The sequence below is a fragment of the Halomonas sp. Bachu 37 genome, assembly GCF_039691755.1.
GTDB classification, from domain to species: domain Bacteria; phylum Pseudomonadota; class Gammaproteobacteria; order Pseudomonadales; family Halomonadaceae; genus Vreelandella; species Vreelandella kashgarensis.
This window is the reverse complement of record NZ_CP137552.1, coordinates 1-57458: the sequence shown is the minus strand read 5'-3', so window position 1 is coordinate 57458 and position 57458 is coordinate 1. Positions and strand designations below refer to the sequence as shown.

The following is a 57458-nucleotide window of genomic DNA, read 5'->3' as shown; positions in this document are numbered from 1 at the left end:
TTCAACGACTGGGACGGCCTACCTGGCTACCGGCCATACTGGTCGCCGCCCTCATGCTCGCTGCGGTACTGTCATTGACCGGTATTCCCTATCAGGAATATCAACAAGGTGCCGCGTGGTTGACGGTTCTGCTCGGCCCCGCCACGGTGGCGCTAGGCATGCCGCTCTACCAGCAGCTGCCGCGTATTCGGGAGTTGTGGCGGCCGCTTTTGTTCAGCCTGCCGCTGGCGGCGGGTCTGGCAGTGATCTACGCGCTAGGTATTGCCTGGCTGCTGGGAGCGTCGCCCACCATTCTGGCCTCGCTGGCGGCGAAATCCGTTACCGCGCCGATTGCCATCGGCATCACCCAGCAATTGGGCGGGTCCGTCGCACTGCTGATGGGCGCGTTGCTGATTACCGGCGTGGCGGCCATCGCCTTCGTCAGCTTGCTGGCACGCTGGATGGGAATACGTGACGAGCGCATCATCGGGTTCGCGCTAGGCTTGAACGGCCATGCGCTGGGTACCGTGCGCGCCTTCGAGATCGGCCCCACGGCGGGGGCTTTCGCTTCGCTGGGAATGAGCCTGACCGGCGTGCTTACCGCCCTGCTGTTACCCCTGGCCTGGCGCCTGTTGACTCTCGCCGGCATGAGCGTAGGCAGCTGAAATACGTTATCATTGCCGGCTATTTCCATTCATGATCCGTTATTCGAGCGTGACGTCTGCACATGGCTTCAGCTACTTCGACACTTCGCATCGCAATCAATGGCTACGGGCGCATCGGCCAATGCGTCTTGCGGGCACTAGTTGAGCGGGCCGAGGCGAATATCGAAGTGGTGGCCATCAATGAGCTGTCCGACCTGGCCACCATTGCCTATCTGACGCGTTACGACACCACCCATGGCCGTTTTCCCGGGCGTGTCGAGGCGGATGGCGACACCCTGGTCATCAACGGCAACGCCATCAGGATATTGTGCGAGTCCGACCCATCGCGCCTGCCCTGGCGCGAGCTGGATATCGATCTGGTGCTCGAGTGCTCGGGCAGTTTCAAGGATCGCGCTACCGCCGAGAAGCACCTGGCGGCCGGCGCCAGGCGCCTGTTGTTTTCCCAGCCCGCGGAAAACGACGTCGATGCCACTATCGTATACGGGATCAACGATCATCAGCTAAATGACCGTTCGCGTATCGTGTCGGCGGCCTCGTGTACCACCAACTGCCTGATTCCACTGCTGACGGTATTGGATGAAGCGTTGGGTATCGAGCATGGCGTCACCACCACCATTCATTCGGCCATGAACGACCAGCCGGTGATCGACGCCTATCACCAGACCGACTTGCGTCTGACGCGCTCCGCCATGCACTCCATCGTGCCGGTGGATACCGGCCTGGCGAAGGGTATCCATCGCTTGATGCCACACCTGGAAGGGCGTTTCGAGTGCCTGCATGTGCGGGTGCCCACGATCAACGTCTCCGCCATGGACGTTGCCTTGACGGTCAAGCGCGGCACACACGCCGACGAGGTGAACGCCCTGCTCCGCGATGCCAGCCACACCCATCTCAACGGCGTGTTGGGCTATACCGAGGAGCCGGTGGCCTCCAGCGATTTCAACCACGACCCCCGCTCGGGTATCGTCGACGCCACCCAGACCCGGGTGGCCGGCGAGCGCTTGGTGAAGTTGCTGTGCTGGTTCGACAATGAATGGGGCTTCGCCAATCGAATGCTGGACATCAGCTACCGAATGGCGGCACGGCCCGCTTCTCGTTAACGCTTGCGACAGGTTCTTTTCCGGATTTACCACGAGGAAATCGCTCACATGAAAGTGCACAAGATGACCGACTTGCCCCTCCAGGGCCAACGCGTATTGATTCGCGAAGATCTCAATGTCCCGGTCAAACACGGCAATGTCAGCAGCGACGCTCGGTTGCGTGCCGCCTTGCCCACCATTCAGGCCGCCATGGAAGCTGGTGCCAAGGTCATGCTGATGAGCCATCTAGGGCGGCCCACGGAAGGCGAACCCAGCGATGAGTTCTCCCTGGCGCCGGTAGCGACCCATCTGGGCGAGTTGCTGGGGCGCCCCGTCACCTTGATTCGCGACTACCTGGGCGCCGCTCTCGACCTGGCAGATGGCGAGGTGGTACTGCTGGAAAACGTCCGTTTCAACGAGGGCGAAAAGAAAGACGAGGAACAGTTGGCAAAACAGTATGCCGAATTGTGCGATATCTTCGTGATGGATGCCTTCGGCACCGCCCATCGCGCCCAGGCCTCGACCCATGGCGTAGCACGCTTCGCGCCGAAAGCCTGTGCCGGCCCACTGCTTGCCCAGGAACTGGACGCGCTGGAAACGGCACTGGCAAGTCCCGCTCGGCCCATGGTGGCCATCGTCGGCGGCTCCAAGGTCTCGACCAAGCTCGATGTACTCAATGCCCTCGCCGAGAAATGCGATCAGTTGATCGTCGGGGGCGGTATCGCCAATACCTTTATTGCCGCCGCCGGCCATAACGTGGGCAAATCCTTGTACGAAGCGGATCTGGTCGAGCAGGCGAAGAACTTGATGGGGCGAGTGGATATTCCCATCCCCAGCGATGTAGTGGTCGCCACCGAATTTTCGGAATCCGCGGAAGCGCTGGTGAAACCCGTCGATCAAGTTGCCGACAACGAGATGATCCTCGATATCGGCCCGGACACCGCCGCTCGGCTGGCCGCCATGCTCAAGGATGCCGGTACCATTCTATGGAATGGCCCGGTTGGCGTCTTCGAGATCGACCAATTCGGCAAGGGTACCGAGGTGATCGGCCGCGCCATCGCGCAGAGCAGCGCCTTCTCCATTGCCGGTGGCGGCGACACCTTGGCGGCGATCGACAAGTACGCGATCGCTGATCGGGTTTCCTATATCTCCACCGGCGGCGGCGCCTTCCTGGAATATGTGGAAGGCAAGCAACTACCGGCTGTGGCGGCGCTTGAAGCGGCAGCCAAGCATTAATTTCATTCGTTCATTTCTCCATCAAAGGTGACAGCATGGCTTTGATCAGTATGCGCCAGATGCTCGACCACGCGGCAGAGTACGGTTACGGCATCCCGGCATTCAACGTCAACAATCTCGAACAGTTGCGCGCCATCATGGAAGCCGCCGACAAGACCGACTCTCCGGTCATCGTCCAGGCCTCCGCCGGGGCCCGCAAATACGCCGGTGCGCCCTTCCTGCGTCACCTGATCCTGGCCGCCGTGGAAGAATTCCCGCACATTCCGGTGGCCATGCACCAGGATCACGGCACCAGCCCGGCGGTTTGCCAGCGCTCCATCCAGCTCGGTTTCTCCTCGGTGATGATGGACGGCTCGCTGGGAGAAGACGGCAAGACGCCGATGGATTACGCCTACAATGTCGACGTGACTCGACGTACCGTGGAAATGGCCCATGCCTGTGGGGTTTCCGTGGAAGGCGAGCTGGGCTGCCTGGGTAGCCTGGAAACCGGCATGGCCGGTGAAGAGGACGGTATCGGCGCCGAAGGCAAGCTGGACATGGAGCAGCTTCTCACCGATCCGGAAGAAGCCGCTGAATTCGTCAAGGCTACCCACGTGGATGCCCTGGCGATCGCTATCGGTACCAGCCACGGCGCCTACAAGTTCACCCAGCCGCCCACAGGCGATACGCTATCCATCCAGCGCATCAAGGAAATCCATGCTCGAATTCCCGATACTCACCTGGTGATGCACGGCTCGTCTTCCGTGCCCCAGGAGTGGCTGGAAATCATCAACAAGTATGGCGGCGAGATTCCCGAGACCTACGGCGTGCCCGTGTCGGAAATCGTCGAGGGGATCAAGCACGGGGTACGCAAGGTCAATATCGACACCGACCTACGCCTGGCCTCCACTGGTGCGGTACGCCGTTTCCTGGCCGAAAACCCATCCGAGTTCGACCCCCGCAAGTTTCTCAAGGAAACCATCACGGCCATGCGTGACCTGTGCATTGACCGCTACGAAGCCTTCGGCACCGCTGGCAATGCCAGCAAGATCAAGCCGATCAATCTCGAAGAGATGTTCCAGCGCTACGCGCGTGGAGAGCTGGACCCTAAAGTAAGATAATCGTCCTCTCTCGAGACTGATTTTTCCCAAGACGGCCATTGGCCGTCTTTTTGGTTCCTGGTCGATCAGCTAAACAACAGTAGTTCACAGAACCTCTATTTACTGTAAAAAGCCTATTGCACTGCAGCATTTCATGGCCAACACTGTCTACGGCACGTGATCTATCCTATCAAGCCCTGAATTTGTATAAGCGAGAGCATTCATGAAACCTCTGACGACTCCCCCTCTTTGGCCCACCAATCCGGCGGCCATGATGGATGCCTGGAAAGCCGGCCTGATGGCATTCGAACTCTGGTCCACGTCCTGGTCGACTATCGCCATGCGCCACAACCTGTGGTCCACCCAGCCCTTCTTCAGCCCCAAGATGATGAAGGAGAACCAGCGAATGGTGACCGAAAAGCTTGAAGCAGGTATGGAAACCGGCTTGGAAATGCAAAAAGCCATGCTGGGCATGATGAGCGGCCAGATGTCGCCCTGGTGGGTAACCAGCCGACGCGCGATGACTCCCTATCATCGTCGCAGCAGCGCCAATTCCCGCCGTCTCGCCAAGTGACGACGTAACGCCTTTTCTCGAAGCTTCCCCTATCTTCCTCTATCAAGCGCAGGCTGACCACGACATGGTAGGGGCCTGCTATACCGTTGAAAAAACAGAACCTATTTCACCCATCAGCAATAATTCCTGCCGTGTCGGTACTGTTCCACTGGAAAAGAAGCAGATTTATTAAAGAACACTGTTCACAAAACCGCTTAAATCTCGTTCAATAGCGTTGTAAGCTTAAGGGTACACGGTGTTTCGTGAGCAGTTGCTAGGGAGCTTCAATGCCTCGCCCACTCGGTCTGCTATTTGATTGCGATGGTACGCTGGTCGACAGTGAGCCGTTACTGGCCGAAGAGATGGCCGTAGGGCTCAATGCCGTGGGGCTACCCTTTGCCGTCGAGGATTACCTGGGTGAATTTCGTGGCGTTCGCTTTCGCCGTATCGTGGCGGAACTGCAGCGACGATATGGTGAAGTCGACCCGCAGCAGCTGGAAATCATGGAAACCGCCATGCGGGCCAATCTGGCACGCCGACTGGAACAGGAGCTCATCCTGATTCCAGGCGTTCCCGAAGCGCTCGCTGCCTTGGCCCATATCCCCAATGCCGTGGTTTCCAACGGTCCCGAAACCAAGATACGGGCCGCGTTGAAGGCAACGGGGCTAAGCGATTATTTCGGGGAGCGGCTGTTCAGTGGCTATACCGCCAATTGCTGGAAACCCGAACCTTGCCTGCACTTGCATGCTGCCAGCATCATGGGCTTTGCGGCTCATGACTGCATCGCTATCGATGATGCGCTAGTGGGAGTCCAGGCCGCGCTTGATGCCGGTATGACGGTTATCCATCTCAATCGTCACCCCGACGTTGAAGCCACTCCGCAAGGGGCTGTCATGATCGACAATATGTACCAGCTACCCGCCATGGTGGCGCGCCTGGTTCAGGAGCGTCCGCTTGTGTCCCTCACCCACGCCCGATAACCGTTAGAGACAGCTGTCAGGAGATCACTCATGGCCTCGTTAAAAGAGCAACTCGGAGGGCTCGTCTACTCCACCGAACATGGCCAGACATGTCCCCATTGCCGTGAACCTGCCGCTCAGTGTCGGTGCGAGGAGCTGGCCCAGCAGCAACGCCTAGAGGCAATGGACGGCATCGTTCGCATTCGGCGGGAAACCAGTGGGCGCAAGGGCAAAGGGGTGACTACGTTAAGCGGCATCGCTCTCCCCGAGGCGGAACTGAAGAGTCTTGCCAAGACGCTGAAAAAACGCTGTGGCACCGGTGGGTCGGTAAAGGACGGCGTGATCGAGATTCAGGGAGACCAGCGTGATATCCTCAAACAGGAATTAAGCGACTTGGGTTATCGGGTCAAGCTGGCCGGGGGTTGAGCTAACCGTCTACCTATCGTCGGCGTCATTATCATCCATCACGGTTGATGAATCATGTGGGTCAAGGAACTCCAATGGCTTGGCTGGAATATGTATTACCTCTGATATTTCTTTTTCCTCTGGCAGCCATGGCCGGCATCGTCCTCGCCTTGCGTAGCCTGCACGATGCCCGAGTGCATTCTCCGTTTGATTCCCACCTGTTACGTGAACCCGGCCAGGCACTACGCAACCGCCTAGACCACGCATTTTCTTCGCTGTTTCTCAATGGCGCGCTAGGTCCCCTTATCAGCTTGGCACCACTGGTATATGGCATGGGCAGAATGTTGTTTGTTCAACGCCAGGACTGGGTGGAATGGGCGTTATACGGGCTGCTGAGTACCGTCCTGGTCCTGGCTTTTTCCCTTCTTCTGGTGCGAGACTATCAGCGTATTCGGCGGCTAAAGCTGGGTCTGGCCTGCGAACTGGCGGTGGGACAGGAGCTGGAGCGGCTGATTCGTCCCGAATCGCACCCCTATTATGTCTTCCATGATGTACCGGCCGACAGTTTCACCATCGACCACGTCGTGGTGACTCCTCATGGTGTCTTCGCAGTGGAAACCCGTGCCCGTGCACGGCCTGTCGCTGCCGATGGCCGTGAACTCAACCAGGTCGCAGTGGAGCAAGAACGGCTGCGGTTCCCTTATTGGCAAGAGCGGCGCCCGCTCTACAAGACACGCCAGGCAACACGGTGGGTAGCGCAATGGTTGGCCCAGCAGTGTGGTGCCTCGATACCGGTGAAAGGTATTCTGGTACTACCTGGTTGGGAAATAGATAGCGAGGAAGCGAGAAGTGATATCGAGGTGGTAAGTGGCGAAGCCTTGGCACGCCATCTGCGTCAATCGCAACCAGGCCACCTGACCCAAGCCATTCATGATCAGGTCATACAACTACTGCAACAGCGCGCCTCCTTGAGGGAACTCAAGCATCTCAAAAGCCCCTCCGTCTAGGCCGTTATCAGTCGCCACGCAAGCGGCCGCCCATCTCCTGAGCCAGATCCACCGCGTAGTGGTCGGTCATGCCACCGATGAAATCCAGCATACGGCGGTAACTCTCATAAAGAGGCCAGGAAGCACGCGGTGTATTTTCGCCAATCAAGGCCAGGACACGCTGGTGCTTGAATGATGAGCGTCCTGTATAGTGAAGTTCGTGCGCTGCACCGATAAAGGCTTCCAGGAGAATACCCAGAGTCGTGTAAGCACCGATCTCCAGCTTGGCTTTTCTCTCATTCTGAAAAATACGCTCCCGGGCCAGCTGTTTGGCCGCTTTGACCCCCCACCCCAGGTCCGGATGACACAGTTCAAGCAGATCCTGGTCTAGCGAGCCGTTGAGCAGAGTGTTTTCGTGCTGTACGAAAACCGAGCCGACTTCATTGACCGCACGTTCCATGGCGGCTCCTCTCAGTAAGGCGATGCAGCGCCGCTGTGAGGCTCCTTGAGCGGTCATCGTATCGTATTCGGCTGGTAGATGACCCGCTATTTGCCTGAGTATCTCCACCACTTCTTCATAGCGCAGGATGCCCATTTCCAGGCCATCCTCCAGGTCCAGCAGGGCGTAGCAAATATCATCGGCAGCCTCGACCAACCAGGCCAAGGGATGCCGACACCAACGGTGCTCGCCTTGCGGCAGCAAGCCCACTGCTTCTGCCACCTCTTTCAGCAGGTGGCTTTCTGATTGATAGCAGCCAAACTTGCCCGCTTTCCCGCCATGAGTCACGCTCCAGGGATACTTCAACAAGGTGCCCAGCGTAGCTGCCGTGAGACGCATTCCGCCATTGAACTGGTTGTATTCGATCTGGGTGATAACGCGAAAGCCCTGGGCATTGCCTTCATAGGTCAACAAATCCAATCTTTCAGCGGCGGAGAGGCCTTGCAGGAGCCCTTCCGCCTCGGCACGCCGGAACCAGTCGCGGATAGCGTACTCACCTGCATGACCAAAGGGGGGGTTGCCGATATCGTGGCCGAGACAGGCAGCCTGTACGATCACACCAAGGTCGGCCGGGGAAATCCAGGCGGGCAAGCGCTCGCGCAGGAGTTCGCCCACAATCATTCCCAAGGAGCGCCCGACGCAGCCCACTTCCAGCGAATGGGTCAAGCGCGTATGAATATGATCATTTTCCGTTAATGGATGAACTTGGGTCTTGCGTCCCAAGCGCCGGAACGAGCCAGCGAACACAATCCGATCATGATCCTTGTGAAAAGGAGTTCGGCCGATTTCCTGCGCGCCATCCGGTCGTTGATCGTGCAAGCGCTTTGGTGAAAGCAGCTGTTCCCAGCGCATTTGTGTCATGGTTTTCCTCCTGGAGAACAGTATTTTGTCACAAAAGCCGAGCAGTTAGGCAAAACAAAAACCCCCAGCCTCTTTCGAAGCTGGGGGTTTTCTGGATAGGTGCCTGACGATGACCTACTCTCGCATGGGGAAGCCCCACACTACCATCGGCGCTAAGCGGTTTCACTGCTGAGTTCGGCAAGGGATCAGGTGGTTCCCACTCGCTATGGTCGTCAGGCGTAACGGGTAATGCATATCATGCTGTGTCGTCCTGGTGTGTTGCCATTGACGTGTTTTGTGAGCGTCTCTGTCACTTCAAGCAAGCGTGTCGCTTACTCGTTGCGTATCCGGTTCTCTGCGTGTGTTCACACGCGATCGTTATCATTTTGAGCAGACCCCTTGGGTGTTATAGGGTCAAGCCTCACGGGCCATTAGTACACGTTAGCTCAACGCCTTGCAGCGCGTCCACACCGTGCCTATCGACCAGCTGGTCTCGCTGGGCCCTTCAGGAGGCTCGAGGCCTCGGGGATGTCTCATCTTGAAGGGGGCTTCCCGCTTAGATGCTTTCAGCGGTTATCCCGTCCGACCATAGCTACCCGGCAATGCCACTGGCGTGACAACCGGAACACCAGAGGGTCGTCCACTCCGGTCCTCTCGTACTAGGAGCAGCGCTTCTCAAACATCCAACGCCCACGGCAGATAGGGACCGAACTGTCTCACGACGTTCTAAACCCAGCTCGCGTACCACTTTAAATGGCGAACAGCCATACCCTTGGGACCGACTTCAGCCCCAGGATGTGATGAGCCGACATCGAGGTGCCAAACACCGCCGTCGATGTGAACTCTTGGGCGGTATCAGCCTGTTATCCCCGGAGTACCTTTTATCCGTTGAGCGATGGCCCTTCCATACAGAACCACCGGATCACTAGAACCTGCTTTCGCACCTGCTCGACGTGTCTGTCTCGCAGTCAAGCACCCTTATGCTCTTGCACTCATTGCACGATGTCCGACCGTGCTGAGGGTACCTTCGTGCTCCTCCGTTACGCTTTGGGAGGAGACCGCCCCAGTCAAACTACCCACCACACACTGTCCTCGATCCGGATCACGGACCTGAGTGAGAACGCCAATGATGCCAGGCTGGTATTTCAAGGTCGGCTCCCTGCGAACTGGCGTCCGCAGTTCCAAGCCTCCCAGCTATCCTACACAGGCAACAACAGCGTCCAGTGTGAAGCTATAGTAAAGGTTCACGGGGTCTTTCCGTCTAGCCGCGGGTACACCGCATCTTCACGGCGATTTCAATTTCACTGAGTCTCGGGTGGAGACAGCGTGGCCATCATTACGCCATTCGTGCAGGTCGGAACTTACCCGACAAGGAATTTCGCTACCTTAGGACCGTTATAGTTACGGCCGCCGTTTACCGGGGCTTCGATCAAGAGCTTCGGCCGAGGCCTAACACCATCACTTAACCTTCCGGCACCGGGCAGGCGTCACACCCTATACGTCCGCTTGCGCGTTAGCAGAGTGCTGTGTTTTTACTAAACAGTTGCAGCCACCTGGTATCTTCGACCGGTTCTCGCTGAAGCCGCGGGGGCTCTCACGATACGCCGGCGTGCCTTCTCCCGAAGTTACGGCACCATTTTGCCTAGTTCCTTCACCCGAGTTCTCTCAAGCGCCTGGGGATTCTCACCCTGACCACCTGTGTCGGTTTGGGGTACGGTCGCACATGATCTGGTGCTTAGAGGCTTTTCCTGGAAGCGTGGCATCAGTGACTTCCAGCCCGTGGGCTGTTCGTCTCGTGTCTCGGCCTTGAGGAACCGGATTTGCCTGATTCCTCAGCCTACTCACTTTCACCAGGACTACCAACGCCTGGCTCACCTAGCCTTCTCCGTCCCCCCATCGCAATCATGTCCGGTACGGGAATATTGACCCGTTTCCCATCGACTACGCCTTTCGGCCTCGCCTTAGGGGCCGACTCACTCTGCTCTGATTAGCATCGAACAGAAACCCTTGGTCTTCCGGCGAGGGAGTTTTTCACTCCCTTTATCGTTACTCATGTCAGCATTCGCACTCGTGATACCTCCAGCAGACTTCTCAATCCACCTTCATCGGCTTACACGACGCTCCTCTACCGCTCATCCTGAGGATGAACCCGTAGCTTCGGTACCTGGTTTAGCCCCGTTACATCTTCCGCGCAGGCCGACTCGACTAGTGAGCTATTACGCTTTCTTTAAAGGATGGCTGCTTCTAAGCCAACCTCCTAGCTGTCTGAGCCTTCCCACCTCGTTTCCCACTTAACCAGGATTTGGGGACCTTAGCTGACGGTCTGGGTTGTTTCCCTTTTCACAACGGACGTTAGCACCCGCTGTGTGTCTCCCACGCTGGCACTCACCGGTATTCGGAGTTTGCCTCGGGTTGGTAAGTCGGGATGACCCCCTAGCCGAAACAGTGCTCTACCCCCGGTGGTGATACGTGAGGCGCTACCTAAATAGCTTTCGAGGAGAACCAGCTATCTCCGGGCTTGATTAGCCTTTCACTCCGATCCACAAGTCATCCAAATCTTTTTCAACAGATCCTGGTTCGGGCCTCCAATTGATGTTACTCAATCTTCACCCTGCTCATGGATAGATCGCCCGGTTTCGGGTCTATTTCCAGCGACTGGTGCGCCCAGTTAAGACTCGGTTTCCCTACGGCTCCCCTATACGGTTAACCTCGCCACTGAAAATAAGTCGCTGACCCATTATACAAAAGGTACGCAGTCACCCAACAAGTGGGCTCCTACTGCTTGTACGCACACGGTTTCAGGATCTATTTCACTCCCCTCTCCGGGGTTCTTTTCGCCTTTCCCTCACGGTACTGGTTCACTATCGGTCAGCCAGGAGTATTTAGCCTTGGAGGATGGTCCCCCCGTCTTCAGTCAAGGTTTCTCGTGCCCCGACCTACTCGATTTCACATGATCAGATTTTCGACTACGGGGCTATCACCCGCTACGGCCGTGCTTCCCAGCACGTTCGTCTAATCAGTCTCATGCTTAAGGGCTACTCCCCGGTCGCTCGCCGCTACTGGGGGAATCTCGGTTGATTTCTTTTCCTCCGGGTACTTAGATGTTTCAGTTCCCCGGGTTCGCCTCGTACCCCTATGGATTCAGGATACGATACTCACCTGATGGTGAGTGGGTTTCCCCATTCAGAGATGTCCGGGTCGCAGGTTGTTTGCCACCTCGCCGAACCTTATCGCAGGCTTCCACGTCTTTCATCGCCTCTGGCTGCCTAGGCATCCACCGTGTGCGCTTCATTGCTTGACCCTATAACCCGAAGGAGTCTGAATCTCGCAATGATAACGATTGCCGGATACGCTTGAGACGTATCACAAAACAATTTACGTATAAACGTCTTAAAAAGACGTTTATGTCAGCATGATATACATTGTTAAAGAGCGACTGCTATGCGCAGTGATAAGGGTTCTTTCACGTTGAAAAAAGGAGAATATCTTTAAAAGACTTTTCTTTTTTCTTTTTAACGTGAGAAGAGCAAAACCCCTTATCACTGCGTATCAACAGCATTCTGATCAGGTAATTCATTGTGAGCGCTTGCCGCGAGGATGACGCATCGTTTAAGGAGGTGATCCAGCCGCAGGTTCCCCTACGGCTACCTTGTTACGACTTCACCCCAGTCATGAACCACACCGTGGTGATCGCCCTCTTGCGTTAGGCTAACCACTTCTGGTGCAGTCCACTCCCATGGTGTGACGGGCGGTGTGTACAAGGCCCGGGAACGTATTCACCGTAGCATTCTGATCTACGATTACTAGCGATTCCGACTTCACGGAGTCGAGTTGCAGACTCCGATCCGGACTGAGACCGGCTTTTCGGGATTGGCTGACTCTCGCGAGCTCGCAACCCTTTGTACCGGCCATTGTAGCACGTGTGTAGCCCTACCCGTAAGGGCCATGATGACTTGACGTCGTCCCCACCTTCCTCCGGTTTGTCACCGGCAGTCTCCTTAGAGTTCCCGCCATTACGCGCTGGCAAATAAGGACAAGGGTTGCGCTCGTTACGGGACTTAACCCAACATTTCACAACACGAGCTGACGACAGCCATGCAGCACCTGTCTCTGCGTTCCCGAAGGCACCCCGGAATCTCTTCCGGGTTCGCAGGATGTCAAGGGTAGGTAAGGTTCTTCGCGTTGCATCGAATTAAACCACATGCTCCACCGCTTGTGCGGGCCCCCGTCAATTCATTTGAGTTTTAACCTTGCGGCCGTACTCCCCAGGCGGTCGACTTATCGCGTTAACTTCGCCACAAAGTGCTCAAGGCACCCAACGGCTGGTCGACATCGTTTACGGCGTGGACTACCAGGGTATCTAATCCTGTTTGCTACCCACGCTTTCGCACCTCAGCGTCAGTGTCAGTCCAGAAGGCCGCCTTCGCCACTGGTATTCCTCCCGATCTCTACGCATTTCACCGCTACACCGGGAATTCTACCTTCCTCTCCTGCACTCTAGCGTGACAGTTCCGGATGCCGTTCCCAGGTTGAGCCCGGGGCTTTCACAACCGGCTTATCACGCCGCCTACGCGCGCTTTACGCCCAGTAATTCCGATTAACGCTTGCACCCTCCGTATTACCGCGGCTGCTGGCACGGAGTTAGCCGGTGCTTCTTCTGCGAGTGATGTCTTTCCTCCGGGGTATTAACCCGAAGGCGTTCTTCCTCGCTGAAAGTGCTTTACAACCCGAGGGCCTTCTTCACACACGCGGCATGGCTGGATCAGGGTTGCCCCCATTGTCCAATATTCCCCACTGCTGCCTCCCGTAGGAGTTCGGGCCGTGTCTCAGTCCCGATGTGGCTGATCATCCTCTCAGACCAGCTACGGATCGTCGCCTTGGTGAGCCTTTACCTCACCAACCAGCTAATCCGGCATAGGCTCATCCGATAGCGGGAGCCGAAGCCCCCTTTCTCCCGTAGGACGTATGCGGTATTAGCCTGGGTTTCCCCAGGTTATCCCCCACTACCGGGCAGATTCCTATGCATTACTCACCCGTCCGCCGCTCGTCAGCGGGAAGCAAGCTTCCCCTGTTACCGCTCGACTTGCATGTGTTAGGCCTGCCGCCAGCGTTCAATCTGAGCCATGATCAAACTCTTCAGTTTACAATCATTGCGGTTCTTGCTCTCCCGAAGGAGAAAGCGAACCAATCTTGGCTCAAGGTTTCAAACGAATTCAGTCTTAGGCCGAAGCCTTTGACGAGTCGCTTGCCTTGATAATAGGTGATTTGTCACCCTCATCGACAAGCGCCCACATGAATTACCTGATCAAATTGTTAAAGAGCTGTTTCGCTGCTGAACTTCAAGAGAAGTCACTGGCTTGCCGTTGAACTGGCTTGCCTCAGCGAGGAAAGCGCATTCTACGCATTTCCGGGTGATTGTCAACCGCTGATGTCAGCGCGTGAAGCGAGAGAGCAAAACTTCGCTAACCTCCTGACAATCCGAAGGTTTTCACCTTCATCCACCGCTGGAAACGCTTGGCGTCCCCGGCAGCGGTTGCGTACTTTACGGATTCACAGCGGAGTTGGCAAGGGGTTTGTAAGAAAGTTTCCTTTGGGTTGCCCGCCGATGCTCGAAAGAGGTTCGGTGGAGCTTCTTCTCGCGGTTACACTAGCGCCGTCCATCCTAACGTTGAGGCCTGCGATGAATTCCCATCTACTTTCCGTCGACTCCTTGAGCCGCGACAGTGTCGACCATCTCTTGCGCGTTGCGTCACGCATGGAACCTGTTGCCCAGCGTCGCCAGGTCACCCGTGTGCTGGAAGGAGCGGTACTCGGCAACCTGTTCTTCGAGGCGAGTACCCGGACTCGAGTGAGCTTCAATGCGGCATTCTGCCGGTTAGGCGGCAGTGTATGCGACACCACGGGCTTTACTTTCTCGTCCATGGCCAAGGGTGAATCGCTTTATGACACCAGCCGAGTCATGAGCGGGTACTGCGATGCCATCGTAATGCGTCATCCCGACCAGGGCTCGGTGGCGGAGTTTGCCGCAGCGACGAACGTGCCGGTAATCAACGGCGGCGATGGGCCGGGAGAACATCCCAGCCAGGCCTTGCTGGACCTCTATACCATCGACAAGGAATTTCAGCGTTTAGGCAAGTCACTCGCTGGTGCGCATATTCTGCTGACCGGCGACCTCAAGTACGGCCGCACGGTTCATTCGTTGATCAAGCTGCTCTCTCTCTACGATCCGCTGCGCATCACTCTGGTATCGCCGCCTGGGCTGGAGATGCCCTCGACGCTGACCAACCTGGTGGCATCGCGCGGCCACCGCATTGAACAGCGCGACTCTTTGGCCTGCGACTTCTCGGATTTAGACGTGGTCTATACCACTCGCATTCAGAAAGAGCGCTTTACCGACGAGATGAACGAGAGCTTTCAGGGGCTTTCCAATGATTTCATGGTCAACAGGGACTTCCTCGACCAGCGCTGCAGTGACAGCACCATTGTCATGCACCCCTTGCCACGCGATAGCCGCCCCGGTGCCAACGACCTGAATGTCGACCTGAACGGCGATCCACGCCTGGCGATATTTCGCCAGACCGACAATGGTATTCCGATGCGGATGGCGATTTTCGCCACATTATTGAAGGTCGATGAGCTGATCGAGAAAGACTTGCAGCCAGTACGCTGGTTTGTGCCGGAGCGTATCGGCGTGCTGGATCGCTGAGGGCAATCGTCGACACCCATAGGCGAGAAATAATATGAATCAGGAGGAGGTTCGCGCCCCTGGCAAGCCTTCGCAGTGGGCGAACCAACCTTCGAGGATCAATACCGCGGCAATGCCGTCCACGCTTTGTGCCCGATAATTGCCGCTATGCCCCGCCTCACGCGCGATGGATTTGGCTTCCCGGGTGGAACCACGTTCATCCACCATGGTGCAGGGCTTGCCGTAGCGCCCGTGCAGGCGATTGCCGAACTTGCGAGCGCGCTTGCTCATTTCCGATTCGCTGCCATCCATGTTGATGGGCAGGCCCACCACGAACAGGTCCGGCTGCCACTCATCAACCAGGCGCGTGACGACTTGCCAGTCAGGGATGCCATCGCGCGCGGTGAGTGGCGTCAATTCCCGGGCGCTGTGCAACATTTCATTGCCTACCGCCACGCCGATACGGCGGGTGCCGAAATCAAAGGCCAATACCAGGCGCTGCCCGACCTGCGCCATCAAGCGTGGCCCGCATCGCGGGTCATCAAGTTGAGATCGACCCCGAGGATGGCGGCAGCGCCAGTGAGCCGCTCCGCCGGCGGAACATCGAAGAGTACGTCAGCCCGACCCTGTACCGTCAGCCATGTATTTTCCTTGAGTTCCTCTTCCAGATGCCCAGCCTCCCAGCCGGCGCAACCCAGGCAAACCAGAAAATGCTCCGGCCCCCGGCCTTCGGCCAGGGCTTGCAGCATGTCCATCGAAGTCGTGAGGGCGATCTCGGGCGTGACCTGGATACTCGAATCCCATGCATCGCTACTGCCCCGATGCAGGATGAATCCGCGGTCCTTGTGCATGGGGCCGCCGTAATATACCGGCGTGTCACGGTGCGGGCTGCGTTCGCCACCAAGCTCGAGTTGGTCGAACAACGCCTCGAGGGTGATCTCCATCGGGCGATTGACGATAACGCCCATGCTGCCGTTATCGTCATGATCACATAGATAGGCGAGGCTGGCGGAAAAATTGGGATCTTCCAGGTGCGGCATCGCCAAAAGGAAATGATCTTTCAAACTTTGCATGAGACTCCCGGCGTTCAGAACCAGCCTGACGCTCAGTCTAGTGTATGCCCGGCCAGAAGAAAGCACGGTTCCGGGCACGGTTATGGTGTCGTTGCGTTAGGCGAGACGCCGTTCTATGGCATCCATGAGCAGGCCGGCAATATCGGTGCCGCGCTGGTCATCGATTTCACGTACGCAGGTGGGACTGGTGACGTTGATTTCGGTGATGTAGTCACCGATGACATCCAGACCGACGAACATCAGGCCTTTTTCACGAATCATCGGCTGTACCTGCTTGACCAGCCAGTGATCGCGGGCAGTCAATTCACGAGTGACGCCGCGTCCTCCTGCGGCAAGGTTGCCCCGCGTCTCACCGGCGGAAGGTATACGTGCCAGGCCGAAAGGAACCGGTTCTCCTTCCACCAGAAGAATGCGCGTATCGCCATCCTTGATCGCGGGAAGATAGCGTTGTGCCATGATCTGCCGGCGGCCACGTAACGTCAGCTCTTCGATTACCGCACCCAGATTGCGACCATCCGGACCTATATGAAAGATTCCGCTACCGCCCATGCCATCCAGCGGCTTGAAGATCACATCGCCGTGTTCCGCGTGGAAGGTGCGCAACACATCCGCCCGGCTAGCCACCAGGGTCGGTGCGCAACACTGGGGGAACTGCTGGGCAAACAACTTTTCGTTGCAGGTAAGCAGCGCTGAGGTGGGGTTGACCACCAAAACGCCTTCGCGTTCGGCAAACCCGAGCAGATGGACCGCATTGGTGAAATCGACATCCACCGGCGGGTCCTTGCGCATGAGGACCACATCCAGCTCCGCCAGCGGCCGGGCATCGGCTTCCCCCAGTTCATACCAGTGAGAGGGATCTCGGTAGACGGTCAATGGAGACATGCGAGCATAGGCCTGCCCGGCATTCAGGAACAGATCTTCCTGTTCCATGTAATAGAGCGAGTAGCCACGATCCTGGGCGGCCCACAGCATGGCCAAGGTAGTATCTTTCTTGTAGGCGAGGTCGGCGATAGTATCCATTACCACGCCAATCTTGAGGCTGGGTCGGCTCATTGGGGCACTCTTATCCGGCGTTAGTGACAGGCTGCAGTATGCCGCAGGCCTGAGCTAGCTCCAACCGACAGGCGTTTAATCCGTCTCGTTAAGCGGCGCCAGGCGGATGGCATTGGGCTCCAGGGTAATCAGGCGCTGCTTGTAGAGCCGTCCGATCGCCTGCTTGAACGCGCTCTTGCTCACGCCCAACCGCGTCTTGATCTCGGTGGCAGAACTCTTGTCTCCTAGAGGCAGGTAGCCACCGCTGAGGCGCAGCGCCTCGAGTATTTTCTCGCCCACGACATCCAGTCGCGCAGACCCCGGAGGAAGTAACGAGATATTCAGCCTTCCGTCTTCACGGCGCTGTTTCACGTAACCGGTAAGCATTTGTCCACGGCGTAGCGGCTGGGTGACGTCATCTTGGTAAACGAGCCCCCAGTAGCGGTCATTGACCACCACCTTCAAGCCCAGATCCGTTCTATCCGCCACGATCAAGCCGACTTCCTCGCCGCTTTCCAGAGCCCAGGCGTCATCGGAGAGGAAGCGATCCAGACGCATGGTCGCCACGGGGCGCCCCTGGTCGTCTTCATAGATCATGACCAGCACCCGCTTGCCGGGATCGGGACGAAAGCGCTGTTCGCTATAGGGCAACAACAGTTCCTTGGGCTGGCCCCAGTCCAGGAAGGCTCCCGTATCGTTCACGGTGGTCACCTTCAGATAGGCCACCTTGCCGGGTTGTATCGCGGCGGCAAGCCCGCCAGTACCGGAGCCAGTACCTGTGCCCGTACCAGGGTCGGCAGTAGCGGGAAAAGCGCGGCGAGATTCACGAGTCATAGTCGATAACCTGAAGGTAATAGCGTTACATTATGGAGCTTAGCCGCGTAACGACAAAGTTTAAGATCTCCAACGGAATCATCTATTCTCGATGTATGCTGAACCGTCATCCTACTCATCGAAAGGAGCTACCATGAGCGTATCCGATCCATTTCATCTTGCTGTGCAAGTACGTGATATCGATGAAGCCCGTCGTTTCTATGGGGATTTCCTCGGCTGCCCGGAAGGCCGTTCCTCGGAAAGCTGGGTGGATTTCAATCTTTATGGGCACCAGTTCGTCTGTCACTTGAACCCCGCGCTGATGGAGGCGCCCGCCGCGAGCCACAAGAATCCCGTCGACGGCCATGGCGTTCCGGTGCCTCATTTTGGTGTGGTGCTGGAAATGCCCGCCTGGGAAGCGCTTGCGCAAAAGCTGCGCGACAACGATGTGGCCTTCGAGATAGCGCCCTACATACGCTTCAAGGGTGAGCCCGGCGAGCAGGCCACCATGTTCTTCTACGATCCCTCGGGCAATGCTCTGGAGTTCAAGGCATTCAAGAACCGTGACGAGCAGTTGTTCAAGAAAGGTTGAGATCGAGGCTTAAACAAGACCTATCAACCGCAGGACCTATAAACCGCCGAACGAACCTATAAATCACCGAAATAGTGCTGCAGCAACGAGAGTGCCACCACGGGAGCGGTCTCGGTGCGCAGGATACGCGGACCGAGGGTCAACGGCTGGAAGCCGGCGGTTGCGGCCAGAGCAACTTCGCGGTCGGAAATGCCCCCTTCGGGGCCAATCAACAAGGCGGCATCCGCGGATGAATACGTCATTTGCAACGCATTCTGCGTGGCGGGATGCAATATCAGCCGCAGGCTCTCCTCTCGCGCGTCGAGCCAGTCGGCCAAGGGTCGAGGGGTGTAGACGGTCGGCACGATGGCCCGCCCGCACTGCTCGCAGGCGCTGATGGCCACGGCTTGCCAATGGCCGAGCTTCTTGGCTTCCCGTTCACCCTTGAGACGAACGTCGCCGTGCTCGGTATACAACGGCGTGATCGCGGCCACTCCCAGTTCCACGGCTTTCTGGATGGCGTAATCCATGCGATCCCCCTTGGAGATCGCCTGACCCAGATGTACTGCCAAGGGCGACGCCGGCTGGCCATCCCAGACGCTTGCCAGCCTGACGACTACCTCCTTGCGTCCGGCCGCCACCAATAACCCGCCCGCTTCCCGGCCGCGCCCGTCGAACAGGACGACGGGCGCGCCTTCGCCCATGCGCAACACACGGGTCAGATGATGCGCTGGAGCGTCGGGCAATACCACATCACTATCGGGCGTTAACGGAGCAGCCGCATCTACATAGAGACGCGGCATCTTGCCGTGCCGCTCATACCATTCAGCGCAAGTGAGCATTAACTTACTGGGTCTGCCCGGACTGCTGAGCCTGTGCTTCGCGCTGCTTGCGCTGGGCATACATGGCTTCGAAATTGACCGGTGCCAGCATCAGCGGGGGGAAACCACCGCGATTGACCAGGTTGTCCACGCATTCGCGAGCGTAGGGGAACAGCAGGTTGGGACAGAAAGCACCCAGCGTCTGGTCCAGTTGCGCGCCTTCGATACCCGAAATGCGGAACAGGCCGGCCTGCTCGATTTCCGCCAGGAATGAGGTAACGCCGCTTTCGTTGTCCGTCACCTGGGCCGTCACCTTGACCACTACTTCATACAGGTTTTCCTCGACCTGCTGGCTGGAGGTGTTCAGGTCCAGATTGACCTTGGGCTTGAAGGCCTTCTGGAACACCGACGGCGAATTCGGCGACTCGAAGGAAATATCCTTGACGTAAATCCGCTGCAGCGAAAACTTGAGTTGCGGCTTTTCGCCTTCTGCAGCTTGTGCACCAGCATTGGGAGTGGTGTCTTCCGCCATGGGAGTCTCCTTGTTTTAAGCTTTGAAGTTTACGTTTCGAGAAGTTGAGCTTTAGAAAATAAAGCAATGAAGCGTTTGCGTAAGCGCCGGTCTACTTCCTGACGACGGGCAACCCGTCGGCTTGCCACTGCGCCATGCCACCTTTGAGTTTTTGGACACGCTCGAAGCCGGCCTTGGCCAGCTTGGCCTGGGCGGCTCCCGCGCTCTGCCCGTGCTTGCAAACAATGATGACGGGGTGAGTCTTGTACTTGTCCAGCTCGTTCATTCGGCTATCCAGATTGCTCTGGGGAATGTTGCGAGCACCGGCGATATGGCCGGTCTTGAACTCCTTGGCTTCGCGGATGTCGACGATTACCGCGTCCTCGCGGTTGATCAGTTGCGTGGCCTGGGAGGAAGTCACGGCGTTTACCGCGCCGGTGCGGACCTCATACGCCACCCAAGCGGCCAATACCACCAGGAAGGCACCCACCAGCAGCGGGTGATTTTGTACGAATTCGAGCAGCTGATCGATCATCGCGGACACAATCTCTTAGTCAATGCGGGAAAAACGGCCGAGCCGAGAAGAAAAACGCGACAAGTATACACGCCACAGGCCTCGTCGAGCAGGCCCGTGCCATGACGACTGGCGGCTGCCTGCGTTATGATGCCCCAAGCCGACTCCAGTCGCGACCCCGATCCGCCCGATAGCCCGCAGCGGCTTGCCAACGATTCAGAGGCCTACATGGATACTTCCCTTCCCAAACGCCCCGTGGCACTGATCATTCTCGATGGTTACGGCCATAATCCGGACTCGGCGAACAATGCCGTGGCCGCTGCGCGCAAGCCCAACATGGACCGCTTGTGGGCCGAGCGTCCCCACGCGCTGGTGCATACCGACGGCCGCCATGTGGGGCTCCCGGAAGGACAAATGGGCAACTCGGAAGTCGGTCACATGAACCTGGGTGCCGGCCGTATCGTCTATCAGGACTTCACGCGCATTACCAAGGCGATAGAAGACGGCGACCTGGACGTCAACGAAGCCCTCGTCGGCGCGATCGACGCTGCCGTGGCCAAGGGCGGGGCCGTGCATCTGCTGGGGCTGCTGTCGCCCGGTGGCGTTCACAGTCATGAAGATCATTTTATCGCCGTGGCCGAGCTCGCCGCGCGTCGCGGCGCGCAGCGCATCTTCATTCATGCCTTCCTCGATGGCCGGGATACCGCGCCCCGAAGCGCTCGCCACTCCCTTGAACGTGCCAACGCGCGCCTGGCGGAGCTGGTCGGGGCGGACAACGGCTACATCGCCTCCGTCATCGGGCGGTTCTATGCCATGGATCGCGATAACCGCTGGGAGCGGGTGGAGCAGGCCTATCGCCTGCTGACCGAAGGCGAAGGGGATTTCCAGGCGCTGAGTGCCGAAACCGCGCTGAGCGACGCCTACGAACGCAATGAAACCGACGAGTTCGTCTCGGCCACCAGTATTCGTCCCTATGAGCAGCCGACACCGATCGCGGATGGCGATGCCGCCATCTTCATGAATTTTCGTGCCGACCGGGCCCGTGAGCTCACCCGCGCCTTCGTCGAATCCGATTTTTCCGGCTTTACTCGCAAGGTTCGCCCGGCCCTGGCCGGCAAGGGGTTGGTGATGATGACGCAATACGCCGCCGACATTCCCGCCCCGATCGCCTTTCCTCCCAGCGACCTCACCGACACCCTGGGCGAAGTGATGGAAAAACGCGGGCTCACCCAGCTACGCATCGCCGAAACCGAAAAGTACCCCCATGTGACGTTTTTCTTCTCCGGGGGACGTGAAGATGAGTTCGAAGGGGAGACACGTATTCTGTTGCCCTCGCCGAAAGACGTGCGCACCTACGATGAAAAGCCCGAGATGAGTGCGTTCGAGGTGACCGACAAGCTGGTTGAAGCCATCGAAGGCGGCGGGTTCGACCTGATCGTGTGCAACTACGCCAACGGTGACATGGTTGGCCATAGCGGCGACTTCGACGCTGCCGTCAAGGCCATTGAAACCGTCGATACCTGCGTGGGCCGGGTCGTCGAGGCCATCGAACGTGCGGGTGGCGCCTGCCTGGTCACCGCCGACCACGGCAATGCCGAAATGATGGTGAATCCCGAAACCGGTGCACCGCAAACCGCGCACACCACGTTCCAGGTGCCGTTGATTTATGTCGGCACTCGCGATGCCACCCTTGAAGATGGCCGGCTTTGCGACCTGGCGCCCACGCTGCTGGAGATCATGGAACAACCCATACCGGAAGCTATGAGTGGGAAATCGCTGATCCACATGCAGTGAGTATCATGCGCGAGCGACTCCCCCGGCCACCACGAGGTCGCTGGTGGCGCGTACCATGGTTGGTGCTACTAATAATGGCGGCTCTGCCGATGACGATAATGGCATGGCCGGCAATTGGCCTCGCCGCCACTGACGAAGCCGCCGCGCAGCGCCAGTTGGATGCCATCGGCAAAGAAATCCAGGCCGCGTCCCAACGCCTGGCCGATACCGGCGATGCCCGCGACAGTGCCGGGCGCGAACTGCGCGAGGTGGAAACCGCCCTGGCGGAGATCCACCAACGCCTGGATGCCTTACAAGCGGAACGCGGTCAGCTCGAAGACGAAACCACCCGCCTAACGGCTCATCGCCAGCGGCTGGAGGCGGAGCGCCACGCGCAATACGCGGCACTCTCCGCCCAGCTCGAAGCCTTGTATCGCCTTGGCCCCACGCCGCAATTGAAGCTGCTGCTCAACCAGGACGATCCTGCCGAGCTGGATCGCATGCAAGCCTATCTCAACCGGCTGACCCAGGCGCGCAACAAGCGGCTGGCCGATATCGCCCAACTGGACGATGCGCTTGCGCAAACCGCGCGGGAGCTTGCCCAGCGTCGCCAACGGCTGGACGAAGTGACAGTCGAGCTCGAAGGTGAAGGCGCCCGCCTGGCCAAGCGCATGGACGAGCGCCGCCAGCTGCTGGCCAAGCTGGATCAGCGCTACACCACCGAGGAGGCACGGCTCGAATCGCTGAATCAGGATCGGGTACACGCGGAACGTACCTTGCGCGAGGTCCAGGCCGAGCTGGCCAAACTTGCCCAGCCCACGCCTTCCACGCAAATCCTGCGTACCCAGGGGGAACTGCCATGGCCGGTGCAAGGTAATATCACCGCGGCGTTTCGGCGCAGTGACGGGGTGCATGCCAACGGCATCGTCATCCAGGCAGCCGCCGGTACGCCGGTTACGGCGGTGCATTCCGGCCGCGTGGTGTTCGCGGATTGGATGCGCGGTTTCGGCAATCTGCTGATCATCGACCACGGCGACCAGATAATGACGCTGCATGCCCACTTGCAACGATTCTCGGCCCGTCCCGGTCAGGCTATCGAACGGGGCGATGAGCTGGGACGAGTCGGAGATAGCGGCGGTCAGACGAATGCCGCGCTATATTTCGAGGTCCGCCGGGGCGGCGAGCCGATCAATCCGCAACGCTGGATCGCCGGAAGATAGCTGTTAGACGTCATCTGCCTCGCCCCTCGCTTTTTACAGGCTTTCCCCGCAAGCCACTCACGGGATAAGCTGGAGTCAACTAACCTGGTTCAAAGCACGCTGTGCTGCGCTACCTATTGCCTCGCGGAGTCTGCATGACGCTACCTGCCTCAACCCTACCAGCCCCCGCCAAACGCATGTTGGCCACGCTGTTTCCGCTTGCTCTGCTGGCCGCCCCGCTCCCCGGGCTCGCCCAGTCCGACGCGGATGCACTGCCGCTGGAGGATATCCAGACCTTCGCCGAGGTCTTCGAACGCATCAAACGTGCCTATGTCGAGGAAGTCGATGATCGCTCCTTGTTACGCAATGCCATGCGCGGCATGCTCAGCGAACTCGACCCCCATTCGGCTTATCTGGATGCCGAGGAATACCAGAGCCTGCGCGAATCGACCCAGGGCGAATTCGGCGGAATCGGCATCGAAGTAGGCACGGAAAACAACCAGTTGATGGTGATCACGCCGATCGATGACACCCCCGCCTCGCGTGCCGGGTTGCAATCCCGCGATGTCATTCTCAGTGTCGAAGGTACCCCGACCGACAGCCTCTCCCTGCAGGAAGCGGTCACTCTCATGCGCGGAGAACCGGGCACCCAGTTGCGCCTGACCATTCTGCGCAGCGGGGAGGAGTCGCCGCGCGAAATCACGCTCACCCGCGAGATCATTCGCAGCGAAAGCGTCAAGCATGAGCTGCTGGAACCCGGCTATGGCTACCTGCGCATCAGCCAGTTCCAGTCGCGCACCCCGGAGCAGGCGCGCCGAGCCCTCGAGCGCCTGGCCAGGGAGGCTCCTCTGGAAGGCCTGGTGCTGGACTTGCGCAACAACCCCGGCGGTGTCCTCCAAGCCGCCGTGGAAGTCGCCGATATCTTTCTCGACGAGGGCTTGATCGTCTACACCGAAGGACGCTTGAGCGACACCCAGATGGAGTTTTCCGCGACACCCTCCACCCAGGCGCCCGACGTGCCGTTGGTGATTCTGATCAACAGCGGCAGTGCTTCCGCGGCTGAAATCGTGGCCGGCGCCCTACAGGATCAACGACGCGGTGTGGTGATGGGTACCGACAGCTTCGGCAAAGGCTCTGTGCAGCAGGTCATGCCACTGGAAAACGGCGAAGGGCTCAAGCTGACCACCGCACTCTACTACACGCCCAATGGACGCTCGATCCAGGCCCAGGGTATCGAGCCGGACGTTGAAGTCGTTCGCGGCCGGCTGGAAGTGGCGGAAAGAAGCCGCGAACTGCGCGAAGCCGACCTGGAAGGCCATTTGAGCGCTCAGCAGGCGCCGCGCGACCGCCAGGAAACCAACCAGCGGCTGCGCGATGACTATCAACTCAGCGAAGCGCTCAACCTGCTCAAGGCCCTCAACGTCGTCGATCGGCGACGGCGTTGAGAAGCACTCTCATCACGGGCTCAGCGACAGCTATGGGGCAAACGGCCGCGCTCACCGGTGGCTTGTCGCATCAATAGTCGCTTGAGAGGCGTCATCAGGTTGACGCCGTTCATGCCCAGGTTACGCATCAGGGTAAGACCGGGTTGGCGCGCACCGAATAGCTGCTTGAAGCCCATCATCAGCGCCAGCATGGCGCTGTTGTCGCCACGCCGCCGGCGCTCGTAACGGGTCAGGATACGGCTATCGCCCCACTTCGCTCCGCGCTTCCAGGCCAGGGTCACTTCTTCTGCCAGTACCGCGGCGTCCATCAAGCCCAGGTTCACTCCTTGCCCGGCCAGCGGGTGGATGCTGTGTGCCGCATCTCCCACCAAAGCCAGGCCTGGCTGTACGTAGTGCCTGGCGTGGCGCTGAATCAACGGGTAGCGGTATGCCTCGTCGCACACCTCCACCGCCCCCAGGCGAAATGCAAAGGCATCGGCCAGCGCAGCGCCCAATGCCTGACGCGACATGCCGCACAAGGCTTCGGCCCGCTCGGCGGACACCGACCACACGATCGAACAGTAGTGGTCGTCGCCGGCAACCGTCAGAGGCAGAAACGCCAGCGGCGATCCCGCCGTGAATACCTGCCTCGCGACCTCGCCGTGGGCCTGCTCGCAGCGTACCGTGGTTACCACGGCATGCTGGCCGGTATCCTGTGCACTTACCGTAATGCCCGCCATCTCCCTCAACGCCGAGTGGGCACCATCCGCCGCCACCACCAGAGGCGCCTCCAGCCGGCGACCATCCGCGAGTTGCAGCCGATGGCCATGAACGCTCTTTTCCAGCGCCGTCACACGCGTGCCGTAATAGGCGGTAAAACCGCCACAGCTCGGCAAAAGACTCTCCAGTGCCGCCTGGGTAAGTTCGTTCTCGACGATATGACCGAGTACCGGCATCCCCGCCTGGTCGGCGGAAAATCGGACTTCGCCGCTTCCCTCGCCATCCCATACCTGCATGAACCGATACGGAGTGACTCGCCGCTGTTGCATCAACTGCCAGGCGCCTAGGTGCGTCAACAACCGCTGGGAGACCGGCGTCAAGGCGCTCACCCGCGGCGCCGGATGCGCCTTGGCTACCTGGTCGAGACGCACTGGTGCGGGTCTTGTCTCGATCAATGCCACCCGCATGCCGGCCCGGCCCAGCAGCGCCACCAGCGCCGCGCCGACCATCCCGCCGCCCACCACGATCACCTCGTGCTTGTCCTCAATCGCGGCCGATGTACCCGGCGCGAAAGTCTCATTTCGCTGCGTCATGCGTACTCCTTGTCGACTCGATGCATGGCGTTATCGTTCAAGCCCCATGGCACGGCGCGCCAATCCCCGACGCAGGGGTCCCGCCAGATTCAACCCGACCAGCCCGGCCGCACGCACATGGGACAAAAGCGGATTTTCCACGGCAAATAGCCTAACCAGCCCATCACTGAAGCGGATGACATTATGACGGTCGCGGGCGCGACGTTGCTCGAAATCCTGCAAGGTAGCCATCGAGCCCAAGCCACGCGATTGTCGGGCACTGCTTTCAAGCGACTCCACCAGGTCCGTCACTCCACGCAGGGCCAGGTTGAAGCCCTGGCCGGCGACGGGATGCAAGGCGTGTGCGGCATTGCCCAGTACGGCCAAGCCGGGCCGAACCGGCTCCTGCGCCGTGACCAGCGAAAGGGGATAGGTGTGCCGCGAGCCCACCTTGACGAAGCGGCCGGCACGATCACCGAAGGCGCGTTGCAGTTGCTGCAGGAAGGCCCCCTCACCCAGCGCCATCAGCTCCTTTTCCTTGCCTCCCTGGTGGGTCCAGACAAGGCCCATTGCCTGGCCGGGCAAGGGTAGCAAGGCAATCGGCCCGTCATCGGTAAAGCGCTCGTAAGCCATGCCATCGTGCGGCCGGCTGACCGCTACATTGGCAATCAGCGCCGTCTGCCCGTAAGGCTTGTCGTGACTGCCGATTCCCAGTTGCTCCTTCAACCCGGAGCGTCCCCCATCGGCCAGCACCGTCAGGGCGGCGCTTAGCTCGCTACCATCCGAAAGGCGCAAATGGTGTCCCTCGGCTGTCGGGATAATGCTTTCCACCTGGGCGGGACAGTGCCACTCCAGCGCCAGGCTGGCCAGTCGCTCATGCAGCACCCGCCCCATCCAGGCATTGGGAATCACATGCCCCAGGGCCGCCACGCCGAGTTCAGCGGCGCTCAGGCGGGTCACGCCCAAGCGCCCTCGCTCGCTGATATGGATCTGCCTGATCGGTGCCGCTTCGTCAGCCATTTTCTGCCATACGCCCATGCGCTGGAAGCGTTGCGCCGAGCCTTCGGCAATGGCGCTGGCGCGGGCATCGAAACTGGGCTGCCACTCCCGCTGCGGTGTGGCGGGGATGGCCGCGGCTTCAACTACCGCCACTCGCCAACCGAAGCGCTGAATCAAGGGAGCCAGGGCGCACCCCAGGCTTGCCCCCACCAGCCCCCCGCCAACGATAGCGATATCCAATGCATCTGCTGTCGATGTTACCGCGTCTTTCATGGCCACCCCTGAGTCAAAACAGCGAGTTATTTCATAATGTAATTTACATAATAAATTTTGAGACTAACTTCATCTGACTACTTTTTAGCCATCAAGGCCTCGATTTCCGCCACCTGCTTGGGCACGGCCGACGTCAGCACCTCGTTTCCTGTCGAGGTGACCACGACGTCATCTTCGATACGAATGCCCATCCCACGAAATTCCTGAGGGATGTCGCTTTCGTCTGGCAGGTAGAGCCCCGGCTCCACCGTGACCACCATGCCCGGGGCCAACAAGCGGGGTGTATCCGCATCAAGGCGATATGTCCCCACATCGTGAACATCCAATCCCAACCAATGGGAAGTGGAGTGCAAGTAAAAACGCCGATATGCCTCGTCTTGAATTCGCGCCTCGAGCTCTCCTTCCAACAAGCCCAGCTCGATCAGTCCAGCGGTCAGCTCCTGCACGACGCCCGCATGGATATCGGCCAGGGAGATGCCGGGACGTACCGCTTGCACTGCCTGCTCCTGGGCTCGCAGCACCACCTCATATAGTGCCCGCTGGGCATCGTTGAAACGGCCAGTGACCGGGAAGGTACGGGTGATGTCACCGGCATAGAGTTCGAACTCCGCTCCGGCGTCGATCAGCACCAGATCGCCATTCTGGAGCGGGGAATTGTTTTCAATGTAGTGCAGCACACAGGCGTTCTCCCCGCTGCCCACGATCGTGCTGTAGGCAGGGCCGCTGCCGCCTTGGTAGACGAACTCGTGCTCGAGCTCGGCTTGTAACTGGTATTCGTGCATGCCCGGTCGTACCGCCTGCATGGCGCGCCGGTGAGCCCGAGCAGAAATGGCCGCCGCATGGCGCATCAAGGCAAGCTCGGCCTCGCTTTTCACCAATCGCTGCTCATGGATCAACGAGGCCACATCGACAAAGCCGCGCACCGCCGTTCCGACGCGTCGACGGTTGGCCTGGGCATGAGCGAACTGCGTCTCGGCCAGCGCCATCGCCTCGCCGTTCTCCAGTGGCAAGTACAATGTTTCGCAGCCCTGGAGCAGTTCCCTCAGCCGAGAGGAACGCTCGCTGTTTTCAAACGCCTGATCAACCTCGTGGACCTTCAGAGCACCTTCGGCCCCCAGACGCCTTCCCGTCCACGCTTCCAGCAGCGGATCACGGTCCTGGCAGAACAGGATGCTCTCCCCGGCGTCTCGTCCAGGTACAAGCACCAGCAAGGCATCGGGTTCGGTGCACCCGGTCAGGTAGTAAAAATCGCTATCCTGGCGAAAGGCGTATTCGCTGTCGCGCGAACGCGTGACCTGGGATGCTCCGGGAAGGAGTACTGCGGCACCAAGGGGCAACTGCGCCATCAAGACACGGCGGCGTTGGCGGTATTCGGCAGGCGCTACAGGCGCGGGGCGAGGAAGTATCTCGGCGAGCATGGTTTCTCCTGGCAGGGTCGCGATGGGTTAATGGAGCGAGACGTCGGATTGTTCTACCTGGGGCTGGCCGGGATGCTGCTCGGTATAGAGCAGCATGGCCGCCATGCGGGCATGCTCGGTAAGGGCGAACAGGTCGTTTTCGTTTTCCGGGCTGTCATCGATATCGGAGTCCATTGCAGCCAGTTCGTGCAGGTCGGCGACGGCTTCCTTGAGCGTTTCCGACCAGCGTGAACGGGTCTCGTCATCCGCCTCTTCCACCACTTCCAGAAAACCCAACGCCCACTCCTTGAGTGCGGTAGCTTGTTCACCCAAGGAGTAAAGCTCATCCGGCAGCACCGGCTCATAGGTCAACTCGCTGCCCGATAATGCCTCCAGCGTCTGGCGCCGCCACCCCAGCAGGCGCTCGGCACTGGCCGGGTCGCGTGGCTGTTCGACCCCCAGCCCCATGCATACGCTTTCCAGCCATGCTTGCGCGTCCAGGTCCTGAAGGGCCAGCAAGGCACACAGACGTCCATCGAGAAAGGCCGGCGATTGCATGCTGCCATGCAAGAGAAAAACATCAGCGATATCGGAAAAATCCTGTCGCTCATCAATCAATGACATACTGAAACTCCATTCGGACGGCGGCAAGGGTTGGCACCGCCGCGTTGACCGGTTGCAAGCAGCTCTCTTATAGTGAACCCTGATTGCTATTGTTGATGTTAACGCATCGGGCCACCGGCTGGCCCGCGCTGGAGCCTTTCATGAGTGACGCCAAGCGGCCTACCACCGAAATTACCTTGCTGGGTCGCGGTTACGTGATTGCCTGCGATCCAGGCGAGGAGGTCAAGCTGGAACGTGCCGCGCGCTATCTGGACCGCGCCATGCAAGGCATCCATTCCCAGCGCAAGGTGCTGGGCAACGAGCGAATCGCAATCATGGCGGCTCTCAACATCGCCCATGAACTTCTGGAAGCGCTGGATGAACGTCGTGCCGGTGAAGCCGACCTGAACCGCATGAGCGAACGACTGGAAAAAGCCCTCGCCACCACGCAGCGCAATTGACGCGGATTTTGGCAATACGCTCACCTCTGATAGGATGAAGGGGTTCCCTGGGGTGTTTGCCAGTCATTATAGTCCCTCGAGCCTATGCGCATTACCCAGGGGGCCAAATGCTAGCCAGGCCCGTGTGCATGTCCGTGCGACGGAAAGCCTGAAGGCCTGGCTGCGGCCACCCACCTTGAACCAATGGGTTCAAGGGCCAGAATGACAGCGGCACTCTGGGGAACACCTTGACGACCGACAAGACAGCTAGCTCCACGCCATTTCATGATCCTGAACTCGTTTCCACGGCGCCTGCCGAGGCTGCTCAGGACCCGCATGCCGAAGAAAAACGTCGATTACGCACGCAGTTACGCCGTCTTCGGCGCAACCTGACGGCTAGCCAGCAACACGAGGCCTCGCGACAGCTCTGTCGCCGCCTCAAACAGCTTCCCGAAGTTCGCCGCGCCCGGCGCATCAGCCTATACCTTCCCGTCGGGGGGGAAATCGACCCTACCCCATTGATTTCTTGGCTGAGACAGCGCAATGCCAGGGTCTATCTTCCCGTGCTGCGGCCATTTGCCGAAAACCACTTATGGCTGGTGGAGTATCGGCCCGACACACCGATGCGCAGAAACCGCTTCGGCATTCTCGAGCCATCCCGCCACTACAGCGCCAGACGCAGCAATCGTCTGCCCGCCTGGGCGCTCGACACCATGATTGTGCCTTTGGTCGGTTTTGATACAGAGGGCAACCGCATGGGGATGGGCGGAGGATTCTATGACCGGACCTTGGCCTTCACCCGCGTGCGTCGCCCCCGTCCTTGCCTGATCGGCGTCGCCCACAGCCTGCAGCAAGTGCCCCACTTACAACCGGCACCATGGGATATCTCTCTTCAAGCCATTGTCAGCGATCGCGATATCATTCGCCCCTGACGCCAGCCAATATTGGGAAATCAGTCTCTTGCTCGGCGATAGACAGAAAAAGGCCAGCCGGGAGAGCTGACCTTTTCAATAACTGATCGTCAATGACTACCACCACACCGGCTCGGGTCAACCCCCCGATAACGCCTGGGCATATCCTGTTGCCAATATCCCCAATGCGAACACCATCAGTAGCGCCATTATCAAATCAGGCTTTTTGCGCCTCATGCCACCTTCTCCACCACAGTTGAGCAACACCGCGATCATTAAAAAACCACTCAAGACATCGTGACGTCTTTACTAAATTACACTGACGACTATAGGGCTATAACAGGTCCCATGACAACAGCAGGAAAGCTTATTTCTCGTCCCGCTTATCTCGCGTCATGATCCGAATTATACATTGTGTGGCCTAGCGCATGGCGTTAGCAAGCGCTCACTCCCAAACTGATCGAAAGTCAAGCCATGAACAATTGGTAAGCCGGGTTATCACTCTCTTTCCAGTAGCGATAGCCGATCGCGTCCAGACACTCCTCCACATGAACCCGATCGCCGTTGGGAACTTGCATCCCGACCAGGACACGGCCGTAGGCCGCCCCGTGATTGCGATAATGAAACAGCGAGATATTCCAGTCGTGGGGAAGCTGGGTCAAAAAGTTCATCAGGGCGCCGGGGCGTTCAGGAAACTCGAAGCGATACACTTCTTCGGCAAAGTGCTCACTGGGCCGCCCCCCGCTCAGGTGACGAAGGTGCAGCTTGGCCAATTCATTGTCGGTCAAATCTTCCACGGCGTAACCTGATTCGCGCAATCGCTCGATAACGGCTAGCCGATCCTCGCCTCCTGGCTTGACTTGAATCCCGACAAAGATATGGGCTTCGCTGCTATCGGCGTAACGGTAACTGAATTCGGTAACCATGCGTTTGCCCAGCGCACGGCAGAACTTCTTGAAACTGCCGGGTTTTTCGGCGATGGTGACCGCCAGAATGGCTTCGCGCTGCTCACCCAGCTCGGTACGCTCGGCAATATGTTGCAAGCGGTTGAAGTTGGTGTTGGCCCCCGAATTGATGCACAGAAGCGTCTGGCCTTCCGCCCCGGTCTGCTGGATATACTTCTTGAGTCCGGCAAGAGACAGCGCGCCGGAGGTTTCCGCCACCGCCCGGGTGTCCTCGAAAATATCCTTCACCGCTGCGCACATTTCATCGGTATTGATCGTAATTACCTCGTCCACCAGATCGCGAATGATGGCAAACGGGGCTTCGCCGATCTGCGCCACTGCCACCCCTTCGGCAAACACGCCCACCTGATCCAGTACCACCCGCGTCCCCGCCGCCAGTGCTGCCTTCAGGCAGGCGCTGTCTTCGGCCTCCACGCCGATGACCTTGATGTCGGGACGCAGATACTTGACGTAGGCCGCCACACCGGCAATCAAGCCGCCGCCGCCGACGGGCACGAAGATCGCATCGAGTTCACCGCTATGCTGGCGCAGGATTTCCACGGCTATCGTCCCTTGGCCCGCAATCACGTCGATATCATCGAATGGGGGGATATAGGTATAGCCATGCTCCTGGATCAAGGCCTGAGCGTGGTCGGCGGCTTCGCCAAACGCATCGCCCTTGAGTACCACCTTGGCCCCTCTCGCCCGCACCGCCTGAACCTTGATATCCGGCGTGATACGCGGCATGACGATGGTGGCTTTCACGCCCATTTGCCTGGCGGCCATCGCCAACCCCTGGGCATGATTGCCTGCCGAAGCCGCAATCACGCCCTTGGCTTTCTGTGCTTCATCAAGCTGCGCCATCTTGTTGTAGGCGCCGCGGATCTTGAACGAGTAGACCGGCTGAAGGTCCTCACGCTTGATCAGAATCTGGTTGTTGAAGCGACGCGACAGGAAAGGAGCAGGGGAAATAGGCGTTTCAATGGCAGCTTCGTAAACCCGTGCCTGGAGGATTTTCTTGACGGTAGCTTCGAGCATTCTGATATTCCAAGAGGAGATGACGCGAATAACGCAACGAGCGCCGCGAAGCGGCGCAGGAAAACCCCTATTGGTAGCAGAAGCAAGCCCCGAGCGTCCAGTCCGACCATCGGCAACCGCTGGTCAGAAGACTATAATGACTCCCTGACATTCCGTTGACCCAGAGGCGCTACATGACCCAAGACGAACTCAAGGACGCCGTGGCCAAGGCTGCGATTGACGAGATCAAGCCCCATCTGGAACGCAGCACGGTAATCGGCGTAGGTACCGGCTCAACCGCCAACCGCTTCATCGACTACCTCGCCAGGCTGAGTGGCGATTTCAAAGGGGCGGTAGCCAGTTCCGCGGCGAGTGCCGAACGGCTCAAGACACATGGTATCGACGTCTTTGAGCTCAACGAAGTCGGTACGGTGCCCTTTTACATCGATGGTGCCGACGAAGTTAACGCTCACTTGCATATGATAAAGGGCGGTGGCGCGGCGCTCACCCGGGAAAAGATCGTGGCCGCCTGTGCCGAGCGTTTCATCTGTATTGCCGATGCGTCGAAGTATGTCGCTCAGCTGGGTCGGTTCCCACTGCCCGTGGAAGTGATACCCATGGCGCGATCCTACGTCGCACGCCAGCTGGTCAAGCTGGGAGCCGACCCGGTGTATCGCGAGGGGGTAGTCACCGATAACGGCAACCAGATCATCGACTGCTACGACTTCATGATTGAAGACGCGGAGGCAATGGAAGCCAAAATCAACGCTATCGTCGGCGTCGTCACCAACGGATTGTTCGCTGCGCGTGGCGCGGATGTGCTGCTGCTTGGCAAGAAGGAAGGAGTTGAGCGCACCGCATTGCGCTGAAATAAAAGCCATCCCCTCTCTGCTCCAGGGCCGGCGTAATTTCCCGCCCTGGCCCCACCCGGCTTTTACTGCCCGTCAGGTAATAAACGTGCCAACCCATCCAGTGTGCGAGCCAGCGCGCCTCGCTGTGCAGCGATTACCTCGCGGCCCGCATCGCCTTCCCGCTGACAACGGGCGGGATCGGCGAAACGCAGCTTGAGCGCCTTGGCCAAGGCTGCGGCGTCTTCTACCAGTGTCAGGGCCTGTGCCGCCTGCAGCGGCTCCACCACGTCGGCGAAGTTATCGATGAAAGGACCACTCAACACGGGCTTTCCCAACGCTGCGGGCTCCAGCACGTTATGCCCTCCCAACGGAACCAGACTCCCCCCCACGAACGCCACGTTGGCTGTCGCATAGAGCGTTGCCAACTCGCCCAGGGTATCACCCAGGTAAACGGCGGTTTCGTCGCTCACGGGCTGCTGCCGGGAACGGCGACTTAAGATCCACCCCTGGTCCTGGCAAAGTTTGGCCACTTCATCGAAGCGCCGGGGATGGCGTGGTACCAGTACCAGCAACGCCTCAGGGAAACGCTTTCGCAACTGGCGATGTGCTTCGAGCAGCAGCGCTTCTTCTCCCTCGCGGGTGGAACCCGCCACCCAGACCGGCCGTTCGCTCCACTCTTGAAGTAAACGCTCACCTGCCTGCAATGTCTTATCCTGTGCTGGCATCTCGAATTTCAGCGAACCGACAACGGTGGTACGCGCCGCCACATCACCCAGTGCCTGGAAGCGCTCGGCGTCCGCTATCGATTTCGCCGCAAGCCAATCGATGTTCGCCATAGCGCCTTCCATGAGCGGACGCAAGTGACGGTAACGCTTGAGCGCACGCGGCGACAGGCGGCCATTCACCACCGCTACCGGCACCCCTTGCCGGCGACAGGCGTGCAGCAGATTGGGCCACAGCTCGGTTTCGAACAGAATGGCAAACACAGGCTGAATACCACGCACAAAGCGCTTGGCGGCAGCGGGAAAATCCAGCGGCAAGAAGCGGTGGGCGAGCCGGCGCCGGTCGTCTTCGGCCTGCTCGGCGATCAGCGCCTGGGCCTGCTGGGCACCGGTGGCAGTCATGGTCGTCAATAGCAGGCTGTGCCTGGGATAACGCGAGAGAAGCCCTTCGATCAGCGGGCGGGCCGCGCGGACTTCCCCCACCGAGGCGCAGTGCAGCCATATGCGCGGCGCCGGGGGCAAGGGCGCAAGCCGATAGCCCAGCCGCTGCAGGCGTGAATAAGTGGGTACTTGCTCACGCCAGATGCGCCAGGCGATCAAGGGTGAGAGAACATACAGTGCGACCGAGTAGAGCCGACGCGGCCAGGCGAGCAAGTGCATCAGCGCTCGCGGTCCACGATGGAGGCGATCATCTCGGTGGTCGACACCCCATCCTCGAACCCTAGCACCTTGACCTCGCCACCGTGGTTACGCACCGCTTCACCGCCGGCGATCTCCTCGGGACGATAGTCGCCGCCCTTGACCAGGATGTCCGGCAATACGGCCTCGATCAGTGTCTGGGGGGTATCCTCGCCGAAGGGCACTACCCAGTCCACCGCGCCGAGTCCCGCCAACACCTGCATGCGCCGGTTCAGCGGGTTGATGGGCCGCTTCGGCCCCTTCAGGCGCGCCACCGAGGCATCGTCGTTTACCGCCACGATCAAGCGATCGCCCAGCTGGCTGGCCTGCTCCAGATAAGCGACGTGGCCGGCATGGAGGATATCGAAACAGCCATTGGTCATCACCACGCGCTCGCCACGGAGCTGGGCGGCACGCACCGCCGCTATCAGGGTTGGCGCTTCGACCACGCCGAATTCCGCCAGACTATCGCCGTGCAGGGCGGTATAAAGCTCGGCGATGGATAGCGTGGCGGTGCCGGGCTTGGCCACCACCAGGCCGGCCGCCAGGTTGGCGAGAAGCATCGCTTCGGGGTAGGCGTGGCCCGACGCCAACGCCGCACCGAGGATGCCGATGACGGTGTCCCCCGCGCCGGTGACGTCGAAGACTTCCTGGGCTCGCGTCGGCAGATTCAATGGCGCATGACCTTCTCGGATCAGGGTCATGCCCTTCTCGCTGCGCGTGATCAGTAACGCTTCAAGCTCGAGATCCGCGCGCAGCGCTTCGCCCCGCTCAGCCAGCTCCGCCTCGCTGTCACAGGGGCCGACGATGGCTTCGAATTCCATCAAATTGGGGGTGATCACGCTAGCGCCCCGGTACTTGGTAAAGTCGCCACCCTTGGGATCGACCAGCACCCGTTTGCCGGCGGCACGCGCCAGGTTGATCAGGCGCTCCACCTGGTTGAGCGTTCCCTTGCCATAATCCGACAGAATCACCACATCGCACTGCGAAAGCGCCTCTTCCACTCGGGAGACCAGCTCATCGGTATCCACCGCCTGCAGCTGCTGCTCGAAATCCAGACGCAGCAGCTGCTGGTTGCGGCTCATCACGCGCAATTTCGTGATTGTGGGTACTGTTTGGCTACGCTGAAAGTAAGTCTTCACTTCACTGGCGACAAGACGCTGCTCGAGCAAGCGGGCATTGTCATCCTCGCCTACCACACCCGCCAGGGCGGCCCGGCCACCCAGCGCCGCGATATTCAGGGCGACGTTGGCAGCGCCGCCTGGTCGATCGTCGGCGTCTTCAACCCGCACCACCGGCACGGGCGCCTCGGGAGAAATCCGTGACGTGGCGCCATGCCAGTAGCGATCCAGCATCACGTCTCCCACGATCAACAAGCGGGCCTGCTCGAGGGCGGTCAAGTCGACTTTCATTGGGGGCTCCGTGCGGCAAAGGGTTCGTGGGTGGTGTGTTCCAGGAGGGCATCCAACTGAGTGATGACCTGTTCCGTGCGAATCAGACTCATGGCATCGGGGTGGCGCACCCGCTGCCCCCAGCTGATGTCATCGACGGATTTGTGAAGATAGGTCCGCACCGCCTCGGGATAGGCATTGACGGCGAATTCCCGCCACAGGTAGGGCGCGGCACGCTGCGGGTTGGTGGTGGCGTAAAGACCAAGCGCCGGCGTCTGCAGGGCGTTGGCCATGTGAATGGGGCCGGTGTCCGGAGCCACGACAGCGCGGGCGCGGTCGATCAGTGCCATCACGCCCTTCAGCGACGTTCCGCCAATGGCATTGATGACGCTCTCGGGGCGGCACAGCTGCTGGATCTGTTCGCCCATGGTCCGCTCCTGAGTATTGCCCCCGCCCGTCAGTACGCTTTTCAGGCCGTGCTGGGTCCAGGCATGTTCGATCACGCTGGCGTAGCCTTCCGCCGACCAGTTGCGGAAATTGCGCAGACGCACGTTGCTGCAGGGGTTGATCACCAGATACGGTGCATCTCCACTGAGCAGCTGGGCTTCTTCATAGGCACTCTGAGGCACCGGCATGTCCCAGGCCAGCGAGTCGTCCTCCACCCCCAGCAGACGGGCGAAGTCCATGAACGACTCGAGTACATGCGCACGCGGGCGCGGGGTAAGCTGGCGCTGGGTGAACCAGTGCTGGGCGTCCTTGGCGCGCGCCTTGTCGTAACCGATGCGGACATTCGCCTTCAGTCCCAGCGACAGGATGCTGGCCCGGATGGCCTGTTGCATGTGCAGCAGCACATCGAAGCGAGTATCGGCGAGCTGGCGCCACAAGGCGCGCATGCCCGCAAGCCCCGTGGACTTGTCGTAGACCACGAACTCGACCCCGGTTAGCCCGGTCAGTAAACTGTATTCCCCCTTGCCGATGATCCAGGTGATACGCGCTTGGGGCCACTGGCGCTGCAGAGCGCGCACCGTCGGCACCAGGTTACATACATCGCCCAAAGCGGATAGGCGAAGTATGGCGATATGTTCGGGATTAACAGGCAGAGGGTGCTTCATGCGCTTGGCGACACTCCAGCAGGAAAAGAGTCTGATTTTACATGATGCCGCCAGTTTATGTGACGCCACTGGATCAGACCAAATCGGGCCGTGCTGGTTCGCGCCGGAATACTGGTACCGGATGGGTAAGGTAGTGGGAGAAGCCCCGGGGCGTGGCAGCAGCGTGTTTATCGATGCCGGCAATGAACAGTGGGTGCTGAGACCCTATCGTCGCGGTGGCTTGATGGCGAAAGTGAGCCAATCGCGCTACCTATGGACGGGCTACGAAAGCAGCCGTGCCTTTCGCGAACTACGCCTGACCGCCTGGCTCTTTGAGCAAGGCCTGCCGGTACCGCGTCCTGTCGCCGCAAGCGTGACCCGCCATGGGCTCAGCTATGAAGCGGCATTGATCACCGTGCGTATTCCCGGGGCTCGCGCCCTGGCCGACCTATTGACCGAAGACCGCGCCGATTCTGCCTTGCTTGAACGCGTCGGGGCCACCATACGTCGCTTTCACGCCTCCCACCTGGACCATGTAGACCTCAACGCCCGTAACCTGCTGGTGGACGAACAGGAGCATGTCTGGCTGATCGACCTGGATCGCTGCCAGCTCCGCCAACCCGGCAAGTGGCAGCAGGCGAACCTGGACAGGCTCGCGCGGTCCGTGAACAAGTTCACCGCTAATCCGATCATGCCGGCGATCCGGCGGGGGTATGGGGGGTAATACGTGCCCTATCGCTTATGCCGCCGGCGTGTCATCCGCTTGCAGTCGGCGATAACTTCCCCATAACACCGCCAGCCAGAAAGCGTAAATCATCACGCCGCTGTTATGGTCGAGGAAGGCTTGAGAAAGGCCGAAATCGATATAGGTCACGGGCAAGAGCGTGCCAGCTACCGCCACCGAACGGAGCACCATATGGGGCGCATGCAGTTGGCGCATGAACAGACGCATGGGGACCAGATACAAGGCGATCAGTGCTATCAACCCCACCACGCCACGCTTGGCCATGGTATTGATGAACTCGTTATGCGCGTGCCCGAACTGGGTAACCTCCGGATGAATCACCCCGTTATCGGCCAGGGCCTGCATGCCCCGTTGATAGCCATTGTCTCCCCAGCCGAACACGGGTTTCTCGACAATCAGCTGCGCGGCACCCCGCCACATCTCGAACCGCGCGCCGACGGATGAGAACCGATTCTCGCCACTGACATAGAGCTCGACATCGGAGAACGCCTGATGGACCCGCTGCTGCACCCCCATCTGGGGTATGGCATAGACCAGTAACCCCGCCATCAATACCGCTGCCAAGGCACTGAGTTTAAGCGGATAGGACAGCTCACGGCCATAGGCGCGATACAGTACCAGCAGGACTACCGGCAAGCCTATCCACCCACCCCGGCTGCCGGAAAACAGCGAGCCCAGCACCCCGCCAACGGCGCCCAGCGCCAGCATCATTATCCAGAGGCTACGGCGCTTTTGCATCGTCGCCCAGCCCATGCCCGCGAGGCACAGCACCCCGGTCAACAAACTGATATTGCCGAACTGGATGACATAGGTGTAGCCCTCGGCCCGCTCGATGCCCATCACCAGCTTCTGCCAGGCGCCCCAGCTTCCGACCACGATGCCGCCGGTGGCCAGGCCCGCCCACATCCAGGCGAGTCGTGGCGGATAAGCCAATATCAAGGCCAGAACGGGAATGGCGAACAGAAAACGCAGAGGCTTGTCAGCACCACGGCTCCCCTGCCCATCGAGCCAGGCTTCGAGCAGCCCCGTCAGGGCATAGGCTGACAGGACACCGATCACCAGAAGGTCCTGACGATTGAAGGACACGCCAGGACGGGTAAAGGGCAACAGGAAACTCCCCAGCAGCAACAGGGCAGCACCCACCGAATAGCCCGAAGGAACAATCAAGGCGATAGCGCCTAGCAGGAACACGGCTATCGAGGTGTATCCACGCAGTAACGCAAACGGGGAGGGAGAGAACGATGATAACGGTGGGGCCATGACTGTTTCCGCCTGGACACGGGAAGGAGAAAGCCAGCTATTCTGCCAGACTCGCGACCCCATTACAGCGGGCCTTCATGAGACCCGGGGGACCGGCCATTGGAACGCTTCTGTTATGACCTCAGGGTCCAGCTCTCCCGGTTCGGTCTCGGGAACACACCTCTGCAAGGCGTCTTTGCCACGCTCAAGCGCTTGTGTGCCCTGGGCACCTTGGGTGACTCGCTGCCACCACTCTCGATGAACCGCCTTCACCCTTACCGGCACTGAAGGCAATCCAAGGCGCTGCGCCATGGCCAGGCGATGCAAACCACGGTTGATCTTGATCAGCCGCCCCTCTCGGGTTACCGCGACGCCAAGGTCATCCTTGCCAAGCCCGGCATCGAATCCCTTGACCGCCATATTGTCGAGAAAGCTCAGGTAAGCGCGTAAATAGGTGAGGATCTTTGCTTCGGTATCGAGCAGTATCCCCTGCTGGTGCGAGGACCAGGGCCGACCGGCCTGCAATCTCTCGTTCAACTCCTTGAATCGCGCCGTTTGCCGGAGGTCATCGCGAAAGACATCCAGTTCACTGATGAAGCGATAACGTGGGCCATAGCGCAGGTCGCCACGGCGCAGATCCCACTCTCCATCCCAGATGAACGCCGACGATGAAGGCCGTTCGCGATGGGGATACCCCTTCCAGGCATTTATCCGAATCAGCTCCCGGGGGTCCACATGAAGAATCAATGCTTCCCCCAGGCGTTGCTCCACGGCCCGTCGCGGCAGCCCGCGGCGTTCGATAGCGGCCCTGCCTGTCCTCTCCGTTTCCCAGTGTGCGAGCAGCATCTGCTCCACTGGAATCCCGAGATACTGCTGGAAGCGATCCCGTACGCCCACCTGGAGCCTGGCTCTCAATACACGCCAACGGATTTCTGAAGCATATAGGGAAGCAAAAGCCGGATCTCCCGCCGGTGCCTTTACCGCTGTAACAATTGATTTTCTATGCATATGCAATCCGCTTTACTGACGGCACGTATTTTCAAGGTCGCCGTCTTGGACAAGGCCGTGCCAATGCACGCAATTCTACGGTCCATGCTGCTTAGAGTGCTCTGACTACTTAAGCGGTATAATACTCAATCAAGCGTTTTACATGCTGCGTGTTACTGAAATGCTGCTCGACGCGCTGCCTAGCGGCATGGCCCATGGACCGCCGTGAGGCATCATCCCGGATCATCTTTTTCATAGCCGAACTCCAAGCGTTGATCGCATGGGGGCCTACCAATATGCCCGAAGCGTCATCGACTAGCTCAGGTAAAGAGCCGGTATTGGAACCGATGATCGGCATGCCGCATGCCATGGATTCAATGATCGTCAGGCCAAAGGCCTCATTTTCCGAAGGAATGCACACAATATCGAGTAGGGGCAATATTTCGGCAAGATCATTGCGGTGCCCCAAAAAAGCAATTTTGTTCGCCAGCAGAGTACCGTCTATAAGATTTTGTAATTTCTCGTAAAAACTTTCTACGCCCCCTGAGGCGTAGTCGGTACCGCCGATGGATAGCGCAAAAAAATCAAGAGCAGGATCAAGTTCTAGCAAGGCTTTAATCCAAATATCCTGCCCTTTACCCGGCGTTACGCGTCCCGGTAGCCCGATCACTACCGCATCCACTGGAATACCCAGCTCTTCTCGCCTGGTGCGAACAGCATCACGATCATGACAAGGGTGGTACTTGTTGATATCGACTCCATGGGGTAAACAGATAACGTTTTCACTGGGTATCGGCAAATTGCTGACGTTACGGCGATGAGTTGCTTGGCTAATGGATAAGACACGATCCACTTTTCCATAGGCGAAGCGGTGATAAGGGCTTTTTTTAGGCCGCCGTCCACCCACATGATCGGTATAAAAAACTTTTAGACTTGGTGTCAAGCACTTTAAAACTGCCGTTAATCTTAAATCACTCGACTTATGACAGTGTACGACTTTTACGCCTTCTTCTATTAACCAACGACGTATATCCAAAGCATTAAAAATTGCGCTTATATTACTTTTGAACGTTTTATATGGTATTTCATTTTGCTGCATGTAGGCTTCCACCTTGGTATTTTCAAGGCAGATTCCTATAACTTCCCAGCCCTCTTTCTTTAAATCGCCAATGATACGATCCACATATAGCTCCATCCCACCCTTGCCATCCGACATACATATTTGCAGCACTTTGTTTGCCATTGCCTCACCTACCCAGCCACTCGCCATTAAACAATCAATAAATCTCTAGTAGTATACAGGCTGCGATTAACAGGGCCTAAATCATGGCGCATAAACTACTCGTCGTCCGCAATGATAAAATCGGCGACTTCATGCTGGCCTGGCCAGCGCTGGCATGCCTGAAAAGCGCGTTGCCCACGCCCCATGTCACGGTGCTGGTACCCGCCTATACAGCACCGCTGGCAAACATCTGCCCTTGGGTGGATGAGGTCATCATTGATCCAGGCCGTGATGCTGATAAATCGGCCCGGCATGGCCTGATCGATAATATAAAAGCGGCGGGATTCGATGCGCTTCTCACGCTGTTTTCAACCCCTCGCATTGGCTGGGCAGGCTGGCGGGCCGGTATTCCACTACGCGTGGCACCTGCCACCAAGTGGGCACAGGTGTTTTATAACGTGCGAGTACGACAACGCCGCTCTCGCTCGTTAAAACCCGAGTATCAATACAATGTGGATTTAGCCTGCGAGCTGCTTTCCCGGCTCTCGCTAAAGTTGTCTGAGCTGCCCTCGCCACCCTTCTGGCCAATGAGTGACGCTCAATATACGCAACAGCGAAACGCCATTGTCGAGTCCAGCCAAGCAGTGGCTGACGGGCGTCTAGTCGTCGTGCATCCTGGTAGCGGCGGATCGGCTGTCAATCTCTCGATTGAGCAATACACGACACTTATTGCCATGGTTAACCGGCAACTCAATGATGCGATGCCCGTTAACTGGCTAATTAGCGCAGGCCCCAGCGAGGAGCGCCACGCAAAAGCGCTGATCAATCAGCTCACCAGTGCCGGGATCACCGCCAGCCGCCTTCCGAGCAGCCCCAGCGTGGCCGATTTTGCCTTTCAGCTAGCGGGTGTCGATATGTTGGTTGCCGGTTCTACAGGCCCGCTGCATATCGCGGGGTGTCTCAACATCGCCACGGCAGGTTTTTACCCTGCCAAACGCTCCGCGACGCCGTTGCGCTGGCAGACCTGCAATAGCGCCGAGAAACGTCTGGCATTTAGCCCCCCCGACTCCGCTGATCAGCAGGATATGTCGGCAATTGATTTGGCTACTGCAGCGCAGCAGATTTCAGCGTTTCTCAGGGGGTAATGTATGGGTGCGGATCCATAAGTCAGCGTATTTGTTGAACGTCGAATGTGCCGACAGCAGCGCCAGCAGAAACCCTTGCTTGCCATCCTTGAAGCCGGCTTTCAGCAGGTACATTCGGATGAAACAGCCCAGCCCGTGATTCAAGCCCTGCCATAACGTGGCCGTTTTACCTTGGGCTGCCCGCTGCTCTGCCCACGCCTGGGCGTAGTGGGCGGATTTTTCAAGATAGTGGCGCAAGTCGCGGTAAGTATAGTGAAGTAGATCACCGTTGAGCCGCTTAACCGCCAAGTGTTCTGGTACGTCCAGCTTCTCGTGCACCAGTGCCGAGTTGTAAACCGCTTGCCCCTTTGGGTAGAGGCGCACGACACGATCAGGATACCAGCCGGAGTGCCGGATAAAGCGCCCAAAGCACCATGAAAGGCGACTAACGCTATAAACGGCAGGCTCCTGCTTAACGGCCTCGAGGATACTGTCACGCAAGTCAGGCGTGACGCGCTCATCCGCATCCACCATTAGAATCCACTCATGGCTAGCCAACGCCTCGGCCCGCTGACGCTGGATACCAAAGCCCTGCCAGTCCGCGTTGACACTGACGTTATCCGTGAACTCACGGGCAATCTCGCACGTCTCATCCTGGCTACCCGCATCCAGCACGGCAATTTCATCAGCCCAGGTGAGCGTTTCCAGGCATTCACGTAAGTGATGCGCTTCGTTTTTCACGATCAGCACGGCAGAAATGGGCACAAGTCACCTTTGCCAGTTTGAGGTAAGCGGCACATGCGGTTTCATTATGGCCTTTGCTTCATGCTAACACGACCGTCGGGCAATGATTCATCCAACGGCCCGTAGCACATTTGATAAGCTAGATACCCATTTAGCGAGTTCTGAAAAGGGATACGGCATGCCCGCGTTTACGTCACTGAAATTCATCCCTTGGCTGCCTCTGGTCATTCTCGGCGCTAGCCTGGGGTATGCCTTGAGCATACTGACGCGCTTGCCTTGGTGGTCATCGTTTATTGTCACCTTCCTGTGGGTAGGCGTGAGTGTAAAATTGCGCTGGGGTCATGCAAGCGATAGTCGCTATCGCCGCGTCTGGCCGTGGTCCCTGGCACCGCTGATCCTGTGGGGAATATATGTCTATCTTGCCGCCAGCTTCGGTAACGTGGACCTCGCGGCGATCTTTTTTCATCTGCAAGCGGGAATAGCGGAACATGGCGGGATAGGCCGCATGGTGGCCGCCGTGCTTCATACCGCCGCCATGCTGGCACTGCTGGCTTCCTTTATCTGGCTGGTAAGACACGATTCCCGCTGGCGCTTGCTGGAGCGGTTCCTGGCCGTGGTGCTGCTTGTGGCCAACCCGCTGCTCTATGGGCTAGGCCAACGCAGTGCCGTCATCGTAACCGATGATGGCGCTTGGCTGGACCGCCGATATGTACCGCCGCAATTGGAGAAACAGCCGTCACCCCCCAATCTATTGCTGATCTATCTGGAGAGCCTGGAACGCACCTACACCAACCAGGAGCACTTCGGCGATACCTATGCCGACCTTGCGGCGCTGGGAGAACAGGGCGTGGTATTCGAAGGCATCCAGCAGGTGGAAAATACCGGCTGGACCATGGCCGGCATGATCGCTTCCCAGTGTGGCGTGCCCCTGATGCCTGCGGGACTGCTGCATGACCGCCAGTTCGAACCCCTTGCCAGGGTAGTGCCCGGCGTCTCCTGCCTGGGTGATCTGCTGGCTGAACAAGGCTATGAAATGAGTTTCCTGGGCGGAGCCAGTACCCAATTTGCGGGCAAGGGGCTTTTCTATAGCGGCCACGGCTTCAGTAATGTTCTCGGCCGTGAAGCGCTTGAACCTCGCCTGGAAGACGCCACCTATCTCAACAGTTGGGGTCTCTACGATGACTCGCTTTACGATTTCACCCTGGAGGAGATTCGCCGCCTTGATACCATGGATGGCCCCTGGGGTGTGGTCAACCTATCGATTACCAGCCATGCACCACACGGCTATCCCGCCCAGGCTTGCGTGGACCCGCTAGGGGAATTCGATGGCGTGGACATCCTCTATTCCGTGAAGTGTTCCGCCTGGCTGGCCACTGACTTGATCGAGCGGCTAAGGCAAGAAGGGTTGCTGGAAAATACCGTAGTGGTAGTTGCCAGCGACCATCTCACCATGCGTGTTCCTGTCTGGGATCAACTGGTGTCGCTGGATAGAGACAATACCTTGATCATGTTCGGCGACTCCCTGGAACCCCGGCGCATCCAGCGCAACGCCACCACGATGGATGTATTCCCCACCATTCTCGAAGCCTTGGGCTACTCCCTGGAAGAGGGACGGGCCGGGATCGGCGTGTCACTGCTGCAAGATTCGACCCAGACGCTTCTCGAGAAGCACGGTCCCGAAACCCTCGCTGAAAAGCTGCATGCGGAACGTGCGCTGCAAGAGCGTCTTTGGGAGGGGCTGGAGCCCCAACAGCTCGCCAATGAGGGCGAAGCGACAGTGCCCCAGCAGGTGCTCGAGACGCTTGCCGACCGGGCTGATGAGATTTCCATTTCACGCTAGCCTGGATGGCTTGGGCGCCTGACCTAGACAGGCGGCTCCAGGTATTCGGTGGTTCCAGTCACCGCTTTATGCAGGCGCTCAACGTCCAGTTGGTTCAGACAGTTGGTATGCCCCAGGGGGCAGGTGCGCTTGAAGCATGGCGAACATGAGAGCGCCAGATAGTGAATCACTGCGTTATCGGTCAATGGCGGCGTGTAGCTGGGAGACGAGGAGCCGTAGATGGCATGAATGCGTGACCCTACTGCAGCCGCCACATGCATCAAGCCGGAGTCGTTGGTCACCACCTGGCGGCAATCTGCCAGGAGATCGACGGCATCCGCCAACCGTGTCTTGCCGCACAGGTTATGGGCGTGGGCCAGCCCCTGCACGATTTCATCTCCCGCCATGACATCCTTGGGGCCGCCCAATACGCGGATTTCAAATCCCTCATCCACCAGTTTCTTCGCCAACCGATGAAAGTGGTCGAGCGGCCACTGCTTGGCGGGGCCGTATTCCGCGCCCGGCATCAAGGCGATAGCCGGACGCGAGGAGAGCGAGTGCTGCAGACGCAACTCGACCAGGTTATCGCCATCCACGCGCAAACGGGGAGAAGGAATAGCGAAATCGCCTTCTACAGTCTCCTCCAGCGGAAGCCCTAGGGAAACGAACCGTTTCACGGTCTGGTCCAGAACTCGTTTGTCCAGCCGGCGCCGCTGGGTCAGCAAGCCGTAACGTTGCTCGCCCAGAAAGCCAGTCCGCCGGGGTATGCGGGCCAGAAACGGCACCAAAGCCGACTTCCAGGAACGCGGCAAGACAATAGCTTCATCGAACCGGCCACGTAGCTGCCGCGCGACAGCACGGCGGGCACTCAAGCCCAACGTCCCATGCCCGACTGCCAGCGGAACGATTTCATCCACCTCTGCCATGCGCGCCAGAATGGGTTGTGACCACTCGGGCGCCACCACCGCCAGATAACAATGCGGGTGGCGCGCCTTCAAGGTCATGAACAGGCTCTGGGCCATGACCATGTCACCCACCCATGATGGCCCCACCACCAGGATGCGCCATGCCTTGTCAGCCATTCAGCCACTCCAGGTACGCATGCACGCCCTGCGCTACCGTCTTGAACGGTACATCGCATCCGGCGTTCCGCAAGCGGGTGATATCAGCGCGTGTATAGCTCTGGTAACGCCCCTTGAGCTCCTCGGGGAAGGGAATGTAATCGATATTTCCCCGCTGATAGTAGTCGATGACCGCCTCGCCGATGGCCTTGAACGGCTCGGCCCGCCCGGTGCCCAGGTTGAAGATACCAGAGCGCTCGGGATGATCGAGAAACCATAGATTGACGTCCACCACATCCCCGACATAGACGAAGTCGCGGCTCTGCATGCCAGCCTCGTAGCCATCCCAGGCGCCGAAAAGCTTGAGGGTTTCGCCATTGCGAATCTGGATATGGTGATGGTAGGCCACGCTCGCCATCTTGCCTTTATGCTGCTCACGAGGACCATAGACGTTGAAGTAGCGAAACCCGACGACCTGGGTGGTCAGCTCGTCCCAGCGCGAGCGCACATACTGGTCGAACAGCAACTTGGAATAACCGTACACGTTGAGAGGCCTCTCATGTTCCGGCTCCTCCTTGAAGACTTCGCTGCCGCCATAAGTGGCGGCAGAAGAAGCGTAGAGGAAAGGAATCCCCCGCTGCTCGCAGAAATTGAGCAACACCTTGGAGTATTCGAAGTTGTTTTCCAGCATGAACCGACCATCCCACTCAGTAGTATCCGAGCAGGCACCTTCATGGAAAATCGCCTCGATGTCGGGGAGTTCGATAGGTTCGCCCCGCAGCGACGCTTTTACCCGATCCAGAAACGTGTCCTTGTCCAGGTAATCCCCCAGCGTGCAATCCGCCAGGTTGACGAACTTGGTCCCATCGCGCAGGTCGTCTACCACCAGAATATCGTGACGCCCCCGCGCATTGAGCGCCTTGACCAGATTCGCACCGATAAATCCGGCACCGCCTGTCACTACTATCATATCGAACCCCTGCCCTTGGCCATGGTGAATTCCTCGTCTTGGCTATGCGTGCCTATAACCCATCTGCCTGGGATTGTATACTTGACCTCTTGTGAATTCATGGCCAACGGTGCTTTCCGCGATGACTGTCTCGACAAACACTCGCTCGACGCCAGACGCGTCGACCTTTCAGGGTTTGATCCTCGCCCTGCAACAGTACTGGGCCGAACAAGGCTGCGTGATCCTGCAGCCGCTGGATATGGAAGTGGGCGCCGGCACCTTCCATCCCGCGACGTTCCTGCGGGCCATCGGACCGGAAACCTGGAACTCGGCTTACGTTCAGCCTTCGCGCCGGCCTACCGACGGCCGCTACGGAGACAACCCCAACCGCCTGCAACACTATTATCAATTCCAGGTAGTGATGAAGCCGTCTCCCAGCAATCTTCAGGATCTCTACCTGGGCTCGCTAAAGCATCTGGGTCTGGACCCCCTGGTTCACGATATCCGCTTTGTCGAGGATAACTGGGAATCCCCCACGCTGGGCGCCTGGGGCCTGGGCTGGGAAGTCTGGCTCAACGGCATGGAAGTCACCCAGTTCACCTACTTCCAGCAGGCCGGGGGCATCGAGTGCTATCCGGTAACCGGCGAGCTGACCTACGGGCTCGAGCGTATCGCCATGTACCTGCAGGATGTGGATAGCGTTTATGACCTGATATGGGCGATCGCCCCCGATGGCAGCAAGGTTACCTACGGCGATGTCTATCTGCAGAACGAGCGCGAGCAGTCCGCCTACAATTTCGAGCACGCCGATGTGACGCAGTTGTTTGCCGCTTTCGATCATCAGGAGCAGGAGTGCAGCAAGCTGCTGGCAGCCAACCTGCCTCTGCCGGCCTACGAACAGGTGCTCAAGGCCTCGCACACCTTCAATCTGCTGGACGCCCGCCACGCCATTTCCGTGACGGAGCGCCAACGTTTCATTCTTCGCGTTCGTACCATGGCTCGTGATGTGGCTCACGCCTATTACCAATCACGCCAGGCGGCAGGCTTCCCCCTGGCCCCGGAATCACTACGCCGCGAACTGCTGGCCGAACAGGGAGACTCTTAAATGGCTGCGACTACCTTATTGCTGGAACTGGGCACCGAGGAACTTCCTCCCCAGGCGCTGCCGGACCTGTCCGACGCACTGGCTTCCGGCATCCGCTCGGGCCTGGAAGAGGCGGGAATCGACTTCGCTTCCCTGAATGCCTACTCCTCGCCACGTCGTCTAGCCGTACAAGTGAAAGCTCTGGCCGACAAGCAGCCCGACCGTGAAGTCGAACGGCGTGGCCCCGCTCTCGCGGCAGCGTTCAAGGACGGCCAACCGACCAAGGCGGCAGAAGGGTTTGCACGCTCCTGTGGCGTCAGCGTCGACGATCTGATCCACTTGGAGACCGACAAGGGAACCTGGCTCGGCTTCCGAGAACAGCAGCAGGGCGAAGCCGTGCAGGCCTTGTTGCCGGAAATCGTGCGCAAGACCATTGCCGATCTACCGGTTCCCAAGAACATGCGCTGGGGCTCTTCCCGAGTGGAATTCTCGCGTCCGGCGCACTGGCTGGTGCTGCTTTACGGCAACGAGATCATTCCCGCCCAGGCCTTGGGGCTGGATGCCGGACGGACCTCCCGCGGTCACCGCTTTCACGCTCCTGACCCCATCGAACTGGCTCACGCCGATGACTACGTTGCGGCGCTGGAAGAGGCGTATGTGCTAGTGGATGCCACTCGACGTCGTGAGCGTATCCGCGAACAAGTGCTGGCCGAGGCTGAAGTCCAGCAGGCTCATGCCGTCATCGATGAAGAGCTGCTGACCGAGGTCAACGGCTTGGTGGAGTGGCCCGTAGCCTTGACTGGAAGCTTCGACGAACGCTTTCTCGAGGTACCGGCGGAATGTCTGATTTCCTCCATGAAAGCCAACCAGAAGTACTTCCACCTGCTGGATGACGACGGCAAGCTGAAGCCGCTGTTCATCACCATTTCCAATATCGACAGTCTCGATCCCCAGCAGGTCATCGAAGGGAATGAAAAGGTCATTCGCCCGCGCCTGGCGGATGCCGCATTCTTCTATGAAACCGACCGCAAGCAGACGCTGGCCGCTCGAATTCCCAGTCTGGAACACGTCGTTTTTCAGCAGCAGCTCGGCACGCTGGCCGACAAGGCGCGCCGCACAGGAGCCGTAGCTGGCTTCATCGCTCGGCAAATCCACGGTAGTGTCGAGCATGCCGAACGCGCCGCACAGCTTGCCAAATGTGATCTGGTAACCGAGATGGTGCTCGAGTTTCCCGAGCTGCAAGGCATCATGGGCCGCTATTATGCTGCCCAGGATGGTGAGCCCGACGAGGTTGCCCAAGCGCTGGAGGAGCAGTATCTGCCTCGCTTTGCCAGCGACGCCATCCCCTCCACTCATACCGGGCAAGCCCTGGCACTGGCGGATCGCCTGGATACGCTGGTAGGTATTTTCGGTATCGGCCAGCGCCCTACCGGCGCCAAGGACCCCTTTGCCCTGCGCCGTGCCGCTATCGGGGTTATCAATATTCTGGTGAAGGGCGAACTCGACCTGGACCTGCGTGAATTGCTGACTCTCGCCGCACAACAGCACAGCGGCCTGCCCAAGGCCGACGGGCTGGTCGAAGACGTGCTGACCTATATGCTGGATCGTTTCCGCGCCTGGGGACAGGAAGAAGGCATCTCCGCCGAAGTCTATCTTGCCGTTCGGGCTCGCCCGGTCACCCGCCCATGGGACTTCGCTCGTCGCCTGCGGGCCGTCAAGGCCTTTGCCCAGCGCGAGGAAGCTAGTGCCTTGGCCGCTGCCAACAAACGGGTCTCCAATATCCTGGCTAAACAGGACCATGACGGATCGACCCAGGTGAATGCGGAGCTGCTGCAGGAAGAAGCGGAAAAAGCGCTTCACCACGCGCTCTCCACGAGTCGCGATAGCGTGCTGCCCTTGTTTGCCGACGCTCGCTATATGGAAGCACTGGATATATTGGCAACCCTGCGTGGTCCTGTGGATGCGTTTTTCGATCAGGTCATGGTCATGGCCGACGATGCAGAGATCCGGCGTAATCGACTGGCTCTGCTTGCCAGCCTACAGGCACTATTCCTAGAAATCGCCGATATCTCCCAACTGTCCCAGTAACCCCCTCCTCTTGCCAGCCTCGTATACGGGGCTGGCTCCCCCCTCCCTTCTCTTATGTTTCACGTGAAACATTACCGCCTATAACCCTTACTGATTCGAAACGAATCACGGAACAGCCCAGCCATGAAAAAACGCGATGCAACCAAATTGATCATTCTTGACCGGGATGGCGTCATCAATCAGGACTCGGACGCCTACATAAAATCCCTGGACGAGTGGCTTCCCTACCCTGAGGCGATTCTGGCCATGGCGAGACTCTCTCGGGCGGGTTACACCTTGGCCATCGCCACCAACCAGTCGGGTATCAGCCGGGGCTATTATGATCTCGCCACGCTGGAGAGCATGCATAGTCGCCTACGAGAACTGGTAAGCGAAGCTGGCGGCGCTATTGCGCATATTGCGTTTTGCCCTCACGGACCTGACGATAGCTGCGATTGTCGCAAGCCTAAACCAGGATTGCTGTGTCAGATCCGCGATGCATTGAAGTTCGACTCATTGGAAAGGAGCTGGATGGTGGGTGACAGCTTGCGCGATCTACAGGCGGGAAAGGCTATGGGGTGTCGCCCGGTACTGGTCCGAACAGGCAAGGGCAGGCGCACGGAAGCTCAAGGCAAGGAGCTGGAATACGTTGAAGTATATGACGATCTGGCCGCATTTACCGACTGGTTGTTGACCAAAGGATAACGGAGCCAATAAGCCAATTGACTCGGAGATGAGATATCCCCAACCAAAAGCGCCGCGTTTTTTGAACGCGGCGCTTTGTTTCACGTGAAACAGTAGTTGGGGGTTATACGTCCAGGTTCGCCACCAAGGCGTTGGACTCGATAAAGTCTCGCCGCGGTTCCACTTCATCACCCATCAAGGTATTGAACATCATGTCCGCGGCAACGGCATCCTCGATCGTGACACGCAGCATACGCCGGCTATCCGGGTCCATCGTAGTTTCCCACAGCTGGTCGGGATTCATTTCGCCCAGCCCCTTGTAACGCTGGACGGAAAGACCACGCTGCCCTTCACTCATCAGCCACTCCAAGGCATCGTTGAACGTCATGATGGTACGCTGGCGTTCACCACGCGCAATGTAGGCGCCCTCTTCCAGGAAGCCATCGAGAGTGTTGCCCAATTCCGCCATCGCGCGATAATCCACACTCTCGAAGAAATCGAGGCCCCAGTCGTAGTCGGTCGTGACGCCATGAGCGACCAATGCCACCGCCGGAAGGAAAAGACCGCGCTCGGTATCTTCCTTGAGGCTGAAGTGATACCGCGGCCCTCCTTCGTAAGCGACCTGGTCATCCATCTGCGCCTGGAGCTCATCGATCCAGTTCTGCATGGTAACCCGATCCTTGAGGCTAGCTTCACCGTCGAGATGAGCGGCATGCACTACCTTGCGCAGCACTTCCCTGGGATATACGCGTGCCAGGCGATCTATACGCCTCATGACATCACGATACTGTTTTACCAAGGCTTCCAGTTGCGACCCGGAAATGCCCGGCGCATCGGCATTCACATGCAGACGTGCACCGTCGAGGGCCGTGGTAGTCAAGTAGTCCACCATGGCCTGCTCGTCCTTCAAGTAGAGCTCCTGCTTGCCCCGTTTGATCTTGTAAAGCGGCGGCTGGGCGATGAATACATGGCCGCGCTCGATCAGCTCGGGCATCTGACGGAAGAAGAACGTCAACAACAGGGTACGAATGTGAGACCCATCCACGTCGGCATCGGTCATGATGATGATCGAGTGATAGCGCAGCTTGTCTGGATTGAACTCCTCGCGTCCGATGCCGCAGCCCAGCGCGGTAATCAAGGTGCCAACTTCCGCCGAAGAGAGCATCTTGTCGAAGCGGGCTTTTTCCACGTTGAGGATCTTCCCCTTGAGCGGCAGGATGGCTTGCGTGCGGCGATCCCGGCCCTGCTTGGCACTTCCGCCCGCGGAATCACCCTCTACCAGATAAAGCTCAGACTGGCTGGGGTCCTTTTCCTGGCAATCGGCCAGTTTACCGGGTAAGCCGGCGATATCCAGCGCGCCTTTTCGCCGCGTCATATCACGTGCCTTGCGAGCCGCTTCGCGAGCTCTCGCCGCATCCAGCATCTTGTTGACGATGGCCTTGGCTTCATTGGGCTTTTCAATGAGGTATTCGGCAAACAAGCGCCCCATTTCCTGCTCCACCGCCGTCTTGACTTCGCTGGAGACCAGCTTGTCCTTGGTTTGCGAGGAGAACTTGGGATCAGGAACTTTCACCGAGATGATCGCGGTCAAGCCTTCCCGGGCATCGTCGCCTGCGGTCGCGACCTTGGCCTTCTTCAATAGGCCTTCGGCTTCGATATAATGGTTCAAGGTACGTGTCAGCGCTGCCCTGAACCCCGCCAGGTGCGTACCACCATCCCGTTGCGGGATATTGTTGGTGTAACAGAAAATATTTTCCGTGAACGCTTCGCTCCACTGCATCGCCACTTCCACTTCCACGCCATCCTCGCGCACGGCATTGAAATGAAAGACAGGATTGAGCACCGTCTTGTTGGTATTCAAGTGGTTGACGAAAGCGCGTAGCCCTCCCTCGTAATGAAAGAGCTCTTCCTTGCCGCTACGCTCGTCAATCAAGCGAATGGCGACGCCGGAATTCAGGAAGGAGAGTTCGCGAAGACGCTTGGCCAGAATATCGTAATGGAATTCGATATTGCTGAAGGTTTCCGATGAGGGCCGGAAATGGACCCGAGTGCCGCTTTTTTCGGTATTACCTACCACGGCCAGCGGGGCCTGGGGCACACCGTGGCGGTACAGCTGTTCGAAGACTTCGCCCTGTCGCCAGATCGTCAAGCGAAGCTCTGCCGACAAGGCGTTCACTACCGAGACGCCAACGCCATGCAGCCCGCCGGAAACCTTGTAGGAATTGTCGTCGAACTTCCCCCCGGCATGCAGAACCGTCATGATCACTTCGGCGGCGGATACTCCTTCGCCTTCATGTAGCTCGGTGGGTACACCCCTGCCATTATCGCTGACCGTGATGGATTCATCGGGATGGATCACGACACGAATTTCACTACAGTGTCCGGCCAAGGCTTCATCAATGGAGTTGTCCACCAGTTCGAACACCATGTGATGCAGACCGGTCCCATCGTCCGTGTCACCGATATACATGCCGGGACGCTTGCGTACCGCATCCAGGCCCTTGAGAACCTTGATACTTGATGAGTCGTAAGCTTGTTCGCTCATTGACCACTCCGTCGTGAAGTCTCGTTCCGTGTCGCCTACCCTTCCGTTAACAGCCGGCTAGTGCCATCCTCACCACGTTTCACGTGAAACATCTGTAGCGAAGTATCGGCCTGCCAAGCCTCTTTCAAAGCGGTGGGTTCGACGCTGGTAATAAATGCCTGGCACTGCATCTGCTCGAGTAATTGGCAGAACCGATGGCGATGCCGCTCATCCAGCTCTGCTGGCAGATCGTCAATCAAATAGACACAATGCCTTGCTGTCTTGCTTTCCAGAAGCCGGCCCTGGGCTAATTTCAAGGCACTGACGACCAGCTTCTGCTGGCCTCTGGAAAGCACTTCAACCGCTGGCTGCTTGCCCAGGCGAATACGCAGATCGGCCCGCTGCGGTCCTTGCTGAGTAAAGCCCATCTGGTGATCAACCGTTCTCGACTGAGCCAGCAGATCTGCTAATCGTCGGTTCTTGTCCCAACCGCGGGCATACCGCAACGATAACCCGGGCATGGGTAGTAACGCTGCCAAGGTCTCCTCGAACACCGGCATAAAGTCCTGTATCCAGGCTTTACGCAGCTCATCGAGTTGCTCACCCCATGTCGCCAGCTCATGTTCCCATACCGCCAGGGAGCGGTCGTCCATTCTATCATGCCTGAGCAGCGCATTCCGATGTTTCAAGGCCCGCCTAACACGCCGCCAGATAGAGAGAAAATCATGTTTCACGTGAAACACACCCCAATCCAGAAACTCACGGCGACCCGCCGGCGATCCCTCCAGCAGCCGAAAGGCATCCGGATTGATAAGCTGAAGGGGCAACGCCTCCAAGAGCTCGGCCAGGCGCGGTACCGCCTGGCCTTGTATACGCATCTCCAGCTCCTTAGAGACCCGGGTACGACGTATCCCAAGGGTAGTCGGTGTATCGCCCGCCAGTCGCCCATGCAGCGTCATCTGGGGCGTATCGTGGGCGATGGCATGCTTGAGCTGGCGGGTACGGAACGAGCGCCCCATCCCCAGGATATGTACGCCCTCCAGCAGACTGGTCTTGCCGCTTCCGTTGTCACCCACAACGATATTGATCCGTGGTGAGGGTGCCATTTTCAAAGGCTGGAGATTTCTCAGCCCCTGGAAAACCAGTTGATCCAGGCTCATCAAGACTCGCTATAAGGTTCAGGCAATCACAGCCAGGAAAGCAAAACGGCACCCTGCTAGGCAGTGGCGCCGTATCGAAAAAAGTCTCGCGCAGAGAAGGAAGCTTAAAGGCGCATCGGCATGACGACGTAAAGTGCATCACCGCCGCCCGGCTCTTCCAGCAGCGCACTGCTGTTGGGGTCTGCCAGTGTCATCTGTACTCGGTCTTCATTCAGCACCGTCAGCACATCCACCAGGTAACCCACGTTGAACCCTACCTCCATGGACGCTCCGCTATATTCGACGGTAACGTTCTCCTCGGCTTCTTCCTGTTCGGGGTTGTTGGCCATCACCTTGAGGTTGCCTTCTTCCAGCAACAACCGAACACCGCGGTACTTTTCGTTGGAGAGGATGGCCGTACGCGACAGGACCTGGCGCAACTCGGCACGCTCGGCAATGATCACCTTATCTCCACCGCGCGGCACAACGCGCTCGTAATCGGGAAACTTGCCGTCAATCAGCTTGGAAGTGAAGGTGAAATCGCCGGTATGAGCGCGTATATGGGTGGCGCCTAGGGTCAGGCTCACCGGCTCGTCGCTATCATCCAGCAGACGGGAGAGTTCCAGTATCCCTTTACGCGGTACGATCAGCTTCTGAGCAGGCTCGACATTGACTTCCACCGGACGAGAACACATCGCCAGGCGGTGGCCGTCGGTAGCGACCGTGCGAATCAGATTGTTCTGGATTTCCAGCAGCATGCCGTTTAGGTAGTAGCGTACGTCCTGTTGCGCCATGGCGAATGATGTTGCTTCAATCAAGTGCTTCAACGTGCCCCGCGGCAGACTGAGCTCCTGAGAGACTTCGGCACCCTCGATATTGGGAAATTCCGCCGCCGGCAGGGTGGATAACGTAAAGCGCGACCGCCCACTACGTAATACAGCTCGGCCATCTTCAACCGCCAGCTGGATATCCGCCTGCTCCGGCAGTGACTTGCAGATATCCATCAGCTTGCGTGCCGGTACGGTAGCAGAGCCTTCACCGTCTACTTGATTGGCCACTGTACGGCCGACCAGCTCGACTTCCAGGTCGGTACCAGTCAATGCCACATGGTCGCCTTCGACCTGAATCAATACATTCGATAACACGGGTAAAGTCTGACGCCGTTCGACCACGCCGGCCACCAGCGTCAGCGGGCGCAACAGCGCTTCACGGGAAATGGAAAATTTCATCTTAACTCCAGTTGTCCTGGGGAAATGGGTCCTGGGAAATGGGCCGGCGAGCTCACCGTATCAACTGGTCAGAAGACGCAGTAGATTCTTGTAATCCTCACGGATATCCGCACTCTCTTCCTGTAATGCCTTAACCTTTCGGCATGCGTGCAATACCGTGGTGTGATCCCGTCCCCCGAAGGCGTCACCGATTTCCGGCAAGCTATGGTTGGTCAGTTCCTTGGCCAACGCCATCGCCACCTGACGTGGCCTGGCAACGGAACGGGAGCGTCGCTTGGAAAGCAGATCCGCAAGCTTGATCTTGTAGTACTCCGCCACGGTACGCTGGATATTATCCACACCCACCTGCTTGTCCTGCAACGCCAACAGGTCCTTCAGGGATTCGCGAATGAAATCCTGGGTAATGGTCTTGCCCATGAAGTGCGAATCCGCGATCACCTTCTTCAACGCCCCTTCCAGTTCACGCACATTGGAGCGAATTTTCTGAGCAATGAAGAACGCCGCATCATGGGGCAAGTCGACTTTGGCCTGGTCGGCTTTCTTCATCAGGATGGCGACCCGGGTTTCCAGCTCGGGAGGCTCGATTGCCACCGTCAGCCCCCACCCGAAACGGGATTTCAGGCGCTCCTCCACCCCGCTGATTTCCTTGGGATAACGGTCCGAGGTCAATATCATTTGCTGGCCGCCTTCCAGCAACGCATTGAAGGTGTGGAAGAATTCCTCCTGGGAGCGCTCCTTGCCGGCAAAGAACTGGATATCATCGATCAACAAGGCATCCACGCTACGGTAGAAGCGCTTGAAATCGTTGATCGCATTGAGCTGGAGCGCCTTGACCATATCCGCCACGAAACGCTCGGAGTGCAGGTAAACCACCCGGGCGTTCTCGCGCCGTGTCGCCAGCGCATTCCCCACCGCGTGCATCAGGTGGGTCTTACCCAGGCCAACGCCGCCGTACAGGAACAGCGGGTTATAGGCACCACCCGGATTTTCCGACACCTGACGTGACGCTGCCCGAGCCAACTGGTTCGACTTACCTTCAACGAAGGTTTCAAAAGTAAAATTAGGGTTCAATCCGCTGCTATGTTTCAGGCTACCTTCGACTTGAACTTGGCGCTCGTTTCCACGCCGCGGGGAAGCCGGGGTATTGCCTTCACGCAACCGATCGATCTCTTGTTCATCGCCGATGTCCCCCCGCGCAGGCGTATGCACCGCCGGGGCCGAAGGCATGCGCGGGTCGGCGGATATCGGGGTACCCAGCTCACGTGGTTGCGGCGCCTGGACAGCTGTGCGGCGACTACCTACCGTCAAGCTCACCTTGGGCGGTTTGGCAGGGGCGAGCTCGCGTACCAGCTCGCTGATACGCTTGGCATACTTGTCGCTTACCCAATCACGTACAAAGCGGTTGGGAGCGAGCAAGCGCAGTTCATTGGACTCCCCTTCTTCCGCCTGTAGCGGACGTATCCAGGTATTGAACTGCTGGGAATTCAGTTCGTCCTGCAGGTAATCCAGACACTGTTGCCATAGCGCGAGCGACAC

Annotated in this window: 47 protein-coding genes, 3 rRNA genes, 1 other RNA gene and 1 pseudogene (1 of these 52 running past the window's edge); 23 read left to right on the top strand and 29 right to left on the bottom strand. The window is 58.8% G+C overall.

The window, feature by feature from the left end:
* The 8 genes from R5M92_RS00260 to R5M92_RS00225 all read left to right on the top strand — a co-directional run.
* Window positions 1-644, top strand: partial view of an LrgB family protein gene (locus R5M92_RS00260; RefSeq protein ID WP_346797016.1) — the 3' portion only. 115 nt of this gene lie to the left of the window's left edge; 644 of the gene's 759 nt are visible here — the last part of the coding sequence; its start codon lies off the left edge, out of view; its stop codon occupies window positions 642-644.
* A 62-nt stretch (window positions 645-706) separates the two neighbouring features.
* Complete coding sequence (gene gap, locus R5M92_RS00255; protein WP_346797015.1) at window positions 707-1744, top strand: type I glyceraldehyde-3-phosphate dehydrogenase; 1038 nt, start codon at window positions 707-709, stop codon at window positions 1742-1744.
* Between the two features lie 48 nt (window positions 1745-1792).
* Window positions 1793-2959, top strand: coding sequence for a phosphoglycerate kinase (locus tag R5M92_RS00250; RefSeq protein ID WP_346797014.1), 1167 nt, complete (start codon window positions 1793-1795; stop codon window positions 2957-2959).
* Between the two features lie 35 nt (window positions 2960-2994).
* A complete protein-coding gene (gene fba, locus R5M92_RS00245) occupies window positions 2995-4059 on the top strand; it encodes a class II fructose-bisphosphate aldolase (RefSeq protein WP_346797013.1) in 1065 nt (354 codons plus the stop codon).
* A gap of 202 nt (window positions 4060-4261) precedes the next feature.
* The gene (locus R5M92_RS00240; protein ID WP_346797012.1) at window positions 4262-4612 is read left to right on the top strand and encodes a hypothetical protein; all 351 of its coding nucleotides are present in this window, start codon (window positions 4262-4264) and stop codon (window positions 4610-4612) included.
* Window positions 4613-4878: 266 nt separating this feature from the next.
* Window positions 4879-5571 carry an HAD-IA family hydrolase gene (locus R5M92_RS00235; protein ID WP_346797011.1) on the top strand — a complete coding sequence of 231 codons (693 nt, stop codon included), beginning with the start codon at window positions 4879-4881 and terminating at the stop codon, window positions 5569-5571.
* 30 nt (window positions 5572-5601) lie between these two features.
* Window positions 5602-5976, top strand: coding sequence for a translation initiation factor Sui1 (locus R5M92_RS00230; protein ID WP_346797010.1), 375 nt, complete (start codon window positions 5602-5604; stop codon window positions 5974-5976).
* Window positions 5977-6050: 74 nt separating this feature from the next.
* The gene (locus R5M92_RS00225; RefSeq protein ID WP_346797009.1) at window positions 6051-6962 is read left to right on the top strand and encodes a nuclease-related domain-containing protein; all 912 of its coding nucleotides are present in this window, start codon (window positions 6051-6053) and stop codon (window positions 6960-6962) included.
* Between the two features lie 7 nt (window positions 6963-6969).
* Here the strand turns inward: R5M92_RS00225 and R5M92_RS00220 are convergent, their stop codons facing one another.
* The 4 genes from R5M92_RS00220 to R5M92_RS00205 all read right to left on the bottom strand — a co-directional run bounded on the left by R5M92_RS00220 (window position 6970) and on the right by R5M92_RS00205 (window position 13423).
* Window positions 6970-8301 (bottom strand): deoxyguanosinetriphosphate triphosphohydrolase, encoded by a 1332-nt coding sequence (locus tag R5M92_RS00220; RefSeq protein ID WP_346797008.1) that lies wholly within the window; start codon window positions 8299-8301, stop codon window positions 6970-6972.
* 101 nt (window positions 8302-8402) lie between these two features.
* Window positions 8403-8518, bottom strand: a 5S ribosomal RNA gene (rrf, locus tag R5M92_RS00215).
* Window positions 8519-8690: 172 nt separating this feature from the next.
* Window positions 8691-11581: ribosomal RNA gene (locus R5M92_RS00210) — 23S ribosomal RNA — on the bottom strand.
* A gap of 309 nt (window positions 11582-11890) precedes the next feature.
* A 16S ribosomal RNA gene (locus tag R5M92_RS00205) occupies window positions 11891-13423 on the bottom strand.
* Together the 16S, 23S and 5S rRNA genes form the textbook arrangement of a ribosomal RNA operon.
* A gap of 537 nt (window positions 13424-13960) precedes the next feature.
* Here R5M92_RS00205 and pyrB point away from each other — a divergent pair.
* Complete coding sequence (pyrB, locus tag R5M92_RS00200) at window positions 13961-14986, top strand: aspartate carbamoyltransferase (protein WP_346797007.1); 1026 nt, start codon at window positions 13961-13963, stop codon at window positions 14984-14986.
* A gap of 39 nt (window positions 14987-15025) precedes the next feature.
* On the opposite strand, the gene ruvX is transcribed toward pyrB, so the two are convergent.
* The 4 genes from ruvX to R5M92_RS00180 all read right to left on the bottom strand — a co-directional run bounded on the left by ruvX (window position 15026) and on the right by R5M92_RS00180 (window position 17904).
* Entirely contained in the window at window positions 15026-15481 is a 456-nt protein-coding gene (ruvX, locus tag R5M92_RS00195) for a Holliday junction resolvase RuvX (RefSeq protein WP_346797006.1), read from the bottom strand.
* Complete coding sequence (locus tag R5M92_RS00190; protein WP_346797005.1) at window positions 15481-16038, bottom strand: YqgE/AlgH family protein; 558 nt, start codon at window positions 16036-16038, stop codon at window positions 15481-15483. Before R5M92_RS00190 ends, ruvX begins: the two co-directional genes overlap by 1 nt.
* A 96-nt stretch (window positions 16039-16134) precedes the next feature.
* The gene (gene gshB, locus R5M92_RS00185; RefSeq protein ID WP_346797004.1) at window positions 16135-17091 is read right to left on the bottom strand and encodes a glutathione synthase; all 957 of its coding nucleotides are present in this window, start codon (window positions 17089-17091) and stop codon (window positions 16135-16137) included.
* 75 nt (window positions 17092-17166) lie between these two features.
* On the bottom strand, window positions 17167-17904 hold the full coding sequence (locus R5M92_RS00180) for a S1 RNA-binding domain-containing protein (RefSeq protein WP_346797003.1): 738 nt from the start codon (window positions 17902-17904) through the stop codon (window positions 17167-17169).
* 133 nt (window positions 17905-18037) lie between these two features.
* On the opposite strand from R5M92_RS00180, the gene R5M92_RS00175 reads away from it, so the two are divergent.
* Window positions 18038-18475, top strand: coding sequence for a VOC family protein (locus R5M92_RS00175; protein WP_346797002.1), 438 nt, complete (start codon window positions 18038-18040; stop codon window positions 18473-18475).
* 56 nt (window positions 18476-18531) lie between these two features.
* Here the strand turns inward: R5M92_RS00175 and R5M92_RS00170 are convergent, their stop codons facing one another.
* From R5M92_RS00170 to R5M92_RS00160, 3 genes are all read right to left on the bottom strand, one after another.
* Window positions 18532-19257 (bottom strand): 16S rRNA (uracil(1498)-N(3))-methyltransferase, encoded by a 726-nt coding sequence (locus R5M92_RS00170; RefSeq protein ID WP_346797001.1) that lies wholly within the window; start codon window positions 19255-19257, stop codon window positions 18532-18534.
* Window positions 19258-19300: 43 nt separating this feature from the next.
* Complete coding sequence (gene secB / locus R5M92_RS00165) at window positions 19301-19807, bottom strand: protein-export chaperone SecB (RefSeq protein WP_346797000.1); 507 nt, start codon at window positions 19805-19807, stop codon at window positions 19301-19303.
* A gap of 91 nt (window positions 19808-19898) precedes the next feature.
* Window positions 19899-20321, bottom strand: coding sequence for a rhodanese-like domain-containing protein (locus R5M92_RS00160; RefSeq protein WP_346796999.1), 423 nt, complete (start codon window positions 20319-20321; stop codon window positions 19899-19901).
* Between the two features lie 207 nt (window positions 20322-20528).
* Here R5M92_RS00160 and gpmI point away from each other — a divergent pair, with 207 nt between their 5' ends.
* The 3 genes from gpmI (at window position 20529) to R5M92_RS00145 (ending at window position 24717) form a co-directional block, all read left to right on the top strand.
* Complete coding sequence (gene gpmI, locus R5M92_RS00155; protein ID WP_346796998.1) at window positions 20529-22094, top strand: 2,3-bisphosphoglycerate-independent phosphoglycerate mutase; 1566 nt, start codon at window positions 20529-20531, stop codon at window positions 22092-22094.
* 74 nt (window positions 22095-22168) lie between these two features.
* On the top strand, window positions 22169-23293 hold the full coding sequence (locus tag R5M92_RS00150) for a murein hydrolase activator EnvC family protein (RefSeq protein ID WP_346796997.1): 1125 nt from the start codon (window positions 22169-22171) through the stop codon (window positions 23291-23293).
* Between the two features lie 134 nt (window positions 23294-23427).
* Window positions 23428-24717 (top strand): S41 family peptidase, encoded by a 1290-nt coding sequence (locus R5M92_RS00145; protein ID WP_346796996.1) that lies wholly within the window; start codon window positions 23428-23430, stop codon window positions 24715-24717.
* 20 nt (window positions 24718-24737) lie between these two features.
* On the opposite strand, the gene R5M92_RS00140 is transcribed toward R5M92_RS00145, so the two are convergent.
* The 4 genes from R5M92_RS00140 to R5M92_RS00125 all read right to left on the bottom strand — a co-directional run bounded on the left by R5M92_RS00140 (window position 24738) and on the right by R5M92_RS00125 (window position 29281).
* Window positions 24738-26009: a UbiH/UbiF/VisC/COQ6 family ubiquinone biosynthesis hydroxylase gene (locus R5M92_RS00140; RefSeq protein ID WP_346796995.1), complete on the bottom strand. Its 1272-nt coding sequence runs from the start codon at window positions 26007-26009 to the stop codon at window positions 24738-24740.
* A 30-nt stretch (window positions 26010-26039) separates the two neighbouring features.
* The gene (gene ubiH / locus R5M92_RS00135; RefSeq protein ID WP_346796994.1) at window positions 26040-27260 is read right to left on the bottom strand and encodes a 2-octaprenyl-6-methoxyphenyl hydroxylase; all 1221 of its coding nucleotides are present in this window, start codon (window positions 27258-27260) and stop codon (window positions 26040-26042) included.
* A gap of 77 nt (window positions 27261-27337) precedes the next feature.
* The gene (pepP, locus tag R5M92_RS00130) at window positions 27338-28678 is read right to left on the bottom strand and encodes a Xaa-Pro aminopeptidase (RefSeq protein ID WP_346796993.1); all 1341 of its coding nucleotides are present in this window, start codon (window positions 28676-28678) and stop codon (window positions 27338-27340) included.
* A 27-nt stretch (window positions 28679-28705) separates the two neighbouring features.
* Window positions 28706-29281 carry a YecA family protein gene (locus R5M92_RS00125; protein ID WP_346796992.1) on the bottom strand — a complete coding sequence of 192 codons (576 nt, stop codon included), beginning with the start codon at window positions 29279-29281 and terminating at the stop codon, window positions 28706-28708.
* A 140-nt stretch (window positions 29282-29421) separates the two neighbouring features.
* Between R5M92_RS00125 and R5M92_RS00120 the strand changes: the two genes are divergently transcribed.
* The 3 genes from R5M92_RS00120 (at window position 29422) to R5M92_RS00110 (ending at window position 30632) form a co-directional block, all read left to right on the top strand.
* Complete coding sequence (locus tag R5M92_RS00120) at window positions 29422-29721, top strand: cell division protein ZapA (protein ID WP_346796991.1); 300 nt, start codon at window positions 29422-29424, stop codon at window positions 29719-29721.
* Between the two features lie 41 nt (window positions 29722-29762).
* A non-coding RNA gene (ssrS, locus tag R5M92_RS00115) (6S RNA) lies at window positions 29763-29947 on the top strand.
* Window position 29948: 1 nt separating this feature from the next.
* On the top strand, window positions 29949-30632 hold the full coding sequence (locus R5M92_RS00110) for a 5-formyltetrahydrofolate cyclo-ligase (RefSeq protein ID WP_346796990.1): 684 nt from the start codon (window positions 29949-29951) through the stop codon (window positions 30630-30632).
* Window positions 30633-31078: 446 nt separating this feature from the next.
* Here the strand turns inward: R5M92_RS00110 and ilvA are convergent, their stop codons facing one another.
* Entirely contained in the window at window positions 31079-32593 is a 1515-nt protein-coding gene (ilvA, locus tag R5M92_RS00105) for a threonine ammonia-lyase, biosynthetic (RefSeq protein WP_346796989.1), read from the bottom strand.
* Window positions 32594-32766: 173 nt separating this feature from the next.
* Between ilvA and rpiA the strand changes: the two genes are divergently transcribed.
* Complete coding sequence (gene rpiA / locus R5M92_RS00100; RefSeq protein ID WP_346796988.1) at window positions 32767-33441, top strand: ribose-5-phosphate isomerase RpiA; 675 nt, start codon at window positions 32767-32769, stop codon at window positions 33439-33441.
* Window positions 33442-33506: 65 nt separating this feature from the next.
* Here rpiA and waaA read toward each other — a convergent pair whose 3' ends face one another.
* The 3 genes from waaA to R5M92_RS00085 are packed head-to-tail and all read right to left on the bottom strand — an operon-like array spanning window position 33507 to window position 37326.
* Window positions 33507-34805, bottom strand: coding sequence for a lipid IV(A) 3-deoxy-D-manno-octulosonic acid transferase (gene waaA, locus R5M92_RS00095; protein WP_346796987.1), 1299 nt, complete (start codon window positions 34803-34805; stop codon window positions 33507-33509).
* Window positions 34805-36235, bottom strand: coding sequence for a bifunctional D-glycero-beta-D-manno-heptose-7-phosphate kinase/D-glycero-beta-D-manno-heptose 1-phosphate adenylyltransferase HldE (gene hldE / locus R5M92_RS00090; RefSeq protein WP_346796986.1), 1431 nt, complete (start codon window positions 36233-36235; stop codon window positions 34805-34807). Before hldE ends, waaA begins: the two co-directional genes overlap by 1 nt.
* Window positions 36232-37326 carry a glycosyltransferase family 9 protein gene (locus tag R5M92_RS00085; RefSeq protein ID WP_346796985.1) on the bottom strand — a complete coding sequence of 365 codons (1095 nt, stop codon included), beginning with the start codon at window positions 37324-37326 and terminating at the stop codon, window positions 36232-36234. Before R5M92_RS00085 ends, hldE begins: the two co-directional genes overlap by 4 nt.
* On the opposite strand from R5M92_RS00085, the gene R5M92_RS00080 reads away from it, so the two are divergent.
* A complete protein-coding gene (locus tag R5M92_RS00080; protein ID WP_346796984.1) occupies window positions 37325-38029 on the top strand; it encodes a 3-deoxy-D-manno-octulosonic acid kinase in 705 nt (234 codons plus the stop codon). The two genes, R5M92_RS00085 and R5M92_RS00080, sit on opposite strands and share 2 nt — an antisense overlap.
* 15 nt (window positions 38030-38044) lie before the next feature.
* Here R5M92_RS00080 and R5M92_RS00075 read toward each other — a convergent pair whose 3' ends face one another.
* The 3 genes from R5M92_RS00075 to R5M92_RS00065 all read right to left on the bottom strand — a co-directional run bounded on the left by R5M92_RS00075 (window position 38045) and on the right by R5M92_RS00065 (window position 41519).
* Window positions 38045-39310 (bottom strand): O-antigen ligase family protein, encoded by a 1266-nt coding sequence (locus tag R5M92_RS00075; RefSeq protein WP_346796983.1) that lies wholly within the window; start codon window positions 39308-39310, stop codon window positions 38045-38047.
* 75 nt (window positions 39311-39385) lie between these two features.
* Window positions 39386-40186: a hypothetical protein gene (locus tag R5M92_RS00070; RefSeq protein ID WP_346796982.1), complete on the bottom strand. Its 801-nt coding sequence runs from the start codon at window positions 40184-40186 to the stop codon at window positions 39386-39388.
* Between the two features lie 220 nt (window positions 40187-40406).
* Window positions 40407-41519, bottom strand: a complete 1113-nt coding sequence (locus tag R5M92_RS00065; RefSeq protein ID WP_346796981.1) for a glycosyltransferase family 4 protein — start codon at window positions 41517-41519, stop codon at window positions 40407-40409.
* Between the two features lie 83 nt (window positions 41520-41602).
* On the opposite strand from R5M92_RS00065, the gene R5M92_RS00060 reads away from it, so the two are divergent.
* Window positions 41603-42643: a glycosyltransferase family 9 protein gene (locus R5M92_RS00060; RefSeq protein ID WP_346796980.1), complete on the top strand. Its 1041-nt coding sequence runs from the start codon at window positions 41603-41605 to the stop codon at window positions 42641-42643.
* On the opposite strand, the gene R5M92_RS00055 is transcribed toward R5M92_RS00060, so the two are convergent.
* Window positions 42623-43387 carry a glycosyltransferase family 2 protein gene (locus R5M92_RS00055; protein ID WP_346796979.1) on the bottom strand — a complete coding sequence of 255 codons (765 nt, stop codon included), beginning with the start codon at window positions 43385-43387 and terminating at the stop codon, window positions 42623-42625. The genes R5M92_RS00060 and R5M92_RS00055 overlap by 21 nt on opposite strands.
* A gap of 157 nt (window positions 43388-43544) precedes the next feature.
* Here R5M92_RS00055 and R5M92_RS00050 point away from each other — a divergent pair, with 157 nt between their 5' ends.
* Window positions 43545-45206, top strand: a complete 1662-nt coding sequence (locus tag R5M92_RS00050) for a sulfatase-like hydrolase/transferase (protein ID WP_346796978.1) — start codon at window positions 43545-43547, stop codon at window positions 45204-45206.
* Between the two features lie 23 nt (window positions 45207-45229).
* On the opposite strand, the gene waaF is transcribed toward R5M92_RS00050, so the two are convergent.
* Entirely contained in the window at window positions 45230-46267 is a 1038-nt protein-coding gene (waaF, locus tag R5M92_RS00045) for a lipopolysaccharide heptosyltransferase II (RefSeq protein ID WP_346796977.1), read from the bottom strand.
* Window positions 46260-47216 carry an ADP-glyceromanno-heptose 6-epimerase gene (gene rfaD, locus R5M92_RS00040; RefSeq protein ID WP_346796976.1) on the bottom strand — a complete coding sequence of 319 codons (957 nt, stop codon included), beginning with the start codon at window positions 47214-47216 and terminating at the stop codon, window positions 46260-46262. The genes waaF and rfaD overlap by 8 nt, the downstream gene beginning before the upstream one ends.
* A 121-nt stretch (window positions 47217-47337) precedes the next feature.
* On the opposite strand from rfaD, the gene glyQ reads away from it, so the two are divergent.
* From glyQ to gmhB, 3 genes are all read left to right on the top strand, one after another.
* A complete protein-coding gene (glyQ, locus tag R5M92_RS00035) occupies window positions 47338-48300 on the top strand; it encodes a glycine--tRNA ligase subunit alpha (RefSeq protein ID WP_346796975.1) in 963 nt (320 codons plus the stop codon).
* The gene (glyS, locus tag R5M92_RS00030; protein ID WP_346796974.1) at window positions 48301-50367 is read left to right on the top strand and encodes a glycine--tRNA ligase subunit beta; all 2067 of its coding nucleotides are present in this window, start codon (window positions 48301-48303) and stop codon (window positions 50365-50367) included.
* Window positions 50368-50490: 123 nt separating this feature from the next.
* Window positions 50491-51051, top strand: coding sequence for a D-glycero-beta-D-manno-heptose 1,7-bisphosphate 7-phosphatase (gene gmhB, locus R5M92_RS00025; RefSeq protein ID WP_346796973.1), 561 nt, complete (start codon window positions 50491-50493; stop codon window positions 51049-51051).
* A gap of 103 nt (window positions 51052-51154) precedes the next feature.
* On the opposite strand, the gene gyrB is transcribed toward gmhB, so the two are convergent.
* The 4 genes and pseudogenes from gyrB to dnaA all read right to left on the bottom strand — a co-directional run.
* Window positions 51155-53575: a DNA topoisomerase (ATP-hydrolyzing) subunit B gene (gene gyrB, locus R5M92_RS00020; protein ID WP_346796972.1), complete on the bottom strand. Its 2421-nt coding sequence runs from the start codon at window positions 53573-53575 to the stop codon at window positions 51155-51157.
* Window positions 53576-53610: 35 nt separating this feature from the next.
* On the bottom strand, window positions 53611-54714 hold the full coding sequence (gene recF / locus R5M92_RS00015) for a DNA replication/repair protein RecF (protein WP_346796971.1): 1104 nt from the start codon (window positions 54712-54714) through the stop codon (window positions 53611-53613).
* Between the two features lie 104 nt (window positions 54715-54818).
* Window positions 54819-55922, bottom strand: coding sequence for a DNA polymerase III subunit beta (gene dnaN, locus R5M92_RS00010; protein WP_346796970.1), 1104 nt, complete (start codon window positions 55920-55922; stop codon window positions 54819-54821).
* A gap of 60 nt (window positions 55923-55982) precedes the next feature.
* Window positions 55983-57406: pseudogene (dnaA, locus tag R5M92_RS00005) on the bottom strand (chromosomal replication initiator protein DnaA); the annotation flags it as partial.
* Window positions 57407-57458: the final 52 nt, after the last annotated feature.

Bases quoted from the DNA above. Each gene is read 5' to 3' on its own strand.
- gap (WP_346797015.1), top strand. From the start codon at position 707: ATGGCTTCAGCTACTTCGACACTTCGCATCGCAATCAATGGCTACGGG.
- R5M92_RS00250 (WP_346797014.1), top strand. From the start codon at position 1,793: ATGAAAGTGCACAAGATGACCGACTTGCCCCTCCAGGGCCAACGCGTA.
- fba (WP_346797013.1), top strand. From the start codon at position 2,995: ATGGCTTTGATCAGTATGCGCCAGATGCTCGACCACGCGGCAGAGTAC.
- R5M92_RS00240 (WP_346797012.1), top strand. From the start codon at position 4,262: ATGAAACCTCTGACGACTCCCCCTCTTTGGCCCACCAATCCGGCGGCC.
- R5M92_RS00235 (WP_346797011.1), top strand. From the start codon at position 4,879: ATGCCTCGCCCACTCGGTCTGCTATTTGATTGCGATGGTACGCTGGTC.
- R5M92_RS00230 (WP_346797010.1), top strand. From the start codon at position 5,602: ATGGCCTCGTTAAAAGAGCAACTCGGAGGGCTCGTCTACTCCACCGAA.
- R5M92_RS00225 (WP_346797009.1), top strand. From the start codon at position 6,051: ATGGCTTGGCTGGAATATGTATTACCTCTGATATTTCTTTTTCCTCTG.
- R5M92_RS00220 (WP_346797008.1), bottom strand. From the start codon at position 8,301: ATGACACAAATGCGCTGGGAACAGCTGCTTTCACCAAAGCGCTTGCAC.
- pyrB (WP_346797007.1), top strand. From the start codon at position 13,961: ATGAATTCCCATCTACTTTCCGTCGACTCCTTGAGCCGCGACAGTGTC.
- ruvX (WP_346797006.1), bottom strand. From the start codon at position 15,481: ATGGCGCAGGTCGGGCAGCGCCTGGTATTGGCCTTTGATTTCGGCACC.
- R5M92_RS00190 (WP_346797005.1), bottom strand. From the start codon at position 16,038: ATGCAAAGTTTGAAAGATCATTTCCTTTTGGCGATGCCGCACCTGGAA.
- gshB (WP_346797004.1), bottom strand. From the start codon at position 17,091: ATGAGCCGACCCAGCCTCAAGATTGGCGTGGTAATGGATACTATCGCC.
- R5M92_RS00180 (WP_346797003.1), bottom strand. From the start codon at position 17,904: ATGACTCGTGAATCTCGCCGCGCTTTTCCCGCTACTGCCGACCCTGGT.
- R5M92_RS00175 (WP_346797002.1), top strand. From the start codon at position 18,038: ATGAGCGTATCCGATCCATTTCATCTTGCTGTGCAAGTACGTGATATC.
- R5M92_RS00170 (WP_346797001.1), bottom strand. From the start codon at position 19,257: ATGCCGCGTCTCTATGTAGATGCGGCTGCTCCGTTAACGCCCGATAGT.
- secB (WP_346797000.1), bottom strand. From the start codon at position 19,807: ATGGCGGAAGACACCACTCCCAATGCTGGTGCACAAGCTGCAGAAGGC.
- R5M92_RS00160 (WP_346796999.1), bottom strand. From the start codon at position 20,321: ATGATCGATCAGCTGCTCGAATTCGTACAAAATCACCCGCTGCTGGTG.
- gpmI (WP_346796998.1), top strand. From the start codon at position 20,529: ATGGATACTTCCCTTCCCAAACGCCCCGTGGCACTGATCATTCTCGAT.
- R5M92_RS00150 (WP_346796997.1), top strand. From the start codon at position 22,169: ATGGCGGCTCTGCCGATGACGATAATGGCATGGCCGGCAATTGGCCTC.
- R5M92_RS00145 (WP_346796996.1), top strand. From the start codon at position 23,428: ATGACGCTACCTGCCTCAACCCTACCAGCCCCCGCCAAACGCATGTTG.
- R5M92_RS00140 (WP_346796995.1), bottom strand. From the start codon at position 26,009: ATGACGCAGCGAAATGAGACTTTCGCGCCGGGTACATCGGCCGCGATT.
- ubiH (WP_346796994.1), bottom strand. From the start codon at position 27,260: ATGAAAGACGCGGTAACATCGACAGCAGATGCATTGGATATCGCTATC.
- pepP (WP_346796993.1), bottom strand. From the start codon at position 28,678: ATGCTCGCCGAGATACTTCCTCGCCCCGCGCCTGTAGCGCCTGCCGAA.
- R5M92_RS00125 (WP_346796992.1), bottom strand. From the start codon at position 29,281: ATGTCATTGATTGATGAGCGACAGGATTTTTCCGATATCGCTGATGTT.
- R5M92_RS00120 (WP_346796991.1), top strand. From the start codon at position 29,422: ATGAGTGACGCCAAGCGGCCTACCACCGAAATTACCTTGCTGGGTCGC.
- ilvA (WP_346796989.1), bottom strand. From the start codon at position 32,593: ATGCTCGAAGCTACCGTCAAGAAAATCCTCCAGGCACGGGTTTACGAA.
- rpiA (WP_346796988.1), top strand. From the start codon at position 32,767: ATGACCCAAGACGAACTCAAGGACGCCGTGGCCAAGGCTGCGATTGAC.
- waaA (WP_346796987.1), bottom strand. From the start codon at position 34,805: ATGCACTTGCTCGCCTGGCCGCGTCGGCTCTACTCGGTCGCACTGTAT.
- hldE (WP_346796986.1), bottom strand. From the start codon at position 36,235: ATGAAAGTCGACTTGACCGCCCTCGAGCAGGCCCGCTTGTTGATCGTG.
- R5M92_RS00080 (WP_346796984.1), top strand. From the start codon at position 37,325: ATGCGCTTGGCGACACTCCAGCAGGAAAAGAGTCTGATTTTACATGAT.
- R5M92_RS00085 (WP_346796985.1), bottom strand. From the start codon at position 37,326: ATGAAGCACCCTCTGCCTGTTAATCCCGAACATATCGCCATACTTCGC.
- R5M92_RS00075 (WP_346796983.1), bottom strand. From the start codon at position 39,310: ATGGCCCCACCGTTATCATCGTTCTCTCCCTCCCCGTTTGCGTTACTG.
- R5M92_RS00065 (WP_346796981.1), bottom strand. From the start codon at position 41,519: ATGGCAAACAAAGTGCTGCAAATATGTATGTCGGATGGCAAGGGTGGG.
- R5M92_RS00060 (WP_346796980.1), top strand. From the start codon at position 41,603: ATGGCGCATAAACTACTCGTCGTCCGCAATGATAAAATCGGCGACTTC.
- R5M92_RS00050 (WP_346796978.1), top strand. From the start codon at position 43,545: ATGCCCGCGTTTACGTCACTGAAATTCATCCCTTGGCTGCCTCTGGTC.
- waaF (WP_346796977.1), bottom strand. From the start codon at position 46,267: ATGGCTGACAAGGCATGGCGCATCCTGGTGGTGGGGCCATCATGGGTG.
- rfaD (WP_346796976.1), bottom strand. From the start codon at position 47,216: ATGATAGTAGTGACAGGCGGTGCCGGATTTATCGGTGCGAATCTGGTC.
- glyQ (WP_346796975.1), top strand. From the start codon at position 47,338: ATGACTGTCTCGACAAACACTCGCTCGACGCCAGACGCGTCGACCTTT.
- glyS (WP_346796974.1), top strand. From the start codon at position 48,301: ATGGCTGCGACTACCTTATTGCTGGAACTGGGCACCGAGGAACTTCCT.
- gmhB (WP_346796973.1), top strand. From the start codon at position 50,491: ATGAAAAAACGCGATGCAACCAAATTGATCATTCTTGACCGGGATGGC.
- gyrB (WP_346796972.1), bottom strand. From the start codon at position 53,575: ATGAGCGAACAAGCTTACGACTCATCAAGTATCAAGGTTCTCAAGGGC.
- recF (WP_346796971.1), bottom strand. From the start codon at position 54,714: ATGAGCCTGGATCAACTGGTTTTCCAGGGGCTGAGAAATCTCCAGCCT.
- dnaN (WP_346796970.1), bottom strand. From the start codon at position 55,922: ATGAAATTTTCCATTTCCCGTGAAGCGCTGTTGCGCCCGCTGACGCTG.